This window comes from Stenotrophomonas sp., from assembly GCF_036662295.1.
Taxonomy (GTDB): domain Bacteria; phylum Pseudomonadota; class Gammaproteobacteria; order Xanthomonadales; family Xanthomonadaceae; genus Stenotrophomonas.
In genome coordinates this window covers 1-56268 of sequence record NZ_JAVWXA010000002.1, presented here as the reverse complement: position 1 = coordinate 56268, position 56268 = coordinate 1, and the positions used below count along the sequence as shown (strand labels likewise).

At 67.6% G+C, this 56268-nt stretch carries 51 protein-coding genes (1 of these 51 only partly in view); 33 read left to right on the top strand and 18 right to left on the bottom strand.

Annotated features, from left to right (window positions below; genetic code table 11):
* Positions 1–339 carry the 3' portion of a DUF938 domain-containing protein gene (locus tag RSA25_RS00800; RefSeq protein ID WP_332807019.1) on the top strand. It extends 282 nt beyond the left edge of the window, so the window shows 339 of its 621 coding nt (coding positions 283–621); the start codon falls outside the window, past its left edge; the stop codon is at positions 337–339.
* Here the strand turns inward: RSA25_RS00800 and RSA25_RS00795 are convergent, their stop codons facing one another.
* The 3 genes from RSA25_RS00795 to RSA25_RS00785 all read right to left on the bottom strand — a co-directional run bounded on the left by RSA25_RS00795 (position 340) and on the right by RSA25_RS00785 (position 5867).
* Positions 340–1665 (bottom strand): type II toxin-antitoxin system HipA family toxin, encoded by a 1326-nt coding sequence (locus RSA25_RS00795; protein WP_332807018.1) that lies wholly within the window; start codon positions 1663–1665, stop codon positions 340–342.
* A gap of 3 nt (positions 1666–1668) precedes the next feature.
* Complete coding sequence (locus RSA25_RS00790) at positions 1669–1926, bottom strand: helix-turn-helix domain-containing protein (protein WP_332807017.1); 258 nt, start codon at positions 1924–1926, stop codon at positions 1669–1671.
* A 239-nt stretch (positions 1927–2165) separates the two neighbouring features.
* Positions 2166–5867 carry an indolepyruvate ferredoxin oxidoreductase family protein gene (locus tag RSA25_RS00785; RefSeq protein WP_332807016.1) on the bottom strand — a complete coding sequence of 1234 codons (3702 nt, stop codon included), beginning with the start codon at positions 5865–5867 and terminating at the stop codon, positions 2166–2168.
* Positions 5868–6027: 160 nt separating this feature from the next.
* Between RSA25_RS00785 and RSA25_RS00780 the strand changes: the two genes are divergently transcribed.
* On the top strand, positions 6028–6678 hold the full coding sequence (locus RSA25_RS00780; protein WP_332807015.1) for a tetratricopeptide repeat protein: 651 nt from the start codon (positions 6028–6030) through the stop codon (positions 6676–6678).
* Between the two features lie 106 nt (positions 6679–6784).
* Positions 6785–7699: an AEC family transporter gene (locus RSA25_RS00775; protein ID WP_332807014.1), complete on the top strand. Its 915-nt coding sequence runs from the start codon at positions 6785–6787 to the stop codon at positions 7697–7699.
* 23 nt (positions 7700–7722) lie between these two features.
* Here RSA25_RS00775 and RSA25_RS00770 read toward each other — a convergent pair whose 3' ends face one another.
* Positions 7723–9207: an AAA family ATPase gene (locus RSA25_RS00770; RefSeq protein WP_332807013.1), complete on the bottom strand. Its 1485-nt coding sequence runs from the start codon at positions 9205–9207 to the stop codon at positions 7723–7725.
* A 130-nt stretch (positions 9208–9337) separates the two neighbouring features.
* Here RSA25_RS00770 and RSA25_RS00765 point away from each other — a divergent pair, with 130 nt between their 5' ends.
* The 9 genes from RSA25_RS00765 to RSA25_RS00725 all read left to right on the top strand — a co-directional run bounded on the left by RSA25_RS00765 (position 9338) and on the right by RSA25_RS00725 (position 18405).
* On the top strand, positions 9338–9970 hold the full coding sequence (locus tag RSA25_RS00765; protein ID WP_332807012.1) for a ParA family protein: 633 nt from the start codon (positions 9338–9340) through the stop codon (positions 9968–9970).
* Between the two features lie 17 nt (positions 9971–9987).
* Positions 9988–10464: a histidine phosphatase family protein gene (locus RSA25_RS00760; RefSeq protein ID WP_332807011.1), complete on the top strand. Its 477-nt coding sequence runs from the start codon at positions 9988–9990 to the stop codon at positions 10462–10464.
* 3 nt (positions 10465–10467) lie between these two features.
* Positions 10468–11070 (top strand): YceI family protein, encoded by a 603-nt coding sequence (locus tag RSA25_RS00755; RefSeq protein ID WP_332807010.1) that lies wholly within the window; start codon positions 10468–10470, stop codon positions 11068–11070.
* On the top strand, positions 11067–13151 hold the full coding sequence (locus RSA25_RS00750) for a phospholipase D family protein (RefSeq protein ID WP_332807009.1): 2085 nt from the start codon (positions 11067–11069) through the stop codon (positions 13149–13151). Before RSA25_RS00755 ends, RSA25_RS00750 begins: the two co-directional genes overlap by 4 nt.
* Positions 13152–13177: 26 nt before the next feature.
* Positions 13178–13615, top strand: coding sequence for a hotdog fold thioesterase (locus RSA25_RS00745; protein WP_332807008.1), 438 nt, complete (start codon positions 13178–13180; stop codon positions 13613–13615).
* Positions 13616–13796: 181 nt separating this feature from the next.
* Positions 13797–14588 (top strand): lysophospholipid acyltransferase family protein, encoded by a 792-nt coding sequence (locus RSA25_RS00740; protein ID WP_332807007.1) that lies wholly within the window; start codon positions 13797–13799, stop codon positions 14586–14588.
* Positions 14589–14644: 56 nt separating this feature from the next.
* Entirely contained in the window at positions 14645–15634 is a 990-nt protein-coding gene (locus RSA25_RS00735; RefSeq protein WP_332807067.1) for an alpha/beta fold hydrolase, read from the top strand.
* Positions 15635–15715: 81 nt separating this feature from the next.
* Positions 15716–17785 carry a tetratricopeptide repeat protein gene (locus tag RSA25_RS00730; RefSeq protein ID WP_332807006.1) on the top strand — a complete coding sequence of 690 codons (2070 nt, stop codon included), beginning with the start codon at positions 15716–15718 and terminating at the stop codon, positions 17783–17785.
* An 8-nt stretch (positions 17786–17793) separates the two neighbouring features.
* Positions 17794–18405 carry a YbhB/YbcL family Raf kinase inhibitor-like protein gene (locus RSA25_RS00725; protein WP_332807005.1) on the top strand — a complete coding sequence of 204 codons (612 nt, stop codon included), beginning with the start codon at positions 17794–17796 and terminating at the stop codon, positions 18403–18405.
* Between the two features lie 180 nt (positions 18406–18585).
* Here RSA25_RS00725 and RSA25_RS00720 read toward each other — a convergent pair whose 3' ends face one another.
* Together RSA25_RS00720 and RSA25_RS00715 are read right to left on the bottom strand one after the other, a co-directional pair.
* Positions 18586–19425 carry an META and DUF4377 domain-containing protein gene (locus tag RSA25_RS00720; protein ID WP_332807004.1) on the bottom strand — a complete coding sequence of 280 codons (840 nt, stop codon included), beginning with the start codon at positions 19423–19425 and terminating at the stop codon, positions 18586–18588.
* 71 nt (positions 19426–19496) lie between these two features.
* Positions 19497–20291: an undecaprenyl-diphosphate phosphatase gene (locus RSA25_RS00715; protein ID WP_332807066.1), complete on the bottom strand. Its 795-nt coding sequence runs from the start codon at positions 20289–20291 to the stop codon at positions 19497–19499.
* A gap of 221 nt (positions 20292–20512) precedes the next feature.
* Between RSA25_RS00715 and glnA the strand changes: the two genes are divergently transcribed.
* From glnA to RSA25_RS00685, 6 genes are all read left to right on the top strand, one after another.
* The gene (gene glnA, locus RSA25_RS00710; protein WP_332807003.1) at positions 20513–21922 is read left to right on the top strand and encodes a type I glutamate--ammonia ligase; all 1410 of its coding nucleotides are present in this window, start codon (positions 20513–20515) and stop codon (positions 21920–21922) included.
* A gap of 316 nt (positions 21923–22238) precedes the next feature.
* A complete protein-coding gene (locus RSA25_RS00705; RefSeq protein ID WP_332807002.1) occupies positions 22239–22577 on the top strand; it encodes a P-II family nitrogen regulator in 339 nt (112 codons plus the stop codon).
* An 18-nt stretch (positions 22578–22595) separates the two neighbouring features.
* Positions 22596–24032, top strand: a complete 1437-nt coding sequence (gene amt / locus RSA25_RS00700; RefSeq protein WP_332807001.1) for an ammonium transporter — start codon at positions 22596–22598, stop codon at positions 24030–24032.
* Positions 24033–24234: 202 nt separating this feature from the next.
* Entirely contained in the window at positions 24235–24978 is a 744-nt protein-coding gene (locus RSA25_RS00695; RefSeq protein ID WP_332807000.1) for an N-acetylmuramoyl-L-alanine amidase, read from the top strand.
* Between the two features lie 121 nt (positions 24979–25099).
* Positions 25100–26260, top strand: coding sequence for an MltA domain-containing protein (locus RSA25_RS00690; protein ID WP_332806999.1), 1161 nt, complete (start codon positions 25100–25102; stop codon positions 26258–26260).
* 120 nt (positions 26261–26380) lie between these two features.
* Positions 26381–27286 (top strand): NAD(P)/FAD-dependent oxidoreductase, encoded by a 906-nt coding sequence (locus RSA25_RS00685; RefSeq protein WP_332806998.1) that lies wholly within the window; start codon positions 26381–26383, stop codon positions 27284–27286.
* A gap of 39 nt (positions 27287–27325) precedes the next feature.
* On the opposite strand, the gene RSA25_RS00680 is transcribed toward RSA25_RS00685, so the two are convergent.
* Positions 27326–28795, bottom strand: a complete 1470-nt coding sequence (locus RSA25_RS00680) for a serine hydrolase domain-containing protein (protein WP_332806997.1) — start codon at positions 28793–28795, stop codon at positions 27326–27328.
* 162 nt (positions 28796–28957) lie between these two features.
* Here RSA25_RS00680 and RSA25_RS00675 point away from each other — a divergent pair, with 162 nt between their 5' ends.
* Positions 28958–29380, top strand: a complete 423-nt coding sequence (locus tag RSA25_RS00675; protein ID WP_332806996.1) for a hypothetical protein — start codon at positions 28958–28960, stop codon at positions 29378–29380.
* A gap of 83 nt (positions 29381–29463) precedes the next feature.
* Here the strand turns inward: RSA25_RS00675 and RSA25_RS00670 are convergent, their stop codons facing one another.
* The 3 genes from RSA25_RS00670 to RSA25_RS00660 all read right to left on the bottom strand — a co-directional run bounded on the left by RSA25_RS00670 (position 29464) and on the right by RSA25_RS00660 (position 31867).
* On the bottom strand, positions 29464–29904 hold the full coding sequence (locus RSA25_RS00670; RefSeq protein ID WP_332806995.1) for a nuclear transport factor 2 family protein: 441 nt from the start codon (positions 29902–29904) through the stop codon (positions 29464–29466).
* A 65-nt stretch (positions 29905–29969) separates the two neighbouring features.
* Positions 29970–30758: a type 1 glutamine amidotransferase domain-containing protein gene (locus RSA25_RS00665; protein ID WP_332806994.1), complete on the bottom strand. Its 789-nt coding sequence runs from the start codon at positions 30756–30758 to the stop codon at positions 29970–29972.
* 59 nt (positions 30759–30817) lie between these two features.
* Positions 30818–31867 (bottom strand): helix-turn-helix domain-containing protein, encoded by a 1050-nt coding sequence (locus RSA25_RS00660; RefSeq protein ID WP_332806993.1) that lies wholly within the window; start codon positions 31865–31867, stop codon positions 30818–30820.
* 222 nt (positions 31868–32089) lie between these two features.
* Between RSA25_RS00660 and RSA25_RS00655 the strand changes: the two genes are divergently transcribed.
* From RSA25_RS00655 to RSA25_RS00635, 5 genes are all read left to right on the top strand, one after another.
* On the top strand, positions 32090–32557 hold the full coding sequence (locus RSA25_RS00655) for a macro domain-containing protein (protein ID WP_332806992.1): 468 nt from the start codon (positions 32090–32092) through the stop codon (positions 32555–32557).
* Between the two features lie 75 nt (positions 32558–32632).
* A complete protein-coding gene (locus RSA25_RS00650) occupies positions 32633–33706 on the top strand; it encodes an ATP-binding protein (RefSeq protein ID WP_332806991.1) in 1074 nt (357 codons plus the stop codon).
* Positions 33696–35147, top strand: a complete 1452-nt coding sequence (gene ntrC / locus RSA25_RS00645; RefSeq protein ID WP_332806990.1) for a nitrogen regulation protein NR(I) — start codon at positions 33696–33698, stop codon at positions 35145–35147. The genes RSA25_RS00650 and ntrC overlap by 11 nt, the downstream gene beginning before the upstream one ends.
* A gap of 92 nt (positions 35148–35239) precedes the next feature.
* Complete coding sequence (locus RSA25_RS00640; RefSeq protein ID WP_332806989.1) at positions 35240–35809, top strand: superoxide dismutase family protein; 570 nt, start codon at positions 35240–35242, stop codon at positions 35807–35809.
* A 53-nt stretch (positions 35810–35862) separates the two neighbouring features.
* A complete protein-coding gene (locus RSA25_RS00635) occupies positions 35863–36501 on the top strand; it encodes a superoxide dismutase family protein (RefSeq protein WP_332806988.1) in 639 nt (212 codons plus the stop codon).
* Positions 36502–36592: 91 nt separating this feature from the next.
* Here the strand turns inward: RSA25_RS00635 and RSA25_RS00630 are convergent, their stop codons facing one another.
* On the bottom strand, positions 36593–37480 hold the full coding sequence (locus RSA25_RS00630) for a hypothetical protein (protein WP_332806987.1): 888 nt from the start codon (positions 37478–37480) through the stop codon (positions 36593–36595).
* Positions 37481–37572: 92 nt separating this feature from the next.
* Here RSA25_RS00630 and RSA25_RS00625 point away from each other — a divergent pair, with 92 nt between their 5' ends.
* Positions 37573–38868: an acetyl-CoA C-acetyltransferase gene (locus tag RSA25_RS00625; RefSeq protein WP_332806986.1), complete on the top strand. Its 1296-nt coding sequence runs from the start codon at positions 37573–37575 to the stop codon at positions 38866–38868.
* Positions 38869–39064: 196 nt separating this feature from the next.
* Here the strand turns inward: RSA25_RS00625 and RSA25_RS00620 are convergent, their stop codons facing one another.
* The 3 genes from RSA25_RS00620 to RSA25_RS00610 all read right to left on the bottom strand — a co-directional run bounded on the left by RSA25_RS00620 (position 39065) and on the right by RSA25_RS00610 (position 42297).
* Complete coding sequence (locus RSA25_RS00620) at positions 39065–40432, bottom strand: heme biosynthesis HemY N-terminal domain-containing protein (protein ID WP_332806985.1); 1368 nt, start codon at positions 40430–40432, stop codon at positions 39065–39067.
* The gene (locus RSA25_RS00615; protein ID WP_332806984.1) at positions 40429–41412 is read right to left on the bottom strand and encodes a uroporphyrinogen-III C-methyltransferase; all 984 of its coding nucleotides are present in this window, start codon (positions 41410–41412) and stop codon (positions 40429–40431) included. The genes RSA25_RS00620 and RSA25_RS00615 overlap by 4 nt, the downstream gene beginning before the upstream one ends.
* 108 nt (positions 41413–41520) lie before the next feature.
* Entirely contained in the window at positions 41521–42297 is a 777-nt protein-coding gene (locus RSA25_RS00610) for a uroporphyrinogen-III synthase (RefSeq protein ID WP_332806983.1), read from the bottom strand.
* Positions 42298–42340: 43 nt separating this feature from the next.
* Here RSA25_RS00610 and RSA25_RS00605 point away from each other — a divergent pair, with 43 nt between their 5' ends.
* The 5 genes from RSA25_RS00605 to RSA25_RS00585 all read left to right on the top strand — a co-directional run bounded on the left by RSA25_RS00605 (position 42341) and on the right by RSA25_RS00585 (position 45459).
* Complete coding sequence (locus RSA25_RS00605; RefSeq protein WP_332806982.1) at positions 42341–42811, top strand: YiiD C-terminal domain-containing protein; 471 nt, start codon at positions 42341–42343, stop codon at positions 42809–42811.
* A 30-nt stretch (positions 42812–42841) separates the two neighbouring features.
* On the top strand, positions 42842–43270 hold the full coding sequence (locus tag RSA25_RS00600) for a hypothetical protein (protein WP_332806981.1): 429 nt from the start codon (positions 42842–42844) through the stop codon (positions 43268–43270).
* Positions 43271–43353: 83 nt separating this feature from the next.
* Positions 43354–43791 (top strand): rhodanese-like domain-containing protein, encoded by a 438-nt coding sequence (locus tag RSA25_RS00595; RefSeq protein WP_332806980.1) that lies wholly within the window; start codon positions 43354–43356, stop codon positions 43789–43791.
* Positions 43792–43897: 106 nt separating this feature from the next.
* Complete coding sequence (gene secB, locus RSA25_RS00590) at positions 43898–44413, top strand: protein-export chaperone SecB (protein WP_332806979.1); 516 nt, start codon at positions 43898–43900, stop codon at positions 44411–44413.
* A 20-nt stretch (positions 44414–44433) separates the two neighbouring features.
* Positions 44434–45459, top strand: coding sequence for an NAD(P)H-dependent glycerol-3-phosphate dehydrogenase (locus RSA25_RS00585; protein WP_332806978.1), 1026 nt, complete (start codon positions 44434–44436; stop codon positions 45457–45459).
* A 297-nt stretch (positions 45460–45756) separates the two neighbouring features.
* Here the strand turns inward: RSA25_RS00585 and RSA25_RS00580 are convergent, their stop codons facing one another.
* Positions 45757–46329: an Ax21 family protein gene (locus tag RSA25_RS00580; protein WP_332806977.1), complete on the bottom strand. Its 573-nt coding sequence runs from the start codon at positions 46327–46329 to the stop codon at positions 45757–45759.
* 555 nt (positions 46330–46884) lie between these two features.
* Between RSA25_RS00580 and RSA25_RS00575 the strand changes: the two genes are divergently transcribed.
* The gene (locus RSA25_RS00575; RefSeq protein ID WP_332806976.1) at positions 46885–47130 is read left to right on the top strand and encodes a hypothetical protein; all 246 of its coding nucleotides are present in this window, start codon (positions 46885–46887) and stop codon (positions 47128–47130) included.
* 581 nt (positions 47131–47711) lie between these two features.
* Here the strand turns inward: RSA25_RS00575 and RSA25_RS00570 are convergent.
* Positions 47712–48098, bottom strand: a complete 387-nt coding sequence (locus RSA25_RS00570; RefSeq protein ID WP_332806975.1) for a BrnT family toxin — start codon at positions 48096–48098, stop codon at positions 47712–47714.
* A gap of 651 nt (positions 48099–48749) precedes the next feature.
* On the bottom strand, positions 48750–49262 hold the full coding sequence (locus tag RSA25_RS00565) for a hypothetical protein (protein ID WP_332806974.1): 513 nt from the start codon (positions 49260–49262) through the stop codon (positions 48750–48752).
* Positions 49263–49754: 492 nt separating this feature from the next.
* Between RSA25_RS00565 and RSA25_RS00560 the strand changes: the two genes are divergently transcribed.
* A complete protein-coding gene (locus tag RSA25_RS00560; RefSeq protein WP_332806973.1) occupies positions 49755–51221 on the top strand; it encodes a hypothetical protein in 1467 nt (488 codons plus the stop codon).
* 115 nt (positions 51222–51336) lie between these two features.
* On the opposite strand, the gene RSA25_RS00555 is transcribed toward RSA25_RS00560, so the two are convergent.
* Entirely contained in the window at positions 51337–54528 is a 3192-nt protein-coding gene (locus RSA25_RS00555) for a tetratricopeptide repeat protein (RefSeq protein ID WP_332806972.1), read from the bottom strand.
* A 576-nt stretch (positions 54529–55104) separates the two neighbouring features.
* Between RSA25_RS00555 and RSA25_RS00550 the strand changes: the two genes are divergently transcribed.
* Positions 55105–55827: a hypothetical protein gene (locus RSA25_RS00550; protein WP_332806971.1), complete on the top strand. Its 723-nt coding sequence runs from the start codon at positions 55105–55107 to the stop codon at positions 55825–55827.
* Positions 55828–56268 lie beyond the last annotated feature (441 nt).

The following is a 56268-nucleotide window of genomic DNA, read 5'->3' as shown; positions in this document are numbered from 1 at the left end:
GCACCGTTGCCCACGCCGCGGCCCACGTTCGATGCGGTGTTCACCGCCAACACCCTGCACATCATGAGTTGGGCGCACGTGCAGGCACTGTTCGCCGGGCTGCCCGCGGTGATGGCCGATGACGCGCGGTTGTGCATCTACGGTCCGTTCAACCACCACGGCGCCTACAGCAGCGACAGCAACCGCCAGTTCGATGCCTGGCTGAAGGCGCGCGACCCCGAGGCGGGCATCCGCGATGCCGAGGCCGTGGATGCGCTGGCCGCCGCGCAGGGGTTGCAGCTGATCGACGAGGTGGCGATGCCGGCCAACAACCGGCTGCGGGTGTGGCGGCGGGGGTGATCAGCCATCGCTGGACTGGGAGGCCAACCGCGTGGCCGCCTTGCGAAGGCCCTGGAAGATGGGGTCTGCCACCTGCACGGGGAAGTCGGCAGGCAGTGTTGCGGCCACGCGCATGATCGCCGGCTCCACCCGCGCCAGCAGGTCGTCGATCCACGGTTCGGCGCCGGCGGCAATCCCCGCAGCACGCGCCGTCTCGTTCCAGTGTCGGCGGCGGATGCCGAGCAACGTGCGGTGGCGGTTCTTGCCGCGCACCGACATCGCCAACTGCGCATCGTGCGGATCGAGCCTTCCCGGTCCACGGCCCAGGATCGGGTACACCGACAGCACGTCGTAAACCGGTGTGAGCCGGAACCCGCCGCCGGCGTCGAGGTGCACGCTGAAGTTTTTGGCATGGCCGTCAGTGGCAGCCAGCATCCAGAACAGCAGCTGTGTCTTGAAGAAGTGTTCGCGGTCCTCTGCACGGCTGGACTGCCTCAGCAGTTCCAGGATCTCCAGCATGCCGGGCCCGCCATCGGCCTCGTACTTCTTCGAGCTGGGAAGACCGAACACCTGGCACATGTCTTCCTGGGGCAGCCGCAGCCACCACTGGCCATCACGCGCCAGACGCCGGTCGAAGCGTTCAACGATGAGCGCGCGCTGGTCCTCGAAGCGGCCCATTCCGGTGCTGGCGGTCGGGATGCCGAACGCGCCGATGAGCTGCATGCAGAGCCACTCGTTTTCCACCGAGAGCTGCATGTCTGCACGCATGTTGCCCACCAGGCCGAGCGGCAGCTTGAGAATGTGGGTGGTCGGCGTGCTACCCGTGGGCAGGCACCAACGGCCATCGTGCTGAAGAAGGCCGGTTTTTTCCTGCGCGCCGGCGATCGAGATGCGGAAGTCGTCGTCCGGGCGCCGTGGCGAACCCGGTACCGGCACGGCAGTGACGCCCCGCAGCACATCGGCGACCTCCGCGTCTGACAGCGCCCGGTACTGGATGCTGTGCAGGTCGACGGGGGCAAGGCCTGGCGGCAGCAGCTGCACGGCACCGACGCAATCGCGGCCGATGGCCTGCAACAGATCGAATGTACCCGCGCTCTGCGTGCGGAAGCGGTCGCGCAGGCGATTGCGGATGTCGCTGTTGTCAGGCAGCAGGTTGTCGAAATAGTCCGAGACGGCCTGCCCGCGGTGGCTCGCCCCGGCGGGCAGCAGCGGCAGCGACAATGACAGGGGGCGAGGCAGTGCCGAGGCGAGCCAGGACGATGCGTACGTCAGTTGCGCCGGCGCGGTGGAACGCTCGCACCAGGTCGCCACCTCGACGCCGTTCATCCAGACCTTCAGCTCGGCCATCTGCTACCACTCCATGTCCAACGGTTGGGTATGCCCAGTGGCGCGCTGGAGCGACACCTCCAGACCCAGCACGGCCCACACCTTCATGAGCCGCTCAAAGGTGGCGGATTCGGGTTCACGCTCCAAGGCGGTGATGGCCTGGCGCGAGACCCCCAGCCGTTCGGCGAGGGCCGCCTGACTGAAACCGGCCTGTTTGCGAAACGCACGCATCAATGCCCCGAGTTGGTGGGGCGTGCGCACGACGAGGCTGTCATTGCTCATGGGCATCTGCTCTGCGCGGCTACACAAACCGCCGGGCAACGATTGAACGATAAAAGGGAACGGCGGGGCTGGCTGGGATCCCAACAACGCAATCCGAGAAATCAATCGCGCAGCAGCAACCTATAACGTGCATTAGCAAAATGCAAGGTATAGGTTGCATTTCTTAAATGCAACCTATGAATTGCATTTTCCTTTGTCGCGGTACGCTGACATCGAGCCGATGTCAGCGTTCGCCCACCTCACGCCACCTGCACGATATGCAGCGCCCGCGGGTTCTTCCATTGCGCCAGCAGCGTCGCCTCGCGCGCCTTGGCCTTGTGCAGGTGCGCTTCCTTGACGTGCCCGTAGCCGCGGATGTGCTCGGGGATGCTGGCGATCTCCACCGCCAGGGCCACCCGGTCATCGCGCAGCCCGTCCAGCAGCAGGGCCACGGTCTGTTCGTAGTCGGCGATCAACTGGCGCTCGCCACGGCGTTCGGCGGTGCGGCCAAACACGTCCAGGCGGCCACCGCGCAGGAACTTCAGCCTGGCCAGCAGGCCAAACGCCTTGAGCATCCACGGCCCGTATTCCTGCTTGATCAGGCGGCCCTGCGCGTCCTTCTTCGCAAACAGCGGCGGGGCCAGGTGGAAGCGCAGCTGGAAATCGCCCTCGAACTGCTGCTGCAGGCGGCGCTGGAACTCGCCGCTGGTGTACAGCCGCGCCACCTCGTACTCGTCCTTGTAGGCCATCAGCTTGAAGTAGTAACGCGCCACGGTCTCGGTGAGCGCGGTGCTGCCCACCACGTCCCATTCGGCCGCACGCACCTTGTCCACCAGGGCGCGGTAGCGCGCGGCATAGGCGGCATCCTGGTAGTCGGTGAGGAAGCGCACGCGGCGCTCCACCAGTTCGTCCAGCGAACGCGACAGGCGCTCGTCGTCCAGCGGCAGGAAGGCCACCTCCTCGCCCACGCCGTGGCCAGGCAGGCCGCGCAGTTCACGCTCGTCGGCGGTGTTGCGCGGGGCCGCGTTGGCGCCCCACTCGTTGCCTTCCCACTCGCCGGGCGGCAGGTCGTGCAGGGGGCCGGGAGTGCGCTCGGCATCGGTGTGGCGGTTGGCCACCAGGCCGGCGGCCTGCTGCACGGCCTGCGGGTCCACCGCGGCCAGGCGGCCCCAGGCGAAGGCCTGCTGGTTCATCGCCACCGCCGCCCCGTTGAGCTCGATCGCGCGCATCAGCGCCTCGAAGGAGATCGGCACCAGGCCCTGCTGCCAGGCAAAGCCAAGGATGAACAGGTTGGCGGCGATCGCATCGCCCAGCAGCGCGGTGGCCAGCTGGGTGGCATCGAGCAGCAGCGGCTCGCGCCCGCCCAGCGCCACGCGGATGCCGGCGATGATGTCCGCCGCCGGGAACTGCAGGTCCGGCCGGGTGGTGAACGTGCCCGGCATCGCCTCATAGGTGTTGAGCACCACCTGCGAGCGCTCGGCGCGCACCTTGGACAGGGCCCAGTAGTCGTTGACCACCACCATGTCGCAGCCCACCACCAGGTCGGCTTCGCCGGCGGCGATGCGCACGGCGTGGATGTCTTCGGGCGTGCGCGCGATGCGGATATGGGTGGTGACCGCGCCGCCCTTCTGGGCCAGCCCGGTCTGGTCGAGCACGCTGGCGCCCTTGCCCTCCAGGTGCCCGGCCATGCCCAGCAGCGCACCGATGGTCACCACGCCGGTGCCGCCGACGCCGGTGATCAGGATGTTCCAGGGCTGTTCCAGCGTGGTGCGGAAGGTCGGCGCCGGCAGCTTGTCCAGCAACGCCGTCTTCGAACTGCGCGCGCCCTTGCGCGGCTTGCCGCCGTGCACGGTGACAAAGCTGGGGCAGAAGCCGGTGGTGCAGCTGTAGTCCTTGTTGCAGTTGGACTGGTCGATGTCGCGCTTGCGCCCGAACTCGGTTTCCTTGGGCAGCACCGACACGCAGAAGCTCTTCTGCCCGCAGTCGCCGCAGCCCTCGCAGACCAGCGAGTTGACCACCACCCGCTTGGGCGGGTCGACCAGCTTGCCGCGCTTGCGGCGGCGGCGCTTCTCGGTGGCGCAGGTCTGTTCGTAGATCAGGATGCTGGTGCCCTTCACGTCGCGCAGCTGCTTCTGCACCGCGTCCAGCTCGGCGCGGTCGAAGAACTCCACGCCATCGGGGAACTGCTCGCGACGGTTCCACTTGCCGATCTCATCGCTCACCAGCACGATGGTCTGCACGCCTTCGGCGCGCATCTGGTGGGCGATCTGCGGCACGCTCAGCGTGCCGTCCACCGGCTGGCCACCGGTCATGGCCACCGCGTCGTTGTAGAGGATCTTGTAGGTGATGTTGACCTTGGCGGCGATGGCCTGGCGGATCGCCAGCGAGCCGCTGTGGAAATAGGTGCCATCGCCCAGGTTCTGGAACACATGCCCGGTGTCGGTGAAGGCCGCCTGCCCGGCCCACGTCACGCCTTCGCCGCCCATGTGGGTGAAGGTGTCGGTGCTGCGATCCATCCAGGTCACCATGTAATGGCAACCGATCCCGCCCAGCGCCCGCGAGCCCTCGGGCACGCGGGTGGAGGTGTTGTGCGGGCAGCCGGAGCAGTAGTGCGGCACGCGCGGGAAACTGGCGCGCGGCAGCGCAAGCTCGGCTTCCTTGGCGTCCATCCAGCGCAGGCGTTCCTGGATGGAATCGTTGTTGAAGAACTTCTGGATGCGGCGCCCGATCACCCCGGCGATGGTGGCCGGGGTCAGTTCGTTGGTGGACGGCAGGATCCACTCGCCGGCTTCGTCGTACTTGCCCACGATGGACGGGCGCTGGCCCCAGCTGGCCGGCCAGTTGAAGAACTGCTCCTTCATCTGCCGCTCGATGAAGGCCCGCTTCTCCTCCACCACCACGATGTCTTCCAGCCCCTGGGCGAAGCGTGCGATGCCTTCCGGCTCCAGCGGCCAGCTCATGCCGACCTTGTACACGCGGATGCCGATGGCCGCGCACGCGGCCTCGTCCAGGCCCAGGTATTCCAGCGCCTGCAGCACGTCCAGGTAGCTCTTGCCGGTGGTGACGATGCCCAGCCGCGCGCGCGGGGAATCCATCACGACGCGGTCGATGCCGTTGGCGCGGGCAAAGGCCTGCGCGGCTTTCACCGCATACCGGTGCAGGCGCATTTCCTGGTCCAGCGGCGGGTCCGGCCAGCGGATGTTGAGGCCGCCGGCGGGCATCTCGAAGTCTTCCGGCAGCACGATCTTCCGCGCGAACGGGTCCACCTGCACCGACGCGGAGGATTCCACGGTCTCGGCGATGGTCTTGAAGCCGATCCAGCGCCCGGTGTAACGGCTCATCGCCCAGCCGAGCAGGCCCATGTCCAGGATGTCCTGCACGCCGGCCGGGTTCAGCACCGGCATCATCGCGCTGACGAATTCATCCTCGCTGCCGTGCGGCAGGGTGGAGCTGCGGCAGGCGTGGTCGTCGGCGGCCAGCGCCAGCACGCCGCCGTGCGGGGAGGTGCCGGCCGCATTGGCGTGCTTGAACACGTCGCCGCAGCGGTCCACGCCCGGGCCCTTGCCGTACCACATGCCATACACGCCCTGGACCTTGGCGCCCGGGAACAGGTTGGTCTGCTGGGTGCCCCAGACCATGGTCGCGCCCAGGTCCTCGTTGAGGCCGGGGGTGAACTTCACCCGCGCCGCCTCCAGGTGCTGGCGGGCACGCCACAGTTCCAGGTCGAACCCGCCCAGCGGGCTGCCGCGGTAGCCGCTGATGAAGCCGGCCGTGTCCAGCCCGGCCGCCTCGTCGCGCAGCCGCTGCATCAACGGCAGCCGCACCAGCGCCTGCACCCCGCTCAGGTAGATGCGGCCATCGGTACGGGTGTACTTGTGGTCCAGCGTGTAGCTGTCGTCCAGGCCCCCGGCATCGGGGCGGTTGGCGGAAGCAGGCGAGGTGAGTTCGGCGGTACTGGTCATGGCTGGCCCGGGAAGTCGGCTGGCACGGCCGCAGCGATCACGGCCGGAAAGGCGCGGATTGTAACAGTGGCACTGAAATGGCCCCGGGCACTCGCCTCCGGGCGCACGCTGGGGTTAGGATCGGTCCGGGAGGTTGTTGTGACAACCTGGGGGAGTTTGCATGGCAGTGGCAAGACACAGGCTGGCCGGCGTGGTGCTGGCGGCTGGATTGACGGTGGGTTCGAGTGTATTCGCGGTGGCCGCGCAACCGCTGCCCGCCGTGCAGGAGTTCTATTTCGACCAGGACACGGCCGCCGCACCGGTGGTGGTGGTCAGTGGCGATGGCGCCGACCTGGTGGAACAGTTGATGAAGCAGCGCGAGCGCGGCCGCAGGGCGCTCGATGCCACCGTGCAGCTGGCCGGCGTCGCGATCGCCCAGGGCCGGCCGGAGCTGGGCCGCAGCCTGTACGAGGAAGCCCTCGGCAGTGCCGCGGCGACCACGGCGACCGGGCGCACGGTGCGCTGGAACTACGGCTGGGATCTGTTCCGGCTGGGTGAGGTGGACGCGGCCCTGGCGCAGTGGAGCAGTGCCCAGGCCGGCGTGCGCGGCAACGCCGCCTGGGTGCCGGCCACCTATGCCCTGGCGCTGTGGACGCTCGGCCGCAAGGACGAGGCGGTGCGCTGGTATGCCGCCGCGGTGCGCACCGAGCCGCAGCAGTGGGGCAGCAGCAGCGGGTACGCCGCGCTGTTGCCGAGCTGGCGCGACAGCGAGCGCGCCACCCTGGCCGAGGTGCAGCAGGCCTGGGCGTCCCAGCCCCCGGCCTGGCCCTGATCGCGGCCGCCGGCGAGGGCCCGGGGGCGCCCCGCACGCGCTGATGTGCGCCGGCTTCGACCAAGGTCGCAGCCGGTGCCGCGCGCGCATCGGCTAGGCTGGCGCGATGGCTTTCGATGCATTCGCCCTGATCCTGACCATGCTCGGCCTGGGCATGCTGTTCGCCCGCCTGCGCGCGCTGCCCGACAACAGCGCCGAGGTGCTCAACCGCGTGGTGTTGTACGTGTGCCTGCCGGCGGCGGTGCTCACCTACGTGCCGCGGCTGCACCTGGACCTGGCCCTGGTCGGGCTGATGGCCACGCCGTGGCTGTTGATGCTCGCCAGCTGCGCGCTGGTGTGGCTGGCCACGCGCCTGTTCGGCTTCGCCCGCGACGTGCACGCGGTGCTGCTGATCTGCGTGGCGCTGGCCAACTCCAGCTTCATCGGCTATCCCATGGTGCGCGCGCTGCTGGGTGATGCCGCCCTGCCGTATGCGGTGGTCTACGACCAGTTCGGCACCTTCGTGCTGCTGTCCACCTTCGGGCTGTACGTGATCGCCCGCTACAGCGGCGATCGCCCACCCACCGCGCGCCAGGTGCTGGCCCGCATCGCGCGCTTCCCGCCGCTGTGGGCGCTGCTGTTCGCCCTGGTGCTGATGCCGGCCGAGCCGCCGCACTGGATCGGCACCGCGCTGCGCCAACTGGCCGATGCCATGCTGCCGCTGGTGATGCTGGCGGTGGGCCTGTCGATCCGGCTGCGCCTGTCGCGCGCCGAACTCGCCCCGCTGGGCATCGGCCTGCTGCTCAAGCTGGTGGTGATGCCGGCGCTGGCGCTGCCGATCGGCCTGCTGTTCGGGCTGCAGGGGACGATGGCGCAGGTCAACGTGCTCGAATCGGCCATGCCCACCATGATCACCGCCGCCGCGCTGGCCATCTCGCACCGGCTGGCCCCGCGGCTGGCCGCGGCCCTGGTGGGCTACGGCATCCTGCTGTCGCTGCTCACCCTGCCCGCGTGGGTCGCGGTGCTGCAGCACCTCGGCTGACTCCGTCGGCGGGGGAGGGCGGCTTACTCGTCGGCGCTGACCGTGCGCCCGCGTGCCCACTCGCGCAGCGCGTTGACCTGCTCGGCCATCAGCACCGACAGCGGCCGGCTGCCGCGGATCTCGGTCATCAGCAGGTCGGTGTCCAGCACCCGGCCCTCGGCGTGCGCGGCATACAGCCCGGCCACCACCGCCTGCTCGATCTCGGCACCGGAGAAGCCGTCGCTGGCCGCGGCCAGGGCCGGCAGCGCGAAGTCGTCGGCGTTGAGCTGGCGCCGGCCCAGGTGCAGGCGCAGCAGTTCGACGCGGATGTTGGCATCGGGCAGGTCCACGAAGAAGATCTCGTCGAAGCGGCCCTTGCGCAGCAGTTCGGCCGGCAGCTCGTGCACCTGGTTGGCGGTGGCCACGATGAACACCGTGCCCTTGCGCTCGGCCAGCCAGGTCAGCAGGTGGCCCAGCACCCGGCGCGACACCCCGCCATCCTCGCCGCCACTGGCCAGCCCCTTCTCGATCTCGTCGATCCAGAGCACGCACGGGGCCAGCTGTTCGGCCGAGGCCAGCGCCTCGCGCAGGTTCTTCTCGGTCTCGCCGTGGTACTTGTCATACAGGCTGCCGAAATCCAGCCGCAGCAGCGGCACGCCGAAGCCGGCCGCGGTGGCCTTGGCCAGCATCGACTTGCCGCAGCCCTGCACGCCCAGCAGCAGCATGCCCTTGGGCGGGTCCAGCCCGGCCGGGCCCTGGCCGCCCAGGAAGATCGGCCGGCGCTGGTTGACCCAGCGCTTGAGCCGGTTGGCGCCTGCCACGTCGGCAAAGCGCGTGGTGTCGTATTCGTAGTGCAGGTGGCCGGCCCGGTTGAGCAGCTCGAACTTGAGCCGGGCCAGCTGCGGCAGGTCGTCCTGGCTGAGCGCGCCGTCGGCGAAGATCAGCTGCCGGGCGATCCGCCGCGCATCGACCATGCTCAGGCCACGCAGGTTGTGCAGGATCTTCTTGACCGCCTCGTTGTCCACCTCCACCCGGCGCCCGCCGTTCTCGCGGGCATAGGCCTCGGCCTCCTCGCGCAGCATCTTGAGCAGGGCATTGAGGTCGGGCAGGCGCGGGTTGAAGCGGGTGGCCAGCGCCTCCAGCTCGGCCGGCAGCTCCACCTTGGCCCCGATCAGCACCAGCACGTGGGCCTGGCAATGGCGGCGCTGGACCAGGTCGCGCAGCGCGCGCTGGTGGCTGGCATAGCCCAGGTAGGGGTGGAAATCGAGCAGCAGGTAGATCCCGCGCTGTTCGGCCTGGCGGATCATCTGCAGCGCCGCGCTGGCGTCCGGCGGGCCGACCGCGTCATCCTCGCGGTCCATGTCGATGCGGCGCAGGCCCTCGGTGATCGACCAGCGGTGCAGGGCACGCCAGACGTGCATCAGGGTCTGCCGGAACAGCTCCACGATGCGACCCTCGTCCTGGGTCTCGATGATGATCAGCGGGGTGTTGGCGCGGATCAGTGCGCTCAGGTCCTGTAACTCGCTCATGCCAGCTTGCAATCCTTTGGATCGCGCACGATAGCAAAGCGGCGCCCCGCGCAGGGGTTCAGCCGCGCGACTATCTCCGTCACGGACGGCGGTGTACGCTGCGGTGACGTTCCCCGGAAGCGAGGCTGGCATGAAGACGATCCTGGTAGCCGGTTCCAAGGGTGGGGTGGGCAAGACCACCGTCGCCACCCACCTGGCGGCGCATGCCGCATTGGACGGCCAACGGACCGTGCTGGCCGACGCCGACCCGCAGGGCTCCAGCACCCGCTGGGCACAGCGCCGGGCGAACCTGGAAAGCGCCGTGCTGCCGATCGACGTCTACCGCAGGAAAGCCTGGGAGAAGCTGGTCCCCGAGGGCACCGACACGGTCATCATCGACGCCCCCGCCGGCGCATTGGCCGACGATCTCGGGCACTTCCTGGAGGTTGCCGATGCCGTGGTGGTGCCGGTGCTGCCCTCGGCGCTGGACATCGAGGCCATCGTCGGCTTCCTCAACAGCCTGTCCAAGGTGCCCCGCGTGCACCGCCGCGCGCTGCCGGTGGGGCTGGTGCTCAACCGCACCAAACCGTGGACCCAGACCTCCCAGCAAGCCATCCAGATGCTGGCCGAATGGCCGTATGAGGTTGTCGCCCAACTGCGCGACAGCCAGAGTTACGTGGTGATGGTCGGGCTGGGACGCAGCCTGTTCGATTACCGCTCCGCGCAGGTGCGCGAGCACCAGAGTGACTGGGAGCCACTGTTGAAGTGGCTGAAGAAAGCCTGATCCGGAAGAGAGCCTTTATGCGAGAACTGATCCTGCTGCGCCATGCCCACGCCGAAGCCGCCAGTACCGGCCAGGCCGACCTGGACCGCCCGCTGTCCCCCATCGGCCTGGCCGAAGCGGAAGCGGCCGGCCGCTGGTTGAAGGAAAACAACCTGTTGCCCGACTGCGTGCTGTGTTCGCCCTCGCGGCGCACGCGCGAAACCCTGGAGGCCGTGCTGGGTATCACCGGTTTCGTGGAAAAGCGGCTGGAAGACACCGTCTACGAGGCCACCCCGGGCACCCTGATGGGCCTGATCGAGGCCCGCGGCGATGTCGACCGGCTGCTGGTGGTCGGGCACAACCCCGGCCTGGAGCAGCTGGTGGCACTGCTGAGCGAGGGCACCAGCAGCGACTACCGCGGCATGCCGCCGGGCGGCATCGCGGTGCTGTCCATCGACCGCGAGGCCAGCATCGAACCGGGCGTGGCCACCCTGACCGCCTTCTGGTGGCCGTAGCCCATGACGGCAGTGCGCACGCTGCTGGGTTGCCTGCTGGCACTGGCGTCCCACGCGGCCTGCGCTGAACCGCCGGCCCCGGCGCCGGCCACCGCCCCGCGCCAGGTGCTGGAATTCGACACCGCGCGCTCGCGCTTCGGTTTCGAGATCCGCACCCGGCTGGGGCAGCGCATCGAAGGCGTGTTCCCGCGCTTCGAAGGGCGCATCGAGGTGCTCTCCGACGGGCGCCACCAGGTGCACCTGCGGATGTTCACCCGCTATGTGGAAATCCCCGGCAAAGGCCGCTACACCGGCTGGATGCGCGGGGAGGAGTTCTTCGACTCGGCCCGCTACCCGGTGGTCGAGTTCGACTCGGTGCCCTACTGGCCCGAGGTGGTGGACAAGGGCGGCGGCGTGCAGGGCCGGCTGATCCTGCGTGGGGTGAGCCACCCCGAGACGCTTCGGGTGGAAGCGGCGGAGTGCCCCCGGGCCGGGTATGATTGCGACGTCGTCAGCCGAGGTACCGTGCAGCGTGGCCGGTATGGGATGGACAGCTGGCAGCTAGCATTGAGTGATCGAGTGACCTTTGTATTGCGCGCGCGCCTGAGCGAGGCGTCGAAACCGTGAACCCCTGGATGCGGCTGGTGGTACTGGCAACGCTGTTGCTGGGCAGTGGCTGTGCCTCGCTGTCCAACGCCCAGCGCGAGCGTGCCGCCGGGATCGCCGCGCAGGCCCGCTCGACCGTGGTCGACTGCACCCAGCCGGACCGCTGCGCGCTGGACTCGCCGCTGCGCGCCCTGGGCGGCAAGGCCTTCGCCGAATCGACCGAGGCCGCCCCGCGCCACTACGCCACCATCATCGACGAGGGCGAGGTCTCGCTGGTCGCCCGGCTCAACCTGATCCGCAGCGCCACCCGCAGCATCGACCTGCAGACCTACATCTTCGACAAGGACGACAGCGCCCGGCTGGTGCTGGACGAACTGCTTGCCGCCGCCCGGCGCGGGGTCAAGGTGCGGGTGCTGATCGACCAGCTCTCGGCCATCTCCGACCTGCAGATCCTCGGCGCCCTGGCCAGCAGCCACCAGAACTTCGAGCTGCGCGTCTACAACCCCACCTTCGGCAAGGCGCGGTTGAACTACTTCGACTACGCCGGCAGCGTGCTGTGCTGCTTCCGCCGCTTCAACCAGCGCATGCACAACAAGCTGCTGGTGATCGACGACGCGCTGGGCGTGGTCGGCGGGCGCAACTACCAGGACGACTATTACGACTGGGACAGCGAGTACAACTTCCGCGACCGCGACGTGCTGGTGGCCGGGCCGGAAGTGCGCGAGATGGCCACCAACTTCGATGCCTTCTGGCGCGCCCCGCGCAGTGTCCCGGCCGAGCGCCTCAACGACGTCGGCCGTACCCTGCTCGACCATGGCGCCCCGCAGATGCCGCCGACCGCCTACCGCCACCCCGAGCGCGTGGCGCGGGTCAGCGGGGAAGCCGACGACGGCGACTACATCGCCCGCACTTTCGTGGACACCGCCCTGCCGGTGGCCGCGGTGCGCTACGTGGCCGACCTGCCGCGCAAGCACCGGCGCGAGCGCGCCAGCCAGCCGGCCAATGGCCAGCACGTCACCGAGCCGCAGCTGGATGCGTTGATCGCCAGCGCCCAGCGCGAAGTGCTGCTGCAGACCCCCTACCTGGTGTTGTCCAAGCCGGCGCGCACCTTGTTCCGCACCCTGCGCAAGCGCGAGCAGCCGCCGCGCATCGTGGTCTCCACCAACAGCCTGGCCGCCACCGACAACCCCATCGTCTACGCGCTGTCCTACAAGTACAAACGCCGCAACATGCGCGAGCTGGGCTTCAACCTGTATGAGTTCAAGCCGTTCCCGCTGGATGCCCCCGTGGACTACCGCAACCTGTTGCCGGCCCCGCTGGGCGAGGCGCTGCCGTCGGACGGCAGGCGCAGCAGCCTGATCGGCGGCAGCGCGGCCGGCAGCAACGCCCGTGGGGGCGGCAGTCGCGGCGCGTCGCCCCGGCCGCTTGCCGATGCCTCGGCGGCGGCCGACGCCACCGCCACCGCCCCGGTCGAGGCCGCCCCGATCCGCCGCCAGCCCACGCCCGGCCCGGCCGCACGCCGCCGCAGCGATGGCAGCGTGGTGGAACGGCGCGTGCTGCGCGCCGAGACGCGCCCCTCGTTCCTGGGCACCAAGGCGGTCAACAAGCCGCTGCCGGTCACCCGCACCGGCGCGCGCATGGGCCTGCATGCCAAGTCGATGGTGGTGGATCGCCGCATCGGGGTGATCGGCACGCACAACTTCGATCCGCGCAGCGAGAACTACAACACCGAAGGCGCGGTCATCATCGAAGACCCGGTGTTTGCCGAGGCGCTGGCCCAGAGCATCCTGCGCGACATCCACCCGCAGAACTCCTGGACGGTGGCCCCGCGCACCAAGCCGCCGGTGCTGTCGGGCCTGAACTACAGCGTGGGCAAGGCCTCCGAGGCACTGCCGGTGCTGGATTTCTGGCCGTGGCGCTACGCCACCGATTACGAATTCCAGCCCGGGCCGGACTGTCCCGCGCCGCTGCGCCGCCAGCATGCGGACTTCCACAAGTGCTACGTGGCCGTGGGCGACTTCCCGGAAGTGAACGTCGGCCCCAAGTGGCTGCTGGTGCGCATGCTGACCGCCTTCGGCGCCGGCCTGGTGCCCATCCTGTAACGCCCTTCCACGCATGGAGACCCCGCATGGCCCAGGTATTCCGCGAAGCGGTGTCGATCCCGGCGCTCAACGCACTCAGCCGCAACACCCTGATCGAGCACCTGGGCATCGTCTTCACCGCCGCCGGCGAGGACTGGGTCAGCGCCACCATGCCGGTCGACCCGCGCACCCGCCAGCCGTACGGCATCCTGCATGGCGGCGCCTCGGTGGTGCTGGCCGAGACGCTCGGCAGCAGCGCCGGCAACCTGTGCGTGGATACCCGCGAGAAGGTCTGCGTGGGCCTGGAGATCAACGCCAACCACATCCGCGCCGTCCGCGGCGGGGTGGTCACCGGCACCGCGCGGGCGGTGCATGTCGGGCGCAGCACCCACGTCTGGGACATCCGCATCGAAGACGAAGCCGGCCGCCTGGTCTGCACCTCGCGGCTCACCCTGGCGGTGGTCCCGGCCGTCGTCCCGGGCTGACCGCGCCACGGCGTGGATGCTGTGTTGCGCCGGCCGCCACAGTGCGCCGGCGCACTGTGACCGGGCCGGCTGTGCCGTTGCCGGGCGGTGGCTTGACCGCCTGCGGCGGCTGGCCGTGGCTTGCCATCGATTTGTCCGTTTCCGGCTGGCAGACCCCGTCACGCTCGCGTATCGTGCGCGGATGAATTCCCCCACCCCGGCCTCACGTGGCGGCGTGGCGCGTGTGTGCCGTTACCTGTACCGCGTACCGCTGCTGCTGGTCCACCTGTTGCTGTTCCTGCCGATGTTGCTGATCGCCATGCTGCCGCCATGGGGACGCATGCGCGTGGGCTCGCGCCTGTTCGAGCACGCCGCGGTGAATGCCTGGTCCGGTGCGCTGATGTGGATATTCGGTTTCCGCCTCACCCGCATCGGCACGCCGTTGCCGGGCGCGGTGCTGTTCGTTGCCAATCACGTCAGCTGGGTGGACATCTCCGTGCTGCACAGCCAGCGCATGATGGGCTTCGTGGCCAAGCGCGAGATCGCCAGCTGGCCGGTGGTGGGTTGGCTGGCCGCGCGTGGGCAGACCATCTTCCACCAGCGCGGCAGCACCGAATCGCTGGATGGGGTCACCCAGCAGATGATCGAGCGCCTGCGCGAAGGCAAGGCGGTGGGCGTGTTCCCCGAAGGACGCACCCGTGGCGGTGAGGAAGTGGGCCCGTTCCATGCGCGCATCTTCCAGGCCGCCGTCGAGGCCCAGGTCCCGGTGCAGCCGGTGGCGCTGCGCTACGGCTGGCGCGGCGATGCCCAGACCATCGTCGCCTTCGGTCCGCGCGAGAGCTTCTTCGCCAATTTCCTGCGCCTGCTCGGTGAGCCGGCACGTCGCGCCGAGGTGCATTTCCTGGCGCCGATCGGGACCCACGACCTGGAAGGCCGTCGCCGCATCGCCGAAACCTCGCGCGCGCGCATCCTGGCGGCGATGTCCGCCGAGTAGTGGATGGCGGCCCTTCACGCGCCAGCGTCGCTACCGGGAGCAGGCTGCCGCCCATGTTGACCGCTGCCGATTACCGCCCGCCGCGCTGGCTGCGCAATCCGCACCTGCAGTCGATGCTCAGCTCAAGCCGCATGCGCATGCAGCGCGGCCTGACCCTGCTTGCCGCCACTGGCGCGATCACCGAGGAGGTCATCCTCGACGGTGGCCAGGGCGTGCGCCTGCAGGGTTGGCACAGCCACGTGGAGGGCCGCGCGCCGATCGGCATGGCGCTGCTGCTGCATGGCTGGGAGGGCAGCGCCGAGTCCAGCTACATGCGCATGACCGCCGCGCGCATGCTCGAGGAAGGCTATGACGTGGTGCGGCTGAACTTCCGCGACCACGGCAACACCCACCACCTCAACCCGGGCATCTTCCACTCCAACCGCATCGACGAAGTGGTGCACGCCGCCGGCGACATCGCCCGGCGCTGGCCGCAGCTGCCGCTGGTGGCGGCCGGCTATTCGCTGGGTGGCAACTTCGTGCTGCGCCTGGCCCTGCGCGCGCCCTCGGCCGGGGTGCCGCTGCGCCGGGTGGCCTCGGTGTGCCCGGTGCTGGACCCGGCCATCACCATGGAGAGCATCGAGAACGGCCCGGCCATGTACGACTGGTACTTCCGCCGCAAGTGGGCCGGCTCGCTGCGCCGCAAGCGCGACCTGTTCCCCGAGCTGAGCGACTGGGACGACCGCGTGCTCAAGCTGGACATCCGTGCGCTGACCGCCTGGCTGGTGGAGCACCACACCGATTTCGGCTCGCTGCAGGCCTACTTCGACGGTTACTCGATTGCCGGGGACCGCCTGGCCGGGCTGACCATCCCCGCCGACATCCTCATGGCCCAGGACGACCCGGTGATCCCCTTCGCCACGTTCAACGGCTGGCGCCTGCCGGCCCATGCCCACCTGGAGATCGCCCCGTGGGGCGGCCATTGCGGCTTCCTGGAAAACTGGCGCGGCGATGGCTTCTCCGAGCGCTGGGTGGCCCAGCGGCTGCGCGTGGAAGCCCTGCGCTGACCGCCCGCGCCGGCGGCGTCATGCCACGGTGCGGCGCGCGTGGTGCTCTACAATCGGGGTTTGACCGCACGCTGGACCGTCATGCAAGACACCATTCTCCAAGCCCTGCGCCGCAACGCGGCCGATGAGGCCGCGCAGCTGGCCCGCGAGTGGATCCAGGCCGAGCCGACGCAGCCACAGGCGCACCGCTGGCTTGCGCTTTCGCTGCAGCAGCAGGGCCAGTTCGATGCCGCCCTGGACAGCCTGCAGCAGGCGCTGGCGCTGGCCCCGGACAACCCCGACCTGCACCTGCAGCACGCCGGCCTGCTGCTGGCGCTGCGCCAGTTCGAGGCCGCCGGCTCGGCACTGGACCGCACCGCCACGCTCAATCCCAACGAGCTGTCGGCCTACCTGATGCAGGCGCACATGGCGCTGGCCCGCAACGACGTGGACGAGGCCGAGCGGGTTACCCGCACCGCCAGCCGCGTGGCCGAAGACCATCCCGAGCTGGCCGCGCTCAACGGCATGATCGCCCTGCGCCGTGGCGAGGGTGACCGCGCCGTGGCGCTGCTGTCGGCCGCCGCGCAGGCGCTGCCCAACGACGCGCGCGTGTTGTACGCGCTCGGCTTCGCCTACCTGGGCAAGGACATGCTGGCCTTCGCCGAACAGGCCTTCCGCCGCGTGCTCGACCTCAACCCGGCGGTGACCTCGCTGCACGCCCTGCTGGTGCAGCTGGCCCTGCGCCAGGGCAACACCGAGGGCGCGGCGGCCGCCATGCGCCAGATCCTGGCCCTGCCCGAGGGCGATACCCTGGCGATGCGCCGCCTGGCCGGCGAGCTGGAACTGCAGTCCGGGCAGCCGTTGCAGGCGCTGGAACAGCTGCTGCCGGTGCTCGAGCAGTGGCCGGCCGACCGCCAGACCCTGCAGATGCTGTTGATGGCCTGGCAGCGCCTGGGGCGCGAGCAGCAGGCCCGCGACACCCTCGATGCGCTGCTGGACACCCATCCGCAGCTGCACGACCTGTGGCTGGCCCGCCTGTCGATCGAGGCGGTGGGCAGTGCCGAGGCCGTTGCCGTGGCCGAGCGCTGGCTGCAGGCCATGCCCGCGCACCTGCCGGCGATGGAAACGCGCCTGCGCCTGCATGACATGGCCGGCGAGCACGACGCGGCCGAAGCGGTCGCGCGCCGCATCGTGGCCCTCGAACCGGGCCGTGCCAGTGGCGAAACCCGCATCGTCGAGGCGCTGATGGCGCGCGATCCGGCGGCTGCGGTCGCCCACGTCCAGGGCATCCATGACGCCGCCCAGGACGAGGCCAAATCCACGCTGCGCGCGTGGCTGGGGTCGGTGCAGCACGACGCCGGCCAGCACGCCGACGCCCTGCGCACCTGGGTGGGCCTGCACGTGGCCGAGGCCGGCCAGCGCCTGCCGCTGCCGCCGCAGGCCAAGGCGCCGCTGAGCTGGCCGGAGATGGGCACGATCGACCCGGCCAACACCGCCCGCCCGATGTTCGTGTGGGGCGCGCCGGGTTCGGGCGTGGAGCGGGTCATCGCCGCGATCGCCGCCGCCAGCCCGGTGCTGCGCGGCGACCGCTTCGGTCCCAACCCGCCCGACGATGCCTTCCAGAGTTACCACACCCTGCAGGACCTCTCGACCGGCAAGCTCAGCCCCGAGCGGCTGGTCGAACAGTGGCACGCCCAGCTGCCCTCGCGCGGCCTGGCCGACGCCAACCTGATCGACTGGCTGCTGTGGTGGGACAACGCGCTGCTCTGGGCGCTGCGCCCGCAGCTGCCCGAGGCGCGCCTGCTGGTGGTGCTGCGCGACCCGCGCGACATGCTGCTGCACTGGCTGGCCAACGGCGCCCCGGCACCGCTGGCGGTGACCTCGGTGGAGGAAGCCGCCGAGTGGCTGGCGCGCTCGCTGGCCCAGGTGGCCACCCTGCACGAGCAGGACCTGTACCCGCACGCGCTGGTGCGCATCGATGACATCGGCAACGACCCGGCCGTGATGGCGGCCCACCTGGGCCACCTGTTCGGCACGCGCTTCCCGCCGGCGGCCTCGCTGGGCCCGCCGCGCATGCCCAGTGGCGAGTGGCGCCTGTATCGCGAGCTGATGGCACCGGCCTTCGCGCTGCTCACCCCCGTCGCCGTCCGCCTTGGCTACCCGGAACAGTAAGGACTCCCATGCGCCTGACCAGTCACAGCCTCCACAACGGCCAGCCGATCGCGGCCGAGTTCGCCGCCGGCGATGCCAATGGCTTTGCCCCCAACCGCAACCCGCACCTGGCCTGGAGCGAGGTGCCCGAGGGCACCCGTTCGTTCGCGCTGCTGTGCGTGGACCCGGACGTGCCCACCGTGGCGGCCACGGTCGGTCGCCACGACTGCAGCATCCCGCGCGACCAGCCGCGTGCCGACTTCGTGCATTGGGCCCTGGCCGACATCCCGGCCAGCGTCCAGGCCATCGAGGCCGGCAGCTGCAGCGAGGGCTTCACCGTCAAGGGCAAGACCGCACCGGCCGGCCCCGCCGGCAGCCGCCAGGGCCTGAACGATTTCACCGGCTGGTTTGCCGGCAATGCGGACATGGCCGGGCAGTACCTGGGCTACGACGGCCCGTACCCGCCGTTCAACGACGAGCGCGTGCACCGCTATTTCTTCCGCGTGTTCGCCCTGGACGTGGCGCAGCTGACGCTGCCCACCCCGTTCACCGCCGCCGACCTGCACCGCGCCATGCACGGCCACGTCCTGGCCGAAGCGGCGCTGCACGGCACCTACACGTTGAACCCGGCGCTGGCGTAAACCCTCACCGGGTGCATCGCCCCACACCGGTAGTGCCGGCCGCTGGCCGGCTCCTCGGATATCGTCCCGAAGGTGCATGAAGAGCCGGCCAGCGGCCGGCACTACCCGGTAATGAGGAGCCGGCCAGCGGCCGGCACTACCCGGTAATGAAGAAGGGCGGCCATTGGCCGCCCTTCTCCATTACTTACCCACCGTCTCCGATTCGACCACCATGTCCAGCACATACGCCACCGAGGACGCGTCGGCCGGCGGGTTGGCGATCTTGTAGCGCTTCACGCGCACCACGTTGCGCACGCCATCCTCGTGGGTGTAACCCTCGATCGTGCCGTAGAAATTCTCGAACGCCCCCGGCGTGCCCTGCTTGAGGCCCTTGTCGTCGAATGCCACTTCACGGGTTTGCAGGCACTGCATGTTGGGAATCATCGGGTGCGAGCACGGCTTGGTCTGTGCGGCCACTTCGATGAACACCGTTTCGCCTTCGCCGCCATAGCGGGTCTCGGCGGTCGGCTCGGGCGTGAACACCAGCACGTCGCCGGCGGCGGTGCGCAGGGTCAGCTGGCCCTGGTTGGCCAGTTCGGCCTTGAGCGCGCCTTCCAGCCGCGTGCCCACGGCCTGGTCCAGCGCCATCAGCGCCTTGTCGGTGCAGGCCATCATGGTCGAGGCCATCGGCGAGACCGTCAGCGTGCCGCCATCCAGCGTGTAACCACCGCCCATGCGGTTGCAGGTGTTGCTGACCGACAGGCGACCGTCCTTGAAGTCCAGCGTGACCGGCTTGTCGGCCCGCGCGAACAGCGCATCCACGCGCTTGCCGCTGGCATCGGTGGCGCTGTCCAGCCGCCAGTGGTTGCCCTGCAGGCGCTGCACGTCCAACTGCGCGGCGGCCTTCTGGTCGGCGGCCGCGGTCGGGGCGGGGGCCAGTTCATCGCGGCCGGTGCCGGCCGGGGCCGTGGCGGACGGGTTGCTGCAGGCGGCCATCAGGGCCAGCGGCAGGATCAGCATCAGGGTGCGGGTGCGGTACATGGACATCTCCTTGGTAACCCGGGGAAAAACGCGGCACGGGCGGCATCGGGGTTGCCGCGGCCCGGCCGTGTTCAGTTGCCAGCAGGCAACCACAGCAGCAGGGCTGCGCCGAGCGCGATGCGGTAGAACGCAAACGCGGTGAACCGGTGCGACTTGATGTAGCCCAGCAGCCACTTCACTACGACGAAGCCGGTGATGGCCGCGGCAAGGAAGGCCACGCCCACGTCACCCCAGTTCTCGTTGCCGAGCTTGCCGTCCTTGGCCATCTCCAGGAACGCATAGGCGCTGGCGGCGAACATGGTCGGGATGCCGACCAGGAACACGAACTCGGTGGCCGCCGCGCGGCGGCTCAGGCCGAACAGCATGGCGATGAAGATCGCCGCCGCCGAGCGCGAGGTGCCCGGGAAGACGCCGGCCACCACCTGCGCCAGGCCCACCAGGATGGCGACCTTCCAGGTCACCTCGTCGCGGTCGGGCAGGCGCGCGCTGTAGGTTTCCACCAGGATCATCCACAGCCCGCCGATGATCAGCGCCCACGCCACCGGCGTGACCGTCTCCGGCAGTTCCCAGCCGGCCAGGCGCACCGGCAGGCCCACGATGGCGGTGACCAGGAACGCGGCCCCCAGCTTCATCACGTAGTCGCGGTTGGCGCGGTCGTGCAGGCCGGTGGCCAGCGACCACAGGCGCTGGCGGAACACCAGCGTGATGGCCAGGATCGCGCCGGCCTGGATCACGATGTTGAAGAAGTCCGAGCGCGCGCCCAGCCAGTGCTGGGCGATCAGCAGGTGGCCGGTACTGGAGATCGGCAGGAATTCGGTGAGGCCTTCAAGGATGCCCAGCAGGAGGGCGGAGAGCAGGTCGGACATCGGGGGCGGTGGCTCGGAAGAGATGAAATCGCGGTAGAGCATAAAACATCAAACGTCGCACCAAATGTGTGCGTGGTGCGGCCGTTGCACCATCGTGGTGCGCACCGTTCCCGCCCGTCGCCGCTGGGTGCCCTGAAAAATCAACAACTTGCGAGACGCCCGCGATTGGCACGGCGATTGCTCTATGTACCTACGCAATCATCCATCCGAGGGTTTCACCGATGTCCGTGGAAAACGTTGAGAAGCTGATCAAGGACAACCAGATCGAGTTCGTCGACCTGCGTTTCGTCGACATGCGCGGTATCGAACAGCACGTCACCTTCCCGGTGAGCATCGTCGAGCCGGCCCTGTTCGAAGAAGGCAAGATGTTCGACGGCAGCTCGATCGCCGGCTGGAAAGGCATCAACGAATCGGACATGGTCCTGCTCCCGGACCCGGCCAGCGCCTACATCGACCCGTTCTACGCCGACCCGACCCTGGTCATCAGCTGCGACATCCTCGATCCAGCCACCATGCAGCCCTACGGCCGCTGCCCGCGCGGCATCGCCAAGCGCGCCGAGGCCTACCTGAAGTCCTCCGGCATCGCCGAGCAGGCCTTCTTCGGCCCGGAGCCGGAGTTCTTCATCTTCGACTCGGTCCGCTTCGCCAATGACATGGGCCACACCTTCTTCAAGATCGATTCCGAAGAAGCGGCGTGGAGCACCGGCGACAAGTACGACGGCGCCAACAGCGGCTACCGTCCGGCGGTGAAGGGCGGCTACTTCCCGGTCCCGCCGACCGACTCGCTGCACGACCTGCGCGCTGAAATGTGCAAGACGCTGGAACAGGTCGGCATCGAAGTGGAAGTGCAGCACCACGAAGTGGCCACCGCCGGCCAGTGCGAGATCGGCACCAAGTTCAGCACCCTGGTGCAGAAGGCCGACGAACTGCTGCGCATGAAGCACGTCATCAAGAACGTGGCCCACCGCAACGGCAAGACCGCCACCTTCATGCCCAAGCCGATCGTCGGCGACAACGGCAGCGGCATGCACGTGCACCAGTCGCTGTCCAAGGGCGGCACCAACCTGTTCTCCGGCGACGGCTACGGCGGCCTGAGCCAGCTGGCGCTGTGGTACATCGGCGGCATCTTCAAGCATGCCAAGGCCATCAACGCCTTCGCCAACTCCGGCACCAACAGCTACAAGCGCCTGGTGCCGGGCTTCGAAGCGCCGGTGATGCTGGCCTATTCGGCCCGCAACCGCTCGGCCTCGTGCCGCATTCCGTGGGTGTCCAACCCGAAGGCGCGCCGCATCGAAATGCGCTTCCCCGACCCGATCCAGTCCGGCTACCTCACCTTCACCGTGCTGATGATGGCCGGCCTGGACGGCATCAAGAACCAGATCGACCCGGGCGCACCGAGCGACAAGGACCTGTACGACCTGCCGCCGGAAGAAGAGAAGCTGATCCCGCAGGTGTGCTCCTCGCTGGACCAGGCCCTGGAAGCGCTGGACAAGGACCGCGAGTTCCTCAAGGCCGGTGGCGTGATGACCGATGACTTCATCGATGGCTACATCGCGCTGAAGATGCAGGAAGTGACCCGCTTCCGCGCCGCCACGCACCCGCTCGAGTACCAGATGTACTACGCCAACTGAGCAACCGGTGGCGGTGACGAAGGACTTCCCTCCCACCTTCGTCACCGTCGCCGCCCTGCCGGCTGGGGAGCCGGGCAGGGCAGACGTCGCGCGGACCGTGGGTCCGCTGTACCACCAGGGGCAAGAGAGACCGGACGCGCGCATGGGCCCTTCCTCCCTCCCGCGTCACCCGTGCCGCCGCCCGTTGGGCGGTGACATCGGCGAGGCCCATGCATCGTTCGGCGCACCCGCAGGCGGCCATGTGCAAGTGGCCGCCCGCGGACCTGACACCGGCCGGCACCACGTCGCCGGTTCCATCCACCATCGGGACATGCGCATGAAACTGATCTCCGCCATCATCCGGCCGTTCAAGCTCGACGAGGTCCGCGAGGCCCTCTCCGACGCGGGCGTGTCGGGCATCACCGTGACTGAAGTAAAAGGCTTCGGTCGCCAGAAGGGCCACACCGAGTTGTATCGCGGCGCAGAGTACGTCGTGGATTTCCTGCCGAAGATCAAGATCGAAACCGTGGTCACCGACGACCGCCTGGACGCGGTGGTCGAAGCGATCCAGAGCGCGGCCGGCACCGGCAAGATCGGCGACGGCAAGATCTTCGTGACCGCGGTCGAACAGGTCGTCCGCATCCGCACCGGCGAAATCGGCGCTGACGCGCTCTAACCCCACTCGGAGCCCACAATGAAGACTTCTTTTTTCACCGGGTGGCAAGCCCGGTTCCATGCCGTGTGCCTGATGATGCTGCTCAGTGCGTTGGCCGTGGGTGCGTTCTCCGGCACCGCGCATGCGCAGGCCCAGGTCACCCCGGCCGAATCGGCCGAGGTGCTGGTTGAGCCGCTGCCGGTGGCGGCCGACGCCGCCGCTGCCCCGGTCGAGGCCACGGCGGTAGCCGCACCGGCCTTCGACCACGGCGACGTGGCCTGGATGCTCACCTCCACCCTGCTGGTGCTGCTGATGGTGGTGCCCGGGTTGGCGCTGTTCTACGGCGGCCTGGTGCGCTCCAAGAACGTGCTGTCCATTCTCAGCCAGATCCTGGTGGTGTTCTCGCTGGTGCTGATCCTGTGGGTGGCCTATGGCTACAGCGCGGTGTTCAGCGAGGGCAACGCGTTCTTCGGCTCGTTCACCGAGTTCGCCTTCCTGCGCGGCTTTGCGCCCGATTCGGTGGGCAACACGCCGATCAAGGGCCTGCCCGACTATCTGTTCGTGGCCTTCCAGTCCACCTTCGCCGGCATCACCACCGCGCTGATCGTCGGTGCGTTCGCCGAGCGCATCAAGTTCAAGGCGGTGCTGCTGTTCTCGGCGCTGTGGTTCACCCTGAGCTACATCCCGATGGCCCACATCGTGTGGGGCGGCGGCTATCTCGGCGAGATGGGCGCGATCGATTTTGCCGGTGGCACCGTGGTCCACATCAATGCCGGCGTCGCCGGCCTGGTGGGCGCCTACTTCGTCGGCAAGCGCATCGGCTACGGCCAGACCGCGCTGAAGCCGCACAACGTGCCGTTCACCTACATCGGCGCGATGCTGCTGTGGGTGGGCTGGTTCGGCTTCAACGCCGGCTCGGCCGCGGCCGCCGATACCGTGGCCTCGCTGGCGTTCATCAACACCATCCTGGCCACGGCGGCGGCGGTGTTGGGCTGGACGCTGGTCGAGGCGGTGAGCAAGGGCAAGCCCTCGGCACTGGGCGCAGCCTCCGGCGCGGTGGCCGGCCTGGTCGGCATTACCCCGGCATGCGGGACGGTCGGCCCGATGGGCGCGATCGTGATCGGCCTGGTCGCCGGCGTGGTCTGCGTGTGGGGCGTGACCGGTCTCAAGCGCCTGCTCAAGGTGGATGACACCGCCGACGTGTTCGGCGTGCACGGCATCGGCGGCATCGTCGGGGCGATCCTCACCGGCGTGTTCAGTGCGCAGTCGCTGGGCGGCACCAAGGCCGACCTGGACATCGGCCACCAGGTCTGGGTGCAGCTGGTCAGCGTGGGCTTCACCATCGTGTGGTGCGCGGTGGTCACCGTGGCGATCCTGCTGGTGGTGCGCCTGGTGTTCGGCCTGCGCGTGACCGAAGAGGCCGAGCGCACCGGCCTGGATGTCACCTCGCACGGCGAATCGGCCTACGAGGCCTGATCACCGCCATGAGGGTGTGCCGGCCGCTGGCCGGCAACCACAGAAAACACGAGAGAGAGACGCGTCACCTTCGCCGGCGGCCTTCGGGCCGCCGGTTTTTTTGTGGTATTTCGCCCCGGACAGTGCGCCGGTGCGCACAGGGAAAACCGGTAGTGCCGGCCGCTGGCCGGCATCCCCGTCCCGATTCCCGCACAATGCGGGCATGCGACCAATCCGCTTCCTGCTTCCGCTGTTCGCCTGCCTGCTGCTTGCCGCCTGCGCCAGCACCGGCATCCGCAGCCCGCTCGCCACCTGGGTGGCCTCGCCGAACTACAACGCGCGCGGTGCGGTCATCATCGTGCTGCACCACACCGACCAGCACTCGGTGCAGCAGAGCCTGGACACCCTGCGCAGTGCCAACAGCGGCGGCAAGGTCAGCTCGCACTACCTCGTCGGCGCCGATGGCCACCTCTACCAGCTGGTCGGTGACGATCGCCGCGCCTGGCACGCCGGGCCCGGCCGCTGGGGTGCCATCACCGACCTCAACTCGGCCTCGATCGGCATCGAGATCGACAACGACGGCGACACCCCGTTTGCGCCGGCGCAGATCGACGCGCTGATCCGCCTGCTCGATGACCTGTGCACGCGCCTGCGCATCCCGCGCACGCAGGTGATCGGCCACGCCGACCTCGCGCCCGCGCGCAAGCAGGACCCGAGCCGGTTCTTCCCGTGGCAGCAGCTGGCCCAGGCCGGGTTTGGCGTGTGGCCCCGCGACAGCGACGGCCCGGCCCCGGCTGGCTTTGATGCGTGGCTGGCGCTGCAGGCCTTCGGCTATGCGCTGGACGATCGCGATGCGGCCGCAGGCGCCTTCCATCGCCGCTTCCGTGGTCGCGACGACCTGCCCGCCACGCTGGACGCCGAAGACGCACGCATCCTGCATTCGTTGCGGGTGCAGGCATCGCCGTGACCGCCCCACGGCCGCAGACCCGGTAGCGCCGACCGTTGCTCGGCTGCGCTTGCTCGTACCCACCGCGCGGTCTCCGCGCCAGCCGACCAACGGTCGGCTCTACCCCCCAGGACCCTCGCCCATGACAATCACCCGCTTCACCGCCGCCTGCCGACGTCCGGCGGCGCTGCTCATGGGCCTGGCCCTGCTGACCAGCTGCGCGGTGGCCCCGCAGCGCGCACAGCGCCCGGCCGCGCCCGGCGGCACCTACCTCAAGGCCAACTGGAACGCGCTGCCCGTCGTGGCCGATGCCGACCTGCAGGCCGGCTTCAGCGCGTGGCGCAACGGCTGCCCGCGCCTGAAGACCGACCCCACCTGGGCACCCACCTGCGCGGCGGCCACCACCGTCGCCGACACCCCGGGCGCCATCCGCCAGTTCCTGCAGGAACGCCTGGACGTCTATGCCCTGCGCGCGGGCGGGCATCGCGCCGACGGCCTGATCACCGGCTATTACGAACCCATCTACCCGGGCAGTCTCACCCGCACCGCCAAGGCCACCGTGCCGGTGTACGGCGTGCCCAACGACATGGTCATCGTGCAGCTGGACGGCCTCTATCCCGAGCTCAAGGGCAAGCGCCTGCGCGGCCGCGTGGCGGGCCGCGTGCTCACGCCCTACGACGATGCCGCCACGATCAGCGCACAGGGCGTCAAGGCACCGGTGCTGGCCTGGCTGACCCACCCGATGGACCTGCAGTTCCTGCAGATCCAGGGCTCCGGCCGCATCGTGCTGCCCAATGGCCAGCACCTGCGCATCGCCTACGCCGACCAGAACGGCCACCCCTACCGCCCCATCGGCCGCTGGCTGGTGGAGCAGGGCGAGCTGAAGAAGGAAGACGTCACCATGGATGCCATCCGCGCCTGGGCCGTCGCCCATCCGGCGCGCGTGCCCGAGCTGCTGGCCAGCAACCCCAGCTATGTGTTCTTCACCAAGGGCCCGGACGGCGAAGACGGCCCGCGTGGTTCGTTGAACGTGCCGCTCACCGCCGGCTACAGCGTGGCGGTGGACCGCAACGTGGTGCCCCTCGGCAGCCTGCTGTGGCTGTCCACAACGCGCCCGGACGGCAGCGCGGTGGTGCGCCCGGTCGCCGCCCAGGACACCGGCGGCGCGATTGCCGGCGAAGTGCGCGCCGACCTGTTCTGGGGCACCGGCGACGCGGCCGGCAAGCTGGCCGGGGACATGAAGCAGAAGGGCAATCTCTGGATGCTGTGGCCGAAGGGGGCCGCGTTGCCGACCGCCCCCTGACCGCGGCGGCGCACGTCCGGCGCGGCCACGCCGCCGCGCGTGAGGCCTGCTTCACGCCGCCGCCCTATGCTCGCCGTTCGCATTCCTCCCCGAATGCCTCCAGGCAAGGTGGCCGGCTGCATGAGCGCATTTCCCGAGCGGTTCGACGTCATCATCGTGGGCGGCAGCTACGCTGGCATGTCCGCGGCCCTGCAACTGGCGCGGGCCCGGCGCAGCGTGCTGGTGATCGACGCTGGCCAGCCGCGCAACCGCAACGCGCAGGTGGCCCATGGTTTCCTGGGGCGCGAGGGCATGCCGCCGGCCGACATCGCCGCGCAGTCGCGCGCCGAGCTGCTGCGCTATCCCAGCGTGGCCTGGCTCAGCGCACGTGCGGTGCAGGCCGAGGTGCTGGAGGGCGGCAGGCGCTTTGCGATCGCGTGCGACGCCGGCCAGCGGTTTACCGCCCGCCGGCTGGTCCTGGCATACGGCGTCACCGACGACCTGCCCCCCATCGACGGGCTCGCCGAGCGCTGGGGCCGGCAGGTGCTGCATTGCCCGTACTGCCATGGCTATGAGCTGCAGCAAGGCACGCTTGGCGTGGTGGGCTGCTCCGACGATGGCGGCGCCGACCAGGCCCTGCTGCTGTGCGACTGGGGCAGCGTCATCCTGTTCTGCCACGATGCCGCGCGCATCGACCCGGCGCAGAAAGCGCGGCTGGACCAGTGCGGGGTGGTCATCGAAACCACGCCGTTGCAGCGCGTGGAAGACCAGGCCACCGCCGTGCTGGCCGATGGCCGCCGCATCGTCACCGATGCGCTGTTCGTGGCCCCGGTCTCGCGCCTGGCCTGCGACCTGGCCGAGCAACTGGGCTGCGCGCTGCAGGACGCCGGCTGCATCACCGCCGACTCGGCCAAGCAGACCACGGTGGAAGGCGTCTTCGCCTGCGGCGACGCGGCCCGCATGGCCGGCAACATCGCGCTCTCGGTCGGCGAGGGCGCGCTGGCCGGCGTGGCCGTGCATCACTCGCTGGTGGGCCTGCTGGACTGAGGGCCAGCCCGATCGGCAGCGCCTGGGCGGGCGCTGCGCTCAGCGGGGCGGGTGCTCGCCCTCCAGCTCGGCCAGCGCGGCACGCGCGCTTTTGCTCGCCGGGTCGAGGGTCAACGCCGTCTGGTAGCTGCGCCTGGCCGGGTCCCGTCGCCCTGCGGCCCGGTAGGCCTCGCCCAGGCTGTCATGCGCATTGGCCGAGGCCGGATAGGCCGCCGCGCCCCATTCCAGCACGCGCACGGCCGCCTCCTTCCGGTCCGCGCGCAGGAACTTGTAACCCAGGCTGTTGAAGGCCGCCTCGCTCTGGTCGTAGTCGCGCCCACGCGCGCCCAGGCCGGTGTAGGCGCGGGCCATGGCGTCCACGCCCTGTTGATAGGCGATGGGCGTCAGCAGATCATCCAGGCTGCGCTTTGCCGGCTGCATCGGCTTGCCATTCAGCACTTCCAGCAGGTCCCGCCCCATGGCCGCCACCAGCGCGCCCTGCCAGAGGTTGTCCAGGATGATCACCGCGTCGCGGTGCGGCTCGGCGCGCAGGTAATAGCTCTGGTAGCCCGGCACGCTGCCGGTGTGGGACACCACGGGCAGCGTGCGGCCATCGGCCAGCGTCCAGGTTTCCACGTTCCAGCCAAAGCCGTACCCGGCCGCGCGCGCCTGTAGCATCGTCGCGCGCGTGTCGGCCTGCAGCAGCGAGGTGCCATACAGCGCCTGGTCGAAGCGGTAGAGATCCTCGGCGGTGGTGTAGATGCCGGCGGCCGCATAGGAGACGCTGGGGTCGATCCATTGCGGCGCCGTCCACTGCCCCTGCGGGGTGCGCGCATAGCCCTGGGCGAGGCGCTCCAGCACGGTGCCATCGCCGTACAACCCGCTGGCGGTCATGCCCGCGGGTGCGAAGATCCGCGCCTGCAGGTTGTCGGCGAGCGAGGCGCCGGTGACGCGCTCGATCACCACGCCCAGCAGGAAGAAGCCGTTGTTGTTGTAGCGCCACTGCTGGCCCGGCGCTTCGCGCAGCGTCGGCGGGATCCACTCGCGCGCGAAGTCCATCGGGGTGTACGCACGGCGCGCAGCGGTCTGCCACCACGGGTCGGTATAGCGCGCCGGCACGTCGGCCAGGCCGGAGGTATGGCTGAGCAGCTGCGCCACCGTCACCGAGGCGGCCGGCGTGTTGCCGTACAGCTCGGGAAGATACCCGCCCAGCGTTCCGTCCAGCGCAAGCGTGCCCTGCTCCACCAGCTGCATCGTCAAGGTGGCCACCAATGGCTTGGTCAGCGAGCCGATACGGAAGCGGCCATCGGTGCGATTGGGCACCGACCACTCCGCATTCGCCTTGCCATGCGCGGCGAGCAACAGCACCTTGCCTTCCCGGGCCACCAGCACGGTGCCGTTGAAGCCGCGGTGGCTGGCATAGCTGTCCACCAGCGCGCGCAGCTGTTCGGGTGTGGCGGGGGCACTGGCCGCGGCCAGGAAACTGCACAACAGCATCGCAATACCGCACACACGGGCAGCCAGGCGCATCCGTCGCTCCACTGGGCAGGGGGTGGACGCTGTTGTAGCGTTGACTACAAATGTAGTCAAGCAGGCTCGCCGCCCGATGCACCCCGTTCCCGTATTACAGTCGCGCCGGGCCCCCGGCAACGGCCGCTGACGCGCAGCCGTTGGTGTTCAAAAAGGAGCGACATGAAACTCTGGATAAGCGCGGATTCGGACTGGGACACCTACGTCGGCCGGATTCTGTCCGAGCTGGCGCCACGCGAGGATGACTTCCTCGGCAAGGACTACGGCGCCGGCGTCCAGCGCGTCGCGGTGATCCTCATGTGCCGGGAGCCCGAGCTGGCCTTCCGCCGCCGTCACCGGTTCTCCAAGGCCACGCGCCAGTACTACACCGACGTCATGCTGGACTACGCGCTGATGCGCCAGACCGACATGATCGGCCGCATGCGCCACGTCACCGACGAACTGCACCTGCAGTTGTCGGCCATGCTGGGCAAGCGGAAACTCACCGACTTCAACCACACGGCCTTCCTCGAGGATCTGCAGGCGTGGCTTGCCGCGATCGTCGCCGACTACGACGGGCATGGCTCGGGGCCGTGGCGGTACTAGCCAGGCCGATGCGGTGGCAGGGCAGAGCCGGTGGCCGATCGCCGAGGCCCTCCCCGCCACCGGTCTTCAGCCGGCGTGACGGCTCAGGAGTGGCCGGTCCACGTCTTGCTCATGATCATCCAGCGGCCGCCGGTCTTGTACAGCACCACGTAGTCCACGCCTTTCCAGCCCGGGTAATCGAGCGTCACACGCACTGCCGCCAGTTGCGGGGTGACATCGACGATCTCGTAGCTGCGTTTGCGCAGGGCTTCGTCCTGCGCGGGCTTGCCGGAAAAACCACTGGCGAAGTCTGCCCCCGTGCGTTGCAGCAGTCCCTCGCCGCGTGCGGCCGAGTAACCGATCATGACCCCGTCCTTGCGGAACACCTCGCTGACGAGAGCCGGGTCGTCGGTTTGATAGGCCCGCAGGAAGGTCTGCATGGCACGGTCCACGTCCTGGCGGTCGCGGGGGTTGGCCAGCAGCGAGCTGGGCAGCAACAGGAGCAGCGCGCCAGCGAGGGCGGCGGGATGGATCGACGTTTTCATGGTGGTCCTCGGGACGGTTGGGGTAAACGAAAGGGGGTGCGGCAGTGGCATCGACGCGTCGGGGCTCAACGCGGGGTTGCGTTGCGCAGTACCTCAAGCACGGCCTGCGCCACCGGCGCGGCGGAGGCGTAGTTCTGCCCGGTCACCACGCGGCCATCGACCTGGATGAAGGGCGCTTCGCTGTCCACCTTGTGGAAGATTCCGCCGCGTGCCTGCACGGTGCGGCCGATCAGGAACGGAAACTCCTTGAAGTAGGCGGCCGCCTGGTCTTCGTGCTGTTCGGGAAAGCCGGTGATGCGTTTGCCGGCCAGCAGTGGCTGGCCGCTGGGCAGGGTCAGGTTCACGATCCCCGCCGTGCCGTGGCAGACCGCCGAGACCACGCCATCGCGCTGGTAGACCGCCATCGCGATCGCCTGCAGTTGCCGATCCTCGGCCACCCCGTACATCGCGTTGCTGCCGCCCACGTAATAGACCGCGCGATAAGCGCCCGGGTCGATCCGTGCCGGGCTGGCGGTGGCGCGCAGGCCCTGCATGATCCGCGGGTCGTCCAGGCGCGCGCGCACGTCATCGCTGACATAGCTGTCCAGGATCGGCACGGCGCCGCCCTCGGGCGACACGAAGTCGACCGCGTAGCCGGCCGCATGGAAGACATCCCAGGCGTGGACCACCTCGCCGAAACTGATGCTGGCCGGCAGGGCGGCGCGGCCATGCACCTTGGCGCTGGCCAGGATGAACAGGATGCGCCCAGGCGCCGGGGACGCCGCCACGGGGGCCGCCGCCGCGGCGGGGCCGGCCAGCCCCAGCCCGGTGGCCAGCAGCAGCAACAGCGTGGGTAAAGCGCGGGAGATGGACATGCAGGCCTGCTCGTTGGAAGGAGCAGGCAGGCTAGGCGATTGCCTTGTAAATCAATCCACTACGATCGGTTGCCGGAGTCCGGGAATCGATTCTGGGAGCCGGTCGCCGCGGCCCGGAACGCCGCCGGGGTGATGCCTTCCACCCGCTTGAAGGCGCTGTAGAAGGTGGACATGGACTGGAACCCCGCCTCCTCGGCAACCGCCTCCATCGGCTTGGCAGGCTGCTGCTGCAACAGCTGCCTGGCTTCCACCACCCGCAGCTGGGCCAGGTACTGCTTGAAGGAGGTCTGCGCGTTGTCGTTCAACAACTGCGACAGGCGGGTCTGCGGAATGCCCAGCCGTCGCGACACCCGGGGAAGGGTCAGGCCGGGGTCCAGGTGCAGGCGCTCGCGCGTCATCAGCTCGGCCAGCGCCTGCAATTGCGGGGCGGCTTCGTCATCGGCGATGCGCCGGTCCTGGTACGGCGCCACGACCGGCTGGCCATTGCGCAGGCGCAGGCAGACCAGCGCGCTGGTGGCCAGCACGAAGGTGAACGACAGCGCGCCGACGATGTAGGAGGTGTAGCCGGCGGTGTAGTACGCCGCCCAGATCAGCCACACCCCCACCAGCGCGCCCAGCAGCAACAGCCGGGCGGGCCGGCCCGGTTGCCACGCGCGGTGGCCCAGCGCCAGCACGGTGGTGGCCAGCAGGTAGCCGAGCCAGGCCAGGTTGATGCCGGGCGTGAGCGTATGCCGCCAGAGATGCGGATGGCCGGAATAGGGCAGCAGGATGTTCACCGCGAGCACCACCAGCAGCAATGCGGCCAGGTGCCAGCGGTCCACGCGCGCAAGGGCCTGGCCGTCACCCATCGCGGCCCGCATCAGGAAGAACAGGCAGGGGCCGATCATGAAACAGGCCGTCAGTCCGATCTGCAGCGCCACCACCGGGATGTCGGGCCAGAAGTAGAACACCACCGACTTTCCAGTGCGCACCCCGACGGCAAGGATCAGCAGCGCCAGCCAGCGCTGGGTCGCCTCGCCGCGTGCCCGCCACCAGAGGAACGTGGCGATGCCGATGCCGTTGAACGCCCCCAGCATGGCAAAGAAGAAGAGCAGGTGTTGGCTCAGCATGATCGGTCCATCGACATTCCCAGCCTGTGATCCGGGGAGAGGCTGCTCGGTGTCGATCGTGAGCCCTCGGCCGCTGGCATAGTCGGGGCAGGGGGCAGGGGTGTCAATTCGCATGCGGTGCCGCGGCCGGCGCGGCGTGCGAGCGCGAGCAACGCGGCGACAGTCGCCCGTGGTGAGAACGCCTCGGGTAACAATCGGCTCCCCAACCGGGCCTCGAACCTCATGCCGATCACCTTCGAAACCGGCGACCTCTTCGCCACGTCCGGCCTTGGCGCCTATGCACATGGCTGCAACTGCGCCGGTGCCATGGGCAAGGGAATCGCGGTGGCCTTCCGGGCGCGGTGGCCCGCGATGTATGCCGCCTACCGCGGCCGGTGCAAGGCCAAGGCGTTCCAGCTGGGCGATGTCTTCGTCTGGGAGGCGTCCGATGCGGTGGTGTTCAACCTTGGCACCCAACCGCACTGGACCACCCCGGCCGAGGCATGGGCCGTACGCCAGGCCGTGGCCGACATGATCCGGCTGGCCGAGGACCGGCACATCGCCACCATTGCATTGCCGCGCATCGGCGCGGGCCTCGGTGGCCTGGAATGGGGCACGGTCCGCGCGATGCTGGAGGAACAGGCACGCACCACCGCGATTCACCTGAGGGTGTGCGAGACCTACGTGCAGGGCGTGCCATTGGCACCGTGACGCTGGCGGGTGGTGTATGTCCTTGCCGGACCGACCTGACTCAACAACCCCCCCGTTTTGCACTACATTGGTGCAATGACCCCCGCCCTCGCGCCGCCCGCCCTTGAAGTCCTCGGCACCCCGGTCGCCTGGGCCGATGCGGCTGGCCGTGTGGTGGGCTGCAACCCCGCCTTCGCCCGCTGGCTGGGCGTGAGCGTGCGGCGCGTGCTCGGCCAGCCGCTGGCCTCGCTGGAAGTGCAGGGCGAAGCGCTGGCGCACTTCCTGGCCCGCGACGAGCGCGACACCCTGCGCCTGCATCGGCTGGCGCTGGCGTTGCCGGGCGATGCGCCGCGCTTTGCCGAGGGCTGGTTGAGCCGCTGGGACGAGGGGGGCTGGTTGCTGGAGGCGCACCCGGTGGATGAGTTTCCCGGGCTGGACCCGACCCAGGCCCTGCCAAGCGCGCTCAGCGCCGCGCTCAAGGGCCTGGCCCACGAGCTGCGCAACCCGCTGGCCGGGCTGAAAGGCGCGGCCCAGTTGCTGGCCCGGCGCAACGCGCAGCGCGCCGCCGACGAACGCGACCCCGACGAGCGCGAGCTGATCGAGCTGATCGGCTCGGAGATCGAGCGCCTCAACGGCCTGCTGGAGCAGTTGCTGTCGCCCGCGCCGGCCGCCCCGCATGCTCCGCTCAACATCCATGCCTCGCTGGAGCGCGTGCTGCGCCTGGCCGAGAGCGAAGGCGGCTGGGCGGTGCGCCTGCAACGCGACTACGACCCCAGCATCCCCGAGTTCGACGGTGACGCCGACCGGCTTACCCAGGCGGTGTGGAACCTGGTGCGCAACGCGATCCAAGCCGGTGCCGGCAGCGTCACCCTGCGCACGCGGGTGGAGCACGGCGTGCGCATCGGCGACCAGCTGCACGCGTTGGCGCTGCGGCTGGAGATCGCCGACGACGGCCGTGGCGTGCCCGAGCACCTGGCCGAGCACCTGTTCCTGCCGCTGGTCAGCGGGCGCGCCGAAGGCACCGGGCTGGGCCTGGCACTGGCGCAGCAGGTGGCGCGCGAACACCGCGGCACGCTCACTTACCGCTCGCGCCCGGGGCATACCGTGTTCACCGTGCTGGTGCCGATCGGGCACGACACGCCCGCCGAGGAGGCCGCCCATGGCCGATGACACCGACCGCACCACCGCGCGCGTCTGGGTGGTCGATGACGACCGCGCGGTGCGCTTCGTGCTGTGCACGGCGCTGCGTGATGCCGGCTATCGCGTGGAGGGTTTCGACGGCACCGCCGCGGCGCTGGCCATGCTCGATACCCAACCGCCGCCGGACCTGCTGTTCACCGACGTACGCATGCCCGGCGACGATGGCCTGGTGCTGCTGGACACGCTCAAGGCCGCGCACCCGCAGCTGCCAGTGATCGTGATGTCGGCCTATACCGACGTGGCCAGCACCGCCGGTGCCTTTCGCGGCGGCGCGCAGGAGTTCCTGTCCAAGCCGTTCGACCTCGATGATGCGGTGGCACTGGCCCAGCGCGTGCTGCCCGAACCGGACGCGCTGGCCGAGGCGCCGTTGCCGCCGGCCGCCGAGCCCACCGCTGACCAGCGCCCGCAACTGGTGGGCGACACCCCGGCGATGCGCGCGCTGTTCCGCGCGATCGGGCGCCTGGCGCAGGCGCCGCTGTCGGTGCTGATCAACGGTGAAACCGGCACCGGCAAGGAACTGGTCGCGCACGCGCTTCACCACGAATCGCCGCGCATGCGCGGCCCGTTCGTGGCGCTCAATACCGCCGCCATCCCCTCCGAGCTGCTGGAAAGCGAACTGTTCGGGCACGAGGCGGGCGCGTTCACCGGTGCACAGCGCCGGCACGTGGGCCGCTTCGAACAGGCCCATGGCGGCACCCTGTTCCTGGATGAAATCGGCGACATGCCGTTGCCGCTGCAGACCCGGTTGCTGCGCGTGCTGGCCGAAGGCGAGTTCTTCCGCGTCGGCGGCCGCGAATTGATCCGCGTGGACGTGCGGGTGATCGCGGCCACCCACCAGGACCTGGAGTCGCTGGTGGCCCAAGGCCGGTTCCGCGCCGACCTGCTGCACCGGCTGGACGTGGTGCGCCTGCGCCTGCCGCCGTTGCGCGAGCGCCGCGATGACATCGCCCAGCTCACCGATACCTTCCTGGCGGCCGCCGCGCGCAAGCTCGACACGCCGCCCAAGCGGCTCACCGCCGCCGCCCTGCAGGCCCTGCGCGAGCATGACTGGCCGGGCAACGTGCGCGAGCTGGAAAACGTGTGCTGGCGGATGGCCGCGCTGGCCGCCTCGGACACCATCGGCGTGGCCGACGTGGACAGCGCGCTGCATCGCGGCGGCAGCGCCCGCGGCACGCGCGCGGCCGGCGACCCGGGCCAGTGGGAAAGCCTGCTCTCCACCTGGGCGCGCCAGCGCCTGGCCGAAGGAGCGGAAGGGCTGCACGCGCAGGTCCGCGAGCGCGTCGACCAGGCCCTGCTGGAGGCGGCGCTGCAGATCACCCACGGTCGCCGCGCCGAAGCGGCCGCCCGCCTGGGCATGGGCCGCAACACATTGACCCGCAAGCTCGGCGCCGGGCGCCGTCGCGGCGGATGAACCGCCTGTCCACACCGCGTGCGCGCGCCGTCCGCGCTGCTTTCATGGTGCGTGGACGCGCACGCCGTTAGTTTGCAACCAAGGAGTTTTCCATGCGCCGTCTTCCCATCGCTGTTGTCGCCGTGGCCACCCTGGGCCTGGCCGCCTGCGGCTCCACCCCGCCGCCGCGCCCCACCGCCCCGGCGGCGGTGCCCCTGGTGAGCACCGCGCGGATGGCCGAAGCCAACCTGTCGCCGGCCTCGGCCAGCCTGGTCAGTGGCCGGCTGGCGCTGGTGCCCGATGCGCGCGGGGTGCACATCACCGGCGTGATCGGCGGCCTGCAGCCGTTGCAGACGGCGGCGTTCCACGTGCACGAGCGCGGCGACTGCAGCGCGGTGGATGCCAGCAGTGCCGGCGCGCATTTCAATCCCACCCAGCAGCCGCATGGGCGCAACAACGGCGGCGTGCACCACCTCGGTGACATGGACAACCTGCGCGCCGATGCCCAGGGCCGGGTCAATGTCGATGTGCGCCTGCCGGCGGTTACCCTTGGCGGCGGCGCAGCCACCGATATCGCAGGACGTGCACTGGTCGTGCATGCCAACGCCGACGATTACCGCAGCCAGCCGGCCGGCAACGCCGGCGCCAGAATCGCCTGCGGCGTCATCCGGGTCACGCGCTGAGCGTGCGATCCCGCGACGTCGCTTCTTCCATCGCAACCTGCAAGGAGTTCCACATGCGTCTGATCCATACCTCGCTGTTCGTCGCCATCGCCGCGCTGGGCCTGACCGCCTGCAACAAGCCGGCCGATACCACCCCGGAGGCCACCCCGGCCGCCGACACCGCCGCCGCGACGCCGGCCGCCGATGCCACCACCCCGGACGCCCCGCCGGCGATGACCAGCGAAGCGCACGCCAACCATGGCGCCGCCGCCGAACTGGCCCCGACCAAGGACAGCACGGTCAAGGGCAACGTCACCTTCAGCGTGGTGGACGGCAAGGTGCACGTGAAGGGCGACATCAGCGGCCTGAAGCCGAATTCCGAGCACGGCTTCCACATCCATGAGAAGGGCGATTGCAGCGCGCCGGACGGCGCCAGCGCCGGCGGCCACTTCAACCCGTCCAAGGAAGACCACGGCAGCGTGGCCGCGTCGCCGCACCACGGTGGCGACATTCCCAACATCAAGGCCGATGCGCAGGGCAACGCGGTGGTCGATGCGGACGTGTCCACCAACGTCAACATCGGCAAGGGCGATGATTTCGACATCATCGGCCGTGGCCTGATCGTCCACGCCGACGCGGACGACTACAAGACCCAGCCGACCGGCAACGCCGGCGCGCGCCTGGCGTGTGCGGTGATCAAGGCCGCCCCGTAACCGACGCGGATGCAGCATGAAAAACGCCGGCACATGCCGGCGTTTTTTTGCGCTGGTAGACCCACGCCATGCGTGGCTTAACCAACCACCCTCATCGCGTCAGCAACGCCCGCGCCTCCTGCCCGGCTTCGCAATGCACGAACAGCACCGGCAGCCCGTGCGCTTCCAGCACTGCGGCCATCTGCCGCTGGCGCATCAGGTACTGCTCGTAGATGCCTTGCAGGCGATCGCAGTCGCCCTTGCCGTGGTTGTAGAACGCACACCAGCCGGCCGGATCGAACAGGGCCATACGCACTTCGCCGTCGGCGTATCGAAGCAGCGGCTCCGGCGCGGCGTCCAGCCATTGCTCGAGCTGCGGGGCCATCAGCGCCGTCTCGATCAGCGGCCACAGCGCGGCCAGGCCCTGGTTGTCGTACTGCATGGACATCATCGCGGCGAGGTCGTTCACCGTGAAGTAGCGCGCGTGCTCGATCTGCGCACCGAAGGCGTTCTGCGCCTGCAGGGCGGTATCGGCCTGGGCCATGCCCTGGGCCAGCAGCACCTCTTCCAGCGCCTCGGCCACGGCCTGGGTCTGTGCCACGTCGGTGCCGGTGAGCAGGAAGGGCACCACCCGCAGGCCGCCGCCGGCCAGGCCGGCATCGGCCTGGAAGGGCAACGGCACCTCGCCGTCGGCACCGGCGCCAAAGGCCAGCATGCGCGGGCCCTGGCTGCGGCCGGGGGCGCGCATCTGCAGTTCTTCCAGCCGGCGATGCATCGGCCAGCCGGGGCGCAGTACTTCGGCCGGGTCGAAATGCGCGCCGGCGAACACGAAGTCCAGCCCGCTGACACCGGGGACCAGTTTGGCCAGGTCGCGGCCGACGCGTTCGGCCAGCTCGCCAGCCTGTTCGGAAGACAGCGCGGCATGGCGCGGCGCGTCGCCGCCGGCCAGTTCCAATGCCATCACGCCAAGGGCATTCATGCCGGGGTCGGGTTTGCTCATGGTTTCACGGTTGGCCCATCACAGGGCGGCAGCTACACTTGCCCCCATTATGCCTGCTCCTTCGTGCAGGCCATGTTGCAGACACCCTTCCCATGCCAGGTATCTCCATGCCCAACGCCCGTCCCGTCGCCATCCTCGGTGGCGTCCGCATCCCGTTCTGCCGCCAGAACACGGCCTATTCGGACGTCGGCAACCTCGGCATGTCGGTCCGCACACTGGGGGCGCTGGTCGAGCGCTTCGGCCTGCACGGCCAGCAGCTGGGCGAAGTGGCGATGGGCGCGGTGATCAAGCATTCCAGCGACTGGAACCTCGGCCGCGAGGCCACCCTGTCCTCGGGCCTGTCCCCGCTCACCCCGGGCATCACCATGCAGCGCGCCTGCGGCACCTCGCTGGATACGCTGATCGCGGTGGCCAACAAGATCGCGCTGGGCCAGATCGAATCGGGCATCGGCGGCGGTTCGGACACCACTTCCGACGTACCGATCGTGTACGGCAAGAAGCTGCGCGCCCGCCTGCTGGCGGCCAACCGCGCCAAGTCCACCGGCGACAAGCTCAAGGCGCTTACCCGCGGCTTCAAGCTGAGCGAGCTCAAGCCCGAGTTCCCCGGCGTGGCCGAGCCGCGCACCGGCAAGAGCATGGGCGACCACTGCGAAGACATGGCCAAGGAGTGGAACATCTCCCGCGACTCGCAGGACGAGTGGGCGGTGTCCTCGCACAAGAAGCTGGCCGCCGCCTATGAGCGCGGTTTCTTCAACGACCTGATCGCCCCGTTCCGCGGCGTGGAGCGCGACAACATCCTGCGTGCGGACACCTCCCTGGAGAAGCTGGCCACGCTCAAGCCGGCCTTCGACAAGGTCTCCGGCCGCGGCACGCTCACCGCCGCCAACTCCACTCCGCTCACCGACGGTGCCTCGGCGGTGCTGCTGGCCAGCGACGACTGGGCACGGGCGCATGGCCACGCGCCGCTGGCCTACCTGCGCGATTCGCAGGTGGCCGCGGTCGATTTCGTGCATGGTGAAGGGCTGCTGATGGCGCCCACCATCGCCGTGCCGGAGATGCTCAAGCGCAACGGCCTCACCCTGCAGGACTTCGACATCTACGAGATCCACGAGGCCTTCGCCGCCCAGGTGCTGTGCACGCTGCGCGCGTGGGAGAGCGAAGACTACTGCCGCAACCGCCTCGGCCTGGACGCGCCGCTGGGCCGGATCGACCCGGCCAGGATCAACCCGCTGGGTTCCTCGCTGGCCACCGGCCATCCGTTCGCCGCCACCGGCGCGCGCGTGATCGCCACGGCCGCCAAGCAGTTGGCCGAGCGCGGCGGTGGCCGCGCGCTGGTCTCCATCTGCACCGCCGGCGGCATGGGCGTGGTGGCCATCGTCGAGCGCTGATCCGGCAGGAGACGAAAACCAGAAAGGCCGCCGAAAGGCGGCCTTTTCGTTGGGGGGTAGAGCTACCCCATGGGTGGCTGCAGAACGGCCCGAAGCCCAGGTAGAGCCACCCCATGGGTGGCTGCACAACCATCCGCAGTGCGTGGAGCCGGCCAGCGGCCGGCACTACCGGTTGGCGTGAATCAGCCGCGCGCGATCAGGGTACGCGCGGGTTGCCGAATGCGTCGCGGTCATCGCGCACCAGCGGATCGACCGGGTTCACCGGATCGACGCGATCTACCGGCCGCACCGGCTGCACCGGCAGCGGCTGCGACATCAGCGACTGTTCTTCCACCGTGGCGCGTTCGGGCACCACCGCCTGCAGCGGCGTGGCCGGGTTGGCGCGGGCCAGTGCAAGGCTGTCCTCGCCGCGCTGCTGGCGCAACGCGTTGGCAAAGCACTGCGCGGCCAGCGCCGTCTCGCCGCGATCGGCGAAGACCTCGCCCAGCGCTTCCCATGCCGCCGGGCCGGCACCGGCGGCGATCGCGCGGTGCAGGTAGTCCTCGGCCTGGCTGTGCAGACGCTGTGCACCGGCAATGCGGCCCAGCGCCAGCAGCAGCGCCGGGCTGGCCGGCTGCTGGCCCAGCCAGCGCTGCAGGTTGGCCTGGCGCGTGGCCAGCTTGTCCACCGGCATCTGCCCATACAGCGTCACCAGCGATTCGTCCCAGCGCGTGTCCAGCGCCTGCTCCAGGTTGAGCAGCGCCGGCTCGTCCCAGTCCAGCGCCACCGCGCGCAGCGCATAGGCAGACACCACGTCCGGGTCGCTGCGCAGTGCCTTGGGCGTGGCTTCCCACTGCGCGGCCAGCGCGTTGACGTCGGCCGCTTCCAGCAGCGACTGCGCGGCCAGGCGGGTTTCCAGCTCGGCCACGGCCGCATCGGGCAGCGCCTTCTGCTTGCGCAGCGCACCCAGCTGGCCGTATGCCTCATGCGCGCGTTCGGCACGGGCCAGCGCTTCGGTGCGCAGCCACAGGCCGCGCGGCGGCAGCGGCTGGATCGTCGCGGTGTCCAGCAGGTTGATCGCATCCACCGGGCGCTCCTGCTGCAGCAGGCGTTCGGCCTGCAGCAGCGCGTGCAGCGTGGCGTCTTCGCCGGACAGCCGCTGCAGGTACTGGGTAGCGGCGGCCTGGTCGTCGCGCGCCTCGGCACTGCGCACCGCGGTCACCATCGCCACCGCGCTCACTTCCTTGTCTTCGGCGGCGTTGACCAGCAGCTTCTCGGCGCGCTGCCACTGGCCCTGTTCGTGGGCCTGCAGGCCTTCGATCAGGCGCGCGCGGCCCTGCTTGCGGCGGTAGCGGCCCCAGGCCCGGAACGGCGAGGCCAGCAGGCTCCACAGCAGCCACAGCACCAGCACCCCCACCAGCACCATCAGCGCCACCTGCGGCACCGTGGAGCGGTAGTCGTTGCCGCCGTAGCGGTAGATCACTTCGCCGAACTGGCGCAGTTGTTCGGTGCCCAGGAACTGCGAGGCGATCACGCCCAGGGCCACGGCCAGCAACAACACCACCAGGGATTGGAAGGGCTTCATCGATCATCTCCATCGCGCATCGAGCGCAGTTGCTGCAGGGTGCTGCCCAGTTCGGGCAGCGCGGGCTGCAGCACGCGCATGCGCAGTTGCTGCAGTTCAGCACGACGCTCGCGCAGGGCGGGTGAATCCGGCCACAGCCGGGGCAGCCACAGCGCCACGCGATCCACTGCGTGGGTGAAGCCGGGCTGGTCGCCGCGCTCCACCGCCGCGCGCGCCAAGGTCAGTTCCAGTTGCAGGGCATCCCAGCCGGTCACCCGCTCGGCATCGGTGAGCGGGCCCTGGGTGTGGGTGGGGGTGATGGTCACGAACGGGGCCAGCACCTGGTGCCACCACGGCGTGGCCTTGCCCGTGCCGGGCACGGCATCCACCTGCTGCGGCAGGCGCTCCAGCGCCGTGGAAAACGCCGCCAGCTGGGCGGCGGTGGTCACCCGCACGCCCGGCCCCAGCGCGTCCATCGCGTTGCGCTCCTGCATCAGCGCTTGGCGCACGTTGAGGTACTCGTTGCCGGACACATCGTTCAAGGTGGACGCGGCCAGCGCATACAGCCGCCGCGCGCCGTCCACGTCGTCGGCATAGGCCAGGCGCTGGGCGGCCTGGCCCAGCAGCAGTTCGGTCTCTTCCAGCTGCAGCGCCTGCGCGCCGTGCCGGGTGCTGTCGGCCAGCTTGGCCAGGTTGTCTTCCAGCAGCGCGCTGCGCTGGCTCAGGCCCAGCATTTCATCGCGCAGCACCCGGTTGGTGGCCGCCGCGTCCTGCACGCGCTGCGAGGTCGAGCGCTGGTCCCGGCGCAGCGCTTCCACGCTGTCCACCAGGCCCTGTAACTGCAACCCGGCATCGGCCTGGCGCTGCAGCTCGCGCGCCTGTTCGGCCTGCCAGCGCGTCCAGCCCCAGGCCACGCCCGCACCGATCACCAGCACCACCGCAAGCGGGGCGATCCAGCGCAGGGAACGGGAGGCGGGCGGTGGCGAAACGGGGTCGTTCATGCAGGCATCCTTGTCGATCGCGCCGGGACATCCACGGGCTGGCGAGCGACGTGGTGCACAGCATCACCCGCCGCCCGCGCGGCCTGCAAGGCCGGCAGCGTCGCCTGTTCAGGAAGTCGCGGAAGTGATGATCGCAGCGTGTGCGGCCTGCACCAGCTGGCGTGGTAGGGGGCCCTCGGCCAGCGCCACCTGCGCAAAGCCGGCCGCCTGCGCCTGCTCGGCCAGGCGCGCGCTGGCCGCCACCACCACGGCCTGGCGCAGCGGTGCCAGCAGGTCGGCCGGCACGCCGGCCAACAGCCGCTCCAGCGCCTCGCCGCTGCTCACCGCCAGCACCCAGGGCCGCGGGCAGCGGCGCAGGCGTTGCAACGCGCGCGGCGGCAGCGCCAGCGGCACGCGCCGGTACACATCGGCGCGGATCAGCCGCGCGCCGCGCTCCACCAACGTGGTAGCGATGACGCCGCGCCCGCCTGGGGCGGTCACCAGCCCGGCGTCCAGCCCGTGCAGGTCGGCCAGCGCGGGCAGCGCCAGCAGGCCCTCGCTGTCCATCCGTGCCGGCGCCAGCACCTCCCCGGCACCGTGCGCCCGCAAGGCCGCCGCCGTGCCGGCGCCGACCGCCAGCCAGGTGCCCGGGTGCGGGCCGGCCAGCGGCTGCAGGCGCGCGGCCGCGTGCACCGCCGCCGGGCTGCTGAACAGCACCCGCGGCGCCGCCAGCGCGCGGCGCAGCTGCGCCACGGTGGCCGCGTCCTGCCGTACCTGCAACGCCCACGGCGACAGCGCCAGCACGTGCGCCCCGGCCGCCTGCGCGGCGCGGCGCAACAGCGCATGCTGGCCGCGCGGGCGCAGCGAAATCAGGGTCCAATCCGGCACATGTGCATCACGGTTCATTGCGGGCATTATGCGAGCCCTTCGCCGTAACGTTGTCGTGTCGATGTCCATCCCCCAATCCCTGCCCGCCCACCTGGCCGAACTGCAGCATGTCCTGGACCGGATGCCGCCGGTGGCGGCGATGCAGATCCAGGTCGCTTCCTATGCCGATGGCGTGCTGGACCTGCGCGCGCCGCTGGCGGCCAACGTCAATGACAAGGGCAACGCGTTCGGCGGCAGCCTGGCCTCGGCGCTCACCCTGTCCGGCTGGGCCCTGGTCACCCTGCGCCTGCGCCTGGCCGGCTTCGATGCCGATGTCTACGTGGCCGACAGCCACGTGCGCTACCTGGCCCCGGTCTACCAGGACCTGCACGCCCACGCCCAGGCCGCCGACGAGGCCGACTGGGCCGGCTTCCTGGCCACCTTCGCCCAGCGCGGCAAGGCCCGGATCGGCCTGGTCGCCCGCCAGCCCGGCACCGACGGCAAGCCCGCCGCTGAACTGACCGGCCGTTTCGTTGCCTTCGCAAGGCGGTAGGATGGGCGCCTTGCCGATTGGGGAATTCGCATGCGCCGTACGCTTCAGATCCTGCTGCTGACCACCTTGATGCTGGCCAGCGTGGCGGCGCTTGCCGCCGGCCTGAGCCGCAAGCAGCGCAACCTGCTCGAGGAAGCCCAGAACGCCTACGGCGCCACCATCCGCTGGGGCAGCGCCGAGGATGCCATCGGCTACCTCGACCCGGCCTATCGCAAGGAACACCCGCTCACCGACCTGGAACTGCGCCGTTACAGCCAGATCCGCGTGTCGTCCTACCGCGAGCGCAGCACCGGGGCCATGCCCGACGGCAGCGTGGAGCGCCGCGTCGAGATCGGGGTGATCAACGTCAACACCCAGGCCGAACGCATGGTGCTGGTGCGTGAAGTCTGGCGCTGGGATGCCGAAGGCAAGCGCTGGTGGCAGGCCAGTGGCCTGCCGGACCTGTGGCCGGAATCCTGAATCCGCGCCGGCCCGGGGCCGGCTGGACGCCGATTCGCCCGCATGTGCGACAATCGGCCCCCGCTTATCGACCCGTGACCTGAGTGAATTACGAAGAGTTGCTGGCCTTCGCCGGCCGAAACCCGATGCTGTCGATGGCCCTGGTCGGCCTGACCGTGGCCATCATCGTCACCGAAGTCCGTCGCCTGTTCCGCGGCTTCAAGTCGCTCAAGCCGGCCGAACTGACCCACCTGATCAATGCCGGTGGCGCGGTCGTCGTCGACCTCTCGCCCAGCAGTGATTTCGAGAAGGGCCACATCGCCGGCAGCCGCAACGTGCAGCCGACCGCGTTCGGCCCGGAGCACAAGCTGGTGATCAACGCCAAGCAGAGCCCGGTGGTGCTGGTGTGCCGCAGCGGCAACGCGTCGGAAACCGCCGCCAAGGCGCTCAAGAAGGCCGGCTTCGAGCAGGTCAACGTGCTCGACGGCGGCATTCCCGCCTGGCAGCAGGCCGAGCTGCCGCTGGTCAAGGGTCGCCACTGATTTGGCCTGGATCGCGCTGCGCGCCTTGTGCGCGGCGCCACGCGCCCCCATCGCAGGGCATGTAACAATCCATTCTTACTGCACTTAATTTCTGGAGCTACAGGAAATGTCCGAAGAGAACACCAACGGCGCCGTCGCGCCGGCCGACGCCGCCACCGGCCCCGCGTTCACCGTCGAGAAGATCTACGTCAAGGACGTTTCCTTCGAGTCGCCCAACGCCCCGGCCGTGTTCAACGATTCGGTCCAGCCGGAACTGCAGCTCAACCTCAACCAGCGCGTGCAGCGCCTGGGCGAGAACGCCTTTGAAGTCGTGCTGGCCGTCACCCTGACCTGCAAGGCCGGCGACAAGACCGCCTACGTGGCCGAAGTGCAGCAGGCCGGCGTGTTCGGCCTGGTGGGCCTGGACCCGCAGTCGATCGACGTGCTGCTCGGCACCCAGTGCCCGAACATCCTGTTCCCGTACGTGCGTTCGCTGGTGAGCGACCTGATCCAGGCTGGCGGCTTCCCGCCGTTCTTCCTGCAGCCGATCAACTTCGAAGGCCTGTACGCCGAAACCCTGCGTCAGCGCCAGGAGCAGGGTGAAACCTCGCTGGCCGACTCCGAGCCGGCCGGCAACGCCTGATCGGCGCTGCTGTCGTTTCGATGAGCACCCACGCAGAAAAGATCGCGGTTCTCGGCGCCGGCTCCTGGGGCACGGCGCTGGCCAGTCTGCTCGCCCGGCACGGTCACTCGACCGTGCTGTGGGGGCGCGATGCGGCCATGGTCGAGGCCATCGACCAGCGCCACGAGAACACCCGCTACCTGCCCGGCATTCCCTTGCCGGACACGCTGCGCGCCACCACCGACCTGGCCGCCGCCGTACGCGATGCGACCTGGATCCTGGTGGTGGTGCCCTCGCACGCGTTCGGTGAAACCGTGCGCGCGCTGGCCCCGTTGCGCCCGGCCGCGGCCGGCGTGGCATGGGCGACCAAGGGCTTCGAGCCCGGGTCGGGGCGTTTCCTGCACGAAGTGGCCCGCGAGGTCCTCGGGCCGGACGTGCCGCTGGCGGTGGTGACCGGTCCATCCTTCGCCAAGGAAGTAACCCAAGGCCTGCCCACGGCGATCACCGTGCACGGCGACGCGCCGGCATTCGCCCAGCAGGTGGCCGATGCGATGCACGGCCCGGCTTTCCGCGCCTACACCGGCGATGACATGGTCGGCGCCGAGCTGGGCGGTGCGATGAAGAACGTGCTGGCCGTGGCCACCGGCGTTGCCGATGGCATGGCACTCGGCCTGAACGCCCGCGCCGGCCTGATCACCCGCGGCCTCAACGAGATGCTGCGGCTGGCGGCGGCCATCGGTGCCAAGCCGGAGACCCTGATGGGCTTGGCCGGGCTGGGCGACCTGGTGCTCACCTGCACCGGCGACCTGTCGCGCAACCGTCGCCTCGGCCTGGCGCTGGGACGCGGCCAGACGCTGCAGGACGCGGTGCGCGAGATCGGCCAGGTGGTGGAATCGGTGCAGACCGCCGATGAAGTCATGCGCCAGGCGCGTCGCCACGGCATCGACCTGCCGATCTCCGATCGCGTGCGTGCGGTGCTGCATGGCGAGCAGACGCCAGAAGAAGGGTTGCGTGCGTTGTTGGCACGCGAGCAGAAGCCGGAATACCCGGACACGCTGTTCAAGTGACCTGCGAAAAACCCCGGCGATTGCCGGGGTTTTTTTTGGTGCTTCCTCGTGTGCCAGCGCGCCACCGCCGCACGGCTGCACGCACTGCCTGAAACGAAAAAACCCGGCGCAATGCCGGGTTTTTTCGTGGCGCACCGACGAGGTAGCGGCCAGGGGGCGTGCCGGCGCGGGGCCGGCGGCCTGCCGCCCGAGGCACGCGGCGGCAGACAAAGTGAAGCCCGGCCAAGCCGGGCTTCATGACGCGTGGGAGAGAGGTCACGCGCCATCCAACAACGTACCGCGGTGGTGCTTGAACGCTTACCAGGTGAAGCGCGGGCCGACGAACCATTCCTTGTCGCCGCCCTTGGCCAGCTTCACTTCGCCAGCCAGGCCCCAGTTCTGGTTGAGCTTGGCCTGGGCGCCGACGCGGCCGTAGAACTCGCCGTCCGGGTTGATGCCGTGCTTCTTGCTGTAGTCCTCGTAACCGGCCATCACATAGCCTTCGAGGTTCGGGGTGAACGCGCTGCGCACGCCCACTTCGGTGGAGTAACCGTTGAAGTCCAGGCCGTGCTTGGGATCGAACTTCTGGTAAGCCACGCGGGCCACCAGGTCGGTGGTCGGGGCGATGCCGTAGTTGTAGCCGACACCCACCTTCCACTGGTCCACATCGGCGCTGCCGCGCTTGGTTTCCTGCGAGTTGTAGTCGCCAAAGACATGGAAGTTCGGCGCCACCGCGACCGAGCCCTTCACGGCCCAACCGTCAGCGTCGCCGCCCTTGGCATCGGTGTTCACGTAGCCGCCTTCAACATAGTTGTACGACAGACCGTCGGTTGCCGAAGCAGCGAACGGCAGTGCAGCGAGCAGACCCAGGGCAAGCAAAGAAGTCTTCATATCGGGACACACCTTTAATTATTTTGGTTTTGCCGGCCGCCCCCCTGGGGAGGGGAGAGAAGGGGCGGTCGACAGGTGTTAATTATTCATTTGTTGCCCGAATCGATACTGAATATTGAACTGACCAGTACATGAATGAGGTGTGGGTTCAGGGAACTTGCCGGGTGGTCGTGTAGACGGGCAACCATAGGTTTGCGCTTTTGCCGTACCTATGGTTGCAGAAGGGTTGAAAACCTTTGGTTGCAATGGCCCGAGGGGTAGGACCAGCGTCCGCCGGTCATGGCTTCTTGCCAATGGCGGAGACGTGGAACGGCCTCCGGAGGCAGTCGCAGCCCGTCTGTTGGAGCATTAACAATAGAGCCTCCCACCGAGCCCCTGAAGGGCCGGGCCCTGAACGTCGGCCCGCTTCGCATCTCGGCACGCTGGAGGCCCAAAGAAGGGGGAGTTTGTTGGCATTGGGAGAAACAGCCAGATACAGGGAGCGGCATCTATTCCCTGGTCGGGTTCGACAACAATTCCCCCCGGCACTTCCGCCTCCTACATGCTTCCCCCTTCATGAACCGTACGACCTTCGCTCATCTGCGCAAAGCTTCCGTGCGCCTCATTTCGGCCAGCGGCTTGGCCCTGGTGGCAGCAACTGCTGGTGCCGTACCAAGCCAACAGCAGCGGGGCCACTATCGCCACGCACTAGGCGACTATACGGTCACAGCCGTTTACGACGGCTACGTTGATCTGGACCCCGCTCATCTCTCGGGAATGAGTCAGGATCAGTTTCAGGTCTTCATCACCCGTGCGTTCTAGGCGAAGACTTCTACGATCCAGACTTCCGTCAATGCCTTCCTCATTGATACGGGTGAAGAGCTGGGTCTGGTCGACTCTGGCACCACCGATTGGTTCGGACCGACGATGGGTCGGATGCTCGAGAGCATCAGTGCGGTCGGATACCGCGCGCAAGAGGTCGATGCCGTCCTGCTCAATCATCATCCGGATCATGCCTGCGGTGTGACCAGCACTGACCGGAAGATGGCCTTCCCCAAAGCGACCGCGGTTAGATGGCCCGCTAAACACTACTCCAGATCCGAGAGCCTTGCCTTGGCAGCCGCACCTAGTCTGCTACGCTTTATTTCTGCAGTCTCGTCGCGCGTTACAGTATTGCTTGAGGACCTTGTGTCTTGGAACTCAGTCAACGTCCGGCAAGTAATCTTTCCTGTCTTCTTGTCGAAGTAATACGTCCGTTCATGAACGTACTCTTTCCACTCGTCTGAGGTCTTCTCGTAGCTAGTTTCTGTGTGGAACAGAATTCTGGTCACCGAAAATCTCCTAGGTCCAGGTGGCATCTAGACTAAGCCGAGCCGCGAAGCGACTTCGACCTGAATGAACTGTCAGTCATCTACCGCCGCCTCAAGAAATCCAGTGATTGAATGGAACTGTTCGCGTTCTTGGGCGCTTGCGCGGCGGAACGATATGACCCTCACAGTTTCGTCTCGCCGCATAGTAGTGACCATCAGAACAACCTTGCCACAATCATCTACGGCCATGTGCATGTGGCGGACCTCTCCCGCTTCCATGAATCCGTCACTTGTTATGAACGGCGGGGCACCGATAGGCAGAAGCGTGGACTCAAGCAGTGTCACGGCACTCTCAAGCGAGTACCCGTGCTTCTCACGATTCCCGTACTCCTTGTCTGTGTCGTAGTCGATTCGGGTGCGTCCGACGACGACACGAAACTCCCAATTGGGAAGGCCCATGTTCTCAGGAATCTGATTCACCAAGGCAAACCACCAAGTAGTCGGACCCCTGGGTCCGTTTGAACAACCAATCCATAGCCTGCCGCACGCCTGGCTATCCCCTTGATACGGCGCGATCTTAGGATGGCTGCGTGCGGCCAACAGGCTGGCACACAACCGGACCACCAACGGGCGATGCTGACGGCTGCATGCCGGATTGAATTGAGCACCAGGAGCGACCCTTCCAGCCATGAGACCGCACTCTCTCCAACGCAGGCTCTGGGTCGCAAGCCGTCATACCCTCTGCCCCGGATAGACGTCACTAGTACCCTGTGCCGTATCTGTCCGCCAGCGTCCAACAGCGCAAATCCGCCAACCTCTGAGCTCTCAATGTGGCTCCTCGGCCGGCGCGACGTCGGCTCCCCGGCTGGAGCGGACACTCAGGTCCCAGCGGACCCCGGTTCAATCAGCTCCCACTACCGCTTTGGCTTCTGCGTGAGCGCCGAACCTGCTGCTGTTCGTGCGGCCTTGCTTGAACCAGCGCTATTCAGCGCTTTGGATGCCGCAGTAGCTGCGCGACTGGAAGTAGTATTCGTAGTGGAGCGCTGTGACAGTGCAGAACCAGCAGCCGATTTGGCAGACTTGCTCGAACCACTGTCGCGCAGCACCTTCGATGCAGCTGATGCTGCGCGCTTACTTGTTACTTCCGACTTGGCCATCTTTGGTCTCCACTTGCTGTCTAAGTTTCTGGGCTATGTCGTTCGTCGATGGCTCGTGCAACACGAAAAAGCCAATGATGATCAAGAGTGCAGTGAAAACAATAGAGCCGATAAAACCGCCAAGAACGTTTATTCCAAGCTGAGGCCCCCACCGGCCCAGCTTCTGTATCTCACCAACTACGATACCCTGAGAAATTTCCCGACGATAGGTATCATCGAACTCTTCGACGGCCTGTGCTCCGTAGGTACTCAACGCCGTCTCTGCTTCAGCCTTTGCCTTAAGGATAGTGCTTTGTGGCTGCGACTCGTACCATGCTTGAACGTCTGCGGTTGTCGGGGAGCTTCCCGACGTCTCTAATCGATGCTTTGCCCAATCGATCCGCTGCTCCTCGATGACAGCGAAGGCCAGAAGGCCGAGCAACCAATTTTCATCCGACTCCTCTACCAGTTCCCTGTAGATATCGTCAGGTCCAGAGTACTTCGGCATCTTGCCCCCCCCCCCCGGTCACATTTGCGGAAGATTCTGCCACACTCAAAGAGGGCGCGCGAGCCAGATAGAATTAACACGCGGGCTAATGCGTCCGAGCAGAAAAGCCGTCCAACGGCCAACCCAGCTAAGGCCACGTTGTTGCTGTAGGACCCAATGTCCGATTCCCGCCGGTCGCAGGCACAGCGCACGTGCTCCTGGGATCGCTCCTCAGCGCTCTATGCGATTGATAAACAAAGAATTCCCGCCCAGCGAAGTGCAGCACTCACATCAATGGTCCACTCAACGATAGGGTGAGCTAGCCCGAAGACACAGTGCCTTGACTGAAACTGCGCACGCCGCCAGACCTTCGCTTCAATGCAGCATAAAAGATGATCGCGATAGACTGGAAAGAACGAAGAGTTAACATCGGAATGGAGAGGTGCGGCCGAAATGCTAGCTGACTATGGTCGAGTGAAACGCGCACTTAGAACATTGAATCTGGAAGAGTCCTTGATCCATCTGTGGAATTACTCCCGATTGGTATCGGACAATGTGCCCTTGCCGCCTGTATACAGACACGTTGACAGGCGCGGTGTCGCCCAGAATCTCGCACGTTTCGTGTTCCCTCACGAACTGGAGTTGCTGGCACGTGAACTTCTACTGCATGCAGACAGATCCGAGCGGAAAGCTCATCGATCCATCAGAGACTGGTATGTGCTTGCCGAGTCAATGAATGCGATAAAGGGCTATGCGAATGACGTTTTCGATGCAAATAAGAGTGGCGGAGTGATGCTGACGCTTCATCGCTTGGCGCATCAGCAGTTCCCCCGCTTCAGCATCATCACTGCTTCAAAAATTGGTCGCTATCTTGCGCTCTACAGGCACCAAGCGCTGTCAGAAGTATTCGAGAGGCGAATTGGCGTCGACGTGGACTCGTACTTCGTGATGGCATTTGCCACAATCGCGGCCACGACTCAAAGGCCAAGCACCAACACTCAGACGGATTATTCCGTGCTCGGCATCGAAGACTCAACCTCTAGGCTGTTCTTCAGCAGAATCGTCGGTGGCATCGACCAGGTCAGGAAGAAGCTCATTGAGGATCAGCGCCTTGGAGATACCTGGGAGTACACATTCAACGCACTCCACTACAAGCCACTTATAGCTTTCAACTCCCTCCACCCAGAGCGCGCAATCTGCCCAGTACCCCCACTCCTGGAGCGACGACTGACTGACGGAATATTCTTTGATTTGTATGAAAGCGGATCTGGCTTTGAAAAGGCATACGGCGACGCAGTAGAGAACATCGTCGGCAGAATGCTTGCGTCCCTCCCGCAATCATTCGATACCTACAAGCCCGATCCACTCACAATTGGCAAAAGTAGTTTTGCAGGTTGTGACTGGATCGTGGCCGAGCATGAAAGCTATGCCTTTGTTGAATGCAAAGCCAAGAGAATTGCCTCAAAAGCAAGAGTTGCCGACCGTCTCAAAGACCTGCAGGACGAACTCCGGTACCTGGCCGACGCGGTTGTGCAGAACTATCTCAACCTCCATCGCTGGGCGTCTCACGATCCGAAGATAGCCAAGAAGAAGGGCCCCTCGTACTGCATCGTAGTAACACTTGAGGATTGGCTGCTTTTCAGCCCAGTTGCGACCGGCACTCTAGAGAAACTTGTCAGCGTGGGCCTTGAGAAGCACGGAATCAGCGAAGAGTTAGCAACCAAGTCTCCCTATCTCGTCATGGGATCTGAGTCGTTCCAGAAGGCCGTGGCTGCGCTTCGAGTACACCCCATGTCGGACGTGTTCGGAGGGCTCGATCTTCCAAAATACAAAGGCTGGCTCCCTTCGACGTACTTACACGACAGGTACCCAGACATTGAATCTAACGACGTTGGAGCGTTCAGTACTGAATTCCAAGGCCTCCTTGATTACGTTATGGCTTCAGCCGAGGTCAGGGAGAACAGCTACTCCCCAGAATAGACACAACCAGAGGAAAACAGGTTGATCGCTTAGGATAGCCAAAGACGGTTGACCGACCGAGCCGAGGCTACCGCCCCATGATGATTGCTCTTCTCGTCCCGCCGCGACGCGCAGTTTATCGCTTCAGTGGACCCAGACCCCGCGGCCTCAGGAAGAGGTTCTCAAGGTCGGAGGGTCCCACGTCGGCGGCCCGCTTTACATGGAGGGCTTGCTTGAGCAAGAACATATTCCGGAGAAGCGCCGGTTGCGCCTGACCTTCCCCCAATACCATCGGCATCAGCAAGTAGGCACCGACGCGTTCGTAATCCTTCAGGAACCGAGTGAGGTTGACATCATTGTCGGGCTCCATCGACAACGATCGCGACACGAGGGTGGAGAATTGCGTTCGCGAGTTGCCATCGTCCGGGAGCCGGGACGTTACCACCATGCCGTAGTGCGCCGGATGCTCGGCAGAGTACTGTCGAACGATGCCGACGTAGATCTCATCGGAGTCGTCCCTGCTTCCGAATCGTTCCCGCCACCGCTCGAAGATCTTGGCAGCGGTATCCTGGTTCTTGAACATCAGCGCCAGGAACGGCGGTGCCGCACCACCGAAGCTGCCGAACGCCGCTCCTGTCCAACCCGCCTGATCCCACAGGTGCAGATCGATCACCGACCGCACTGCAACATCGTCGTGATTGGTGACCCTCGGTGGCGTACCCTCCTCAGTGCCGTCATTCTCGACTGGTCGCGCAGCCGGGGCCTGCGCGATCGCCTTGGGACGATCTAAACGCAACTCGTACTTCTGCGGAGCGTGCTGATCCCATTTGCTCAGCCGCGCCACGCCTCCGAACACGCGATTACGGCTCAAGCACAGGGACGCGATCATCGCCATCCGGTCCGCGGCGGAATCGGTCCCCAAGAGACGATCCGCTGCATCTCCGTGGCTCTTGGTGTGACAGGTTGCCCAGAAAATCCTCGTCGCCACTTCGAATAACATGCGCTGGAAGTCCGCATAGACACCGGGCGAACCGGGAAACAAACCCGGGGGGCAACGCACGGTCATTCGCATGTGGTCGAGATCGGTCTCAACGACGAAGTTGCGGGCGTCCGATTCCAACACCCGCACATCAAATCGCTCGACATGGCCGACGGCTTCCAACTCAAACGCAGTCGCAAAGAACGCTTCAATCGAGCCCGCGATGGCTTCGGCGACAATAATGGCAGTGTCGGTGGGCTCGTGCGACACGTCGATTCGCACGCCCAGCACGGCCGTGGCGCACGTCTGTGTCGTCTCGCCATTGAGTACCGCCGGCCGCCAGAGTGCCACGTTCGTTGGCTGCCCGGCCATCTGCGAGAAGATGTTGGCGACGTCGTCTGCCGATTCACTGGCGGGAATGTATCCCTCCTCACGGAGCTTGTCCTCGTAGCCCAATCGGTACATCAAGGCAGAAAAACTGTGAGGCAAGTCCAGTCCGCGGAGGACGTCCGGCACCGACGGCATGTGCGACAGTTCCGCCTCCGAAAGGTTGACCAGCTGGCAGGCAAGGACGAGGTCGAACTCCTGCAGTTGTTCGCTTGCGCGTGCCGCGGACGCCTCGTCAAACGGCAGGCCGGCCAGACAACCGCGAGCCACCTGGATGGTGTCGAGTGCCTCGGGCAAGTACTTCAGCGCCAATGCCATCCACGCGACGTTCATGAGTATCGGGAACACCCCGGCAGGGGGCGTGCTCTCATCCTCCGCGTCGACGAACATCGTCACCGCCGCGGACGTCGCGCTCGCCCGGGCGGCCCATGACAATCCGGCGCTCTTGTAAGCCACGGCGAGCTCCGCCAGCGCCTGTGCATGCTCCTGCGCATGCTCCTTCTTGGAGAGCAGCCGCGCCGCACGACCCAGCAATCGGATCATCTCCATATTCTGGTTGAAGCTGAGCCTCCGTGCACGGCGCAGCAGCACCAAGGCGCCTTCGCATTCGCCCGTGCGCTTAGTGGTGAACTCGGCCAACTGATCGACCAGATCACGATAGCCTCTATCGTCGCCGGCGACATCGCCGAAGCGCTCGATCAACTGCGACAACCGCGCGGCATCGAACTCGCCCAGCGTCTCCGCCTTCGAAAGTACATCGCCGAACTGGGGCCACAGCGACGCGAGCATCGTCCGATCCTGCGCAAGGACTGTCAGATTGACCCGGACGACCAAGAGTGACGTGGTCGCCTCGAGGGCGTTGTTCGGCCTTTCCGTGTCCTTTGCCAGCGCATCCAGCCTGGAGGACAGCCGCCGGATTCTTGGCTCCAGCTGCACTTGTTCCGGTGCCATCTGGCCGGTGATCACCGTGTTGAAAAGGACCTGTGCCAGATTGCACAGCAGTTCAAAATTGGACGCCTGGGTGTCGTCGAGTACCAGAGTCTCGAACCCATCATAGCCGGACAGCAAGGAGGGTATGTCGTCGTACCACCAAACCGCGGTCCAGAGCGCCTCATAGCGAGCCACCAGCTTCTGGCGATGCAGGCCGCCGTCATCGGCCAGTCGGATCGCCCGCAAGAAGCGACCCTCGACGTCGGTGCGGTGCAGCTCCACGCCGCGCGCCAGCTTAGCTGCTACCAAGGCGTCGGCGGCTCGCTGCATGGGCATGCCGACAAACGCTGTCGGGTCCGCGAGCTCCCGTTCGATCTCTTCCAGCTGCCGGGAGCGCGAGTAGTCCGACGGCCCCAAGTCCTTGTCGCTGGTTTCCTCCCCGATCCCCAGGTAGTGGAACGCCAGGTCGCGACGGTCCTTTTCGATTACCTCGGCGACTATCCAGGAGCGATCGTGGATCGTGACGGGGATGCCGTGTTGCTTGGATAGGGCGTCTTCCAGCGCGGCCCGGTCTTTGGCGCGGGCCGCGCGCGAGGTCACGAAGATGATACGCGTGTAGCCTCGATCGGTGGCGGCGATGCCGGTCACGTCGGATCTTACCTTCTCGGCCCACTTCTTCTTAGCGCTGAACGCGAACGCCCAGCGCTCGCTACCGGAATTTGCCGCGCCAACGTAGGTGAGCTTTCTGATTTCCTCAGCGACGGGTGTTGTTTCGGTGTCGGCCTTGCTGTCACCGCCGCCTTCAGGGCCCGTTGCGGGACGCAAATTGGGGCAAATCGACCGCTCGCATAACTTCCGGCAGAACAGCTCGAAGTCGTGTGTCTGGTTTCGCTCAGTGATCGTTTCCAAGTGGTGGGAAAGTATCTCCGCGTTAAGGCAGTACCGGATCCGCGACGCTGAGTCCGAGTACAACTCCGGGCGCAAGGCGCGCATGAACTGCGACGCCGTGGGGCGATTGGCGGGATCCTGCATCTGCATCCTTCCAGTACTAGTGAATGAATCAACAAAGCCAGTGTGCTAGTCCGACGTCGCTCCCTCGGGCATGTTCGACTCTCTGGGAGTTCGAGCCGCCCGGATACCCGCTCGAGGCGCCGCCCTCCCAACTCATGGTCGCTGACTAATAGTGTCAGGGACAACTCCGATAGATGAAGCGTAGGCTGCTCGGACCGTCCGCTTCTGGTCGGACGCCGCCATACACTCTATCCCGGATAACCGATCTTATCCCCTTCCCTGCCAATGACCGCCTCCTGCCAAATGCGGAAATCGGACCAGTTCGCTATTTTTGCCGCGCCTGGGTCACCAGTCGGTCGGGCGATCTCTCAGCCTTGGTCGCGAGAGGCCTGGCGCGCCAGTACCCACGATGCGGCATCAGTCCTCCACTATCCTGCTTTTCACTCCCAGCACTGGATGCCATGAGTCAGCCATCTAGACGAAGACAACCCGAGATGGCGGTCATTGTGATCAAATGCAGTGAGTCCGTCACTTGAGTCGTGGCGGCCACCTAGGCCTTAAAGGGGATTGTGCATGGGAGCGCTAGAGGCGACTCAGATGCTTATGGCTGCGGCAACCGCTAAGGCGCTTACGTGCCCTTCACCCACCAACTGGCCATGGATACCCATTGTCACCGGCATCCTCGCTTTGATTGGCGCTATCGCAGGCACCTGGATCAACGCCTATTTCACAAGGGGCCGCGAAGCTGAAGCACATGAACGAGCGCGGCTTGCAGACTTCCTTTACTTGGCGGTCACCGTGTCCGCCACCTTGGACGCGTTTGCTTCGAGATGTGCAGCAGTGGTTTCAGATGATGGAACACGTCATGGACAACGCGACTACACGAACAGTGCGGAGGGGGAGCTGGTTGTTCAAGTTCCCACGCCGCGGCTCGAACTGGCCGAGTTGGACGTTGTTTGGAAGTCAATGCCGATAGATCTGCTCGACCAAGTCCACAGTCTGCCCATTAAACTCGAAAATGCTGAGGCGTATCTTGACTTCGTCGCGGAATATGACAGCTCAGGAGATGGGAGCGACTACTTCGCAGACCGGAGGCTGAGGTACGCAAGAATCGGCGTCGCAGCGATTGATGTAATCACCGCATTGCGAGCTCGTGCAGGTCTACGTCCGCAGATTGACGAGGACGACACCACGATGTCGTTCCTTCGTCAGCAGTTGGAAGAGAGGACTAAGCTTTCGGAAGATGCGCACCAAAGGCAGGGTGAATGGATGGCGGAGTTGGCTGAGAGAATGGATCGGAATGGATCGCCCGACGCCTGAAAAGGCCGGGCTAAGGCTTGAGTGTCGCATTGATCACGGGAGCTTGGCTGCGACATCATGGTGTCCGTCTCGGGGTGCCTACAGGCCAGGTCCGCCGCACCACAAGTCAATCTCCTCTGGCAGGCATCTAGTAGATACGCAGACCAGTCCCTATACGTGTACTTTCTTGGCTCGGATTAGCTCGGCGACTCAGTGGCCGCATCCAGCCAGATGCCGCCACCTCCACTGCATGCATACCTTCTGCAAGGCCACGCGAGGCACATCGATGATTGCCGTTCTCCTAGAGCCGCCTCAATGCTCACTTCCACGCGAGAGGCTGGCGAGTTTTTCAGTTATTCGAAGGCGTGCAAAGTCTAGCCCAGTATCATCAGCGGAGTAGGGTGACCTGAATCGCCCAGGGTTTTGTAGACAGTCGTCAGCCGTTTAGTGCGTACTGCTTCT

What these genes read in the sequence shown, in the direction of transcription:
- RSA25_RS00680 (WP_332806997.1), bottom strand. Translation starts at nt 28,795, where the DNA reads ATGCGCCTGGCTGCCCGTGTGTGCGGTATTGCGATGCTGTTGTGCAGT.
- RSA25_RS00765 (WP_332807012.1), top strand. Translation starts at nt 9,338, where the DNA reads ATGAAGACGATCCTGGTAGCCGGTTCCAAGGGTGGGGTGGGCAAGACC.
- RSA25_RS00625 (WP_332806986.1), top strand. Translation starts at nt 37,573, where the DNA reads ATGCCAGGTATCTCCATGCCCAACGCCCGTCCCGTCGCCATCCTCGGT.
- RSA25_RS00745 (WP_332807008.1), top strand. Translation starts at nt 13,178, where the DNA reads ATGGCCCAGGTATTCCGCGAAGCGGTGTCGATCCCGGCGCTCAACGCA.
- RSA25_RS00690 (WP_332806999.1), top strand. Translation starts at nt 25,100, where the DNA reads ATGACAATCACCCGCTTCACCGCCGCCTGCCGACGTCCGGCGGCGCTG.
- RSA25_RS00795 (WP_332807018.1), bottom strand. Translation starts at nt 1,665, where the DNA reads ATGGCCGAGCTGAAGGTCTGGATGAACGGCGTCGAGGTGGCGACCTGG.
- secB (WP_332806979.1), top strand. Translation starts at nt 43,898, where the DNA reads ATGTCCGAAGAGAACACCAACGGCGCCGTCGCGCCGGCCGACGCCGCC.
- RSA25_RS00790 (WP_332807017.1), bottom strand. Translation starts at nt 1,926, where the DNA reads ATGAGCAATGACAGCCTCGTCGTGCGCACGCCCCACCAACTCGGGGCA.
- RSA25_RS00550 (WP_332806971.1), top strand. Translation starts at nt 55,105, where the DNA reads ATGCTTATGGCTGCGGCAACCGCTAAGGCGCTTACGTGCCCTTCACCC.
- RSA25_RS00665 (WP_332806994.1), bottom strand. Translation starts at nt 30,758, where the DNA reads ATGTCCATCTCCCGCGCTTTACCCACGCTGTTGCTGCTGCTGGCCACC.
- RSA25_RS00610 (WP_332806983.1), bottom strand. Translation starts at nt 42,297, where the DNA reads ATGAACCGTGATGCACATGTGCCGGATTGGACCCTGATTTCGCTGCGC.
- RSA25_RS00635 (WP_332806988.1), top strand. Translation starts at nt 35,863, where the DNA reads ATGCGTCTGATCCATACCTCGCTGTTCGTCGCCATCGCCGCGCTGGGC.
- RSA25_RS00685 (WP_332806998.1), top strand. Translation starts at nt 26,381, where the DNA reads ATGAGCGCATTTCCCGAGCGGTTCGACGTCATCATCGTGGGCGGCAGC.
- RSA25_RS00725 (WP_332807005.1), top strand. Translation starts at nt 17,794, where the DNA reads ATGCGCCTGACCAGTCACAGCCTCCACAACGGCCAGCCGATCGCGGCC.
- RSA25_RS00715 (WP_332807066.1), bottom strand. Translation starts at nt 20,291, where the DNA reads ATGTCCGACCTGCTCTCCGCCCTCCTGCTGGGCATCCTTGAAGGCCTC.
- RSA25_RS00575 (WP_332806976.1), top strand. Translation starts at nt 46,885, where the DNA reads ATGAACCGTACGACCTTCGCTCATCTGCGCAAAGCTTCCGTGCGCCTC.
- RSA25_RS00620 (WP_332806985.1), bottom strand. Translation starts at nt 40,432, where the DNA reads ATGAAGCCCTTCCAATCCCTGGTGGTGTTGTTGCTGGCCGTGGCCCTG.
- RSA25_RS00730 (WP_332807006.1), top strand. Translation starts at nt 15,716, where the DNA reads ATGCAAGACACCATTCTCCAAGCCCTGCGCCGCAACGCGGCCGATGAG.
- glnA (WP_332807003.1), top strand. Translation starts at nt 20,513, where the DNA reads ATGTCCGTGGAAAACGTTGAGAAGCTGATCAAGGACAACCAGATCGAG.
- RSA25_RS00760 (WP_332807011.1), top strand. Translation starts at nt 9,988, where the DNA reads ATGCGAGAACTGATCCTGCTGCGCCATGCCCACGCCGAAGCCGCCAGT.
- RSA25_RS00775 (WP_332807014.1), top strand. Translation starts at nt 6,785, where the DNA reads ATGGCTTTCGATGCATTCGCCCTGATCCTGACCATGCTCGGCCTGGGC.
- RSA25_RS00675 (WP_332806996.1), top strand. Translation starts at nt 28,958, where the DNA reads ATGAAACTCTGGATAAGCGCGGATTCGGACTGGGACACCTACGTCGGC.
- RSA25_RS00605 (WP_332806982.1), top strand. Translation starts at nt 42,341, where the DNA reads ATGTCCATCCCCCAATCCCTGCCCGCCCACCTGGCCGAACTGCAGCAT.
- RSA25_RS00640 (WP_332806989.1), top strand. Translation starts at nt 35,240, where the DNA reads ATGCGCCGTCTTCCCATCGCTGTTGTCGCCGTGGCCACCCTGGGCCTG.
- RSA25_RS00695 (WP_332807000.1), top strand. Translation starts at nt 24,235, where the DNA reads ATGCGACCAATCCGCTTCCTGCTTCCGCTGTTCGCCTGCCTGCTGCTT.
- RSA25_RS00650 (WP_332806991.1), top strand. Translation starts at nt 32,633, where the DNA reads ATGACCCCCGCCCTCGCGCCGCCCGCCCTTGAAGTCCTCGGCACCCCG.
- RSA25_RS00615 (WP_332806984.1), bottom strand. Translation starts at nt 41,412, where the DNA reads ATGAACGACCCCGTTTCGCCACCGCCCGCCTCCCGTTCCCTGCGCTGG.
- RSA25_RS00600 (WP_332806981.1), top strand. Translation starts at nt 42,842, where the DNA reads ATGCGCCGTACGCTTCAGATCCTGCTGCTGACCACCTTGATGCTGGCC.
- RSA25_RS00670 (WP_332806995.1), bottom strand. Translation starts at nt 29,904, where the DNA reads ATGAAAACGTCGATCCATCCCGCCGCCCTCGCTGGCGCGCTGCTCCTG.
- RSA25_RS00630 (WP_332806987.1), bottom strand. Translation starts at nt 37,480, where the DNA reads ATGAGCAAACCCGACCCCGGCATGAATGCCCTTGGCGTGATGGCATTG.
- ntrC (WP_332806990.1), top strand. Translation starts at nt 33,696, where the DNA reads ATGGCCGATGACACCGACCGCACCACCGCGCGCGTCTGGGTGGTCGAT.
- RSA25_RS00780 (WP_332807015.1), top strand. Translation starts at nt 6,028, where the DNA reads ATGGCAGTGGCAAGACACAGGCTGGCCGGCGTGGTGCTGGCGGCTGGA.
- RSA25_RS00655 (WP_332806992.1), top strand. Translation starts at nt 32,090, where the DNA reads ATGCCGATCACCTTCGAAACCGGCGACCTCTTCGCCACGTCCGGCCTT.
- RSA25_RS00755 (WP_332807010.1), top strand. Translation starts at nt 10,468, where the DNA reads ATGACGGCAGTGCGCACGCTGCTGGGTTGCCTGCTGGCACTGGCGTCC.
- RSA25_RS00720 (WP_332807004.1), bottom strand. Translation starts at nt 19,425, where the DNA reads ATGTACCGCACCCGCACCCTGATGCTGATCCTGCCGCTGGCCCTGATG.
- amt (WP_332807001.1), top strand. Translation starts at nt 22,596, where the DNA reads ATGAAGACTTCTTTTTTCACCGGGTGGCAAGCCCGGTTCCATGCCGTG.
- RSA25_RS00660 (WP_332806993.1), bottom strand. Translation starts at nt 31,867, where the DNA reads ATGCTGAGCCAACACCTGCTCTTCTTCTTTGCCATGCTGGGGGCGTTC.
- RSA25_RS00565 (WP_332806974.1), bottom strand. Translation starts at nt 49,262, where the DNA reads ATGCCGAAGTACTCTGGACCTGACGATATCTACAGGGAACTGGTAGAG.
- RSA25_RS00580 (WP_332806977.1), bottom strand. Translation starts at nt 46,329, where the DNA reads ATGAAGACTTCTTTGCTTGCCCTGGGTCTGCTCGCTGCACTGCCGTTC.
- RSA25_RS00740 (WP_332807007.1), top strand. Translation starts at nt 13,797, where the DNA reads ATGAATTCCCCCACCCCGGCCTCACGTGGCGGCGTGGCGCGTGTGTGC.
- RSA25_RS00770 (WP_332807013.1), bottom strand. Translation starts at nt 9,207, where the DNA reads ATGAGCGAGTTACAGGACCTGAGCGCACTGATCCGCGCCAACACCCCG.
- RSA25_RS00785 (WP_332807016.1), bottom strand. Translation starts at nt 5,867, where the DNA reads ATGACCAGTACCGCCGAACTCACCTCGCCTGCTTCCGCCAACCGCCCC.
- RSA25_RS00555 (WP_332806972.1), bottom strand. Translation starts at nt 54,528, where the DNA reads ATGCAGGATCCCGCCAATCGCCCCACGGCGTCGCAGTTCATGCGCGCC.
- RSA25_RS00585 (WP_332806978.1), top strand. Translation starts at nt 44,434, where the DNA reads ATGAGCACCCACGCAGAAAAGATCGCGGTTCTCGGCGCCGGCTCCTGG.
- RSA25_RS00705 (WP_332807002.1), top strand. Translation starts at nt 22,239, where the DNA reads ATGAAACTGATCTCCGCCATCATCCGGCCGTTCAAGCTCGACGAGGTC.